Annotated in this window: 57 protein-coding genes, 1 tRNA gene, 1 rRNA gene and 1 pseudogene (1 of these 60 cut by a window edge); 39 read left to right on the forward strand and 21 right to left on the reverse strand. The window is 66.4% G+C overall.

The window, feature by feature from the left end:
• The first annotated feature begins 3 nt into the window (after nt 1-3).
• Nucleotides 4-117, forward strand: a 5S ribosomal RNA gene (gene rrf / locus BKG60_RS24110).
• A gap of 103 nt (nt 118-220) precedes the next feature.
• Here rrf and BKG60_RS24115 read toward each other — a convergent pair.
• Complete coding sequence (locus BKG60_RS24115) at nt 221-718, reverse strand: methylated-DNA--[protein]-cysteine S-methyltransferase (protein WP_070945167.1); 498 nt, start codon at nt 716-718, stop codon at nt 221-223.
• The gene (locus tag BKG60_RS24120) at nt 715-2205 is read right to left on the reverse strand and encodes a DNA-3-methyladenine glycosylase 2 family protein (protein ID WP_070945189.1); all 1491 of its coding nucleotides are present in this window, start codon (nt 2203-2205) and stop codon (nt 715-717) included. Before BKG60_RS24120 ends, BKG60_RS24115 begins: the two co-directional genes overlap by 4 nt.
• Nucleotides 2206-2292: 87 nt before the next feature.
• Between BKG60_RS24120 and glsA the strand changes: the two genes are divergently transcribed.
• On the forward strand, nt 2293-3576 hold the full coding sequence (gene glsA / locus BKG60_RS24125; protein WP_070945166.1) for a glutaminase A: 1284 nt from the start codon (nt 2293-2295) through the stop codon (nt 3574-3576).
• On the opposite strand, the gene BKG60_RS24130 is transcribed toward glsA, so the two are convergent.
• Together BKG60_RS24130 and BKG60_RS24135 are read right to left on the reverse strand one after the other, a co-directional pair.
• Entirely contained in the window at nt 3573-5177 is a 1605-nt protein-coding gene (locus tag BKG60_RS24130) for an adenylate/guanylate cyclase domain-containing protein (protein WP_070945165.1), read from the reverse strand. The genes glsA and BKG60_RS24130 overlap by 4 nt on opposite strands.
• A gap of 74 nt (nt 5178-5251) precedes the next feature.
• A complete protein-coding gene (locus BKG60_RS24135) occupies nt 5252-6700 on the reverse strand; it encodes an RNA-guided endonuclease InsQ/TnpB family protein (protein WP_070945164.1) in 1449 nt (482 codons plus the stop codon).
• Between the two features lie 81 nt (nt 6701-6781).
• On the opposite strand from BKG60_RS24135, the gene nucS reads away from it, so the two are divergent.
• Together nucS and BKG60_RS24145 are read left to right on the forward strand one after the other, a co-directional pair.
• Nucleotides 6782-7453 (forward strand): endonuclease NucS, encoded by a 672-nt coding sequence (gene nucS, locus BKG60_RS24140; protein WP_070188293.1) that lies wholly within the window; start codon nt 6782-6784, stop codon nt 7451-7453.
• Nucleotides 7453-7734: a hypothetical protein gene (locus tag BKG60_RS24145; protein ID WP_070945163.1), complete on the forward strand. Its 282-nt coding sequence runs from the start codon at nt 7453-7455 to the stop codon at nt 7732-7734. The genes nucS and BKG60_RS24145 overlap by 1 nt, the downstream gene beginning before the upstream one ends.
• A 4-nt stretch (nt 7735-7738) precedes the next feature.
• Here BKG60_RS24145 and mce read toward each other — a convergent pair whose 3' ends face one another.
• On the reverse strand, nt 7739-8212 hold the full coding sequence (gene mce, locus BKG60_RS24150; protein WP_070188291.1) for a methylmalonyl-CoA epimerase: 474 nt from the start codon (nt 8210-8212) through the stop codon (nt 7739-7741).
• 82 nt (nt 8213-8294) lie between these two features.
• Here mce and BKG60_RS24155 point away from each other — a divergent pair, with 82 nt between their 5' ends.
• From BKG60_RS24155 to BKG60_RS24165, 3 genes are all read left to right on the forward strand, one after another.
• The gene (locus tag BKG60_RS24155; protein WP_070945162.1) at nt 8295-9473 is read left to right on the forward strand and encodes an acetyl-CoA C-acetyltransferase; all 1179 of its coding nucleotides are present in this window, start codon (nt 8295-8297) and stop codon (nt 9471-9473) included.
• 61 nt (nt 9474-9534) lie between these two features.
• Complete coding sequence (locus tag BKG60_RS24160; RefSeq protein ID WP_070945161.1) at nt 9535-9930, forward strand: DUF3817 domain-containing protein; 396 nt, start codon at nt 9535-9537, stop codon at nt 9928-9930.
• A gap of 13 nt (nt 9931-9943) precedes the next feature.
• Nucleotides 9944-10846: a tetratricopeptide repeat protein gene (locus BKG60_RS24165; protein ID WP_070945160.1), complete on the forward strand. Its 903-nt coding sequence runs from the start codon at nt 9944-9946 to the stop codon at nt 10844-10846.
• A gap of 32 nt (nt 10847-10878) precedes the next feature.
• Here BKG60_RS24165 and glgB read toward each other — a convergent pair whose 3' ends face one another.
• Both glgB and BKG60_RS24175 read right to left on the reverse strand, forming a co-directional pair.
• Nucleotides 10879-13086 carry a 1,4-alpha-glucan branching protein GlgB gene (glgB, locus tag BKG60_RS24170; RefSeq protein ID WP_070945188.1) on the reverse strand — a complete coding sequence of 736 codons (2208 nt, stop codon included), beginning with the start codon at nt 13084-13086 and terminating at the stop codon, nt 10879-10881.
• A 7-nt stretch (nt 13087-13093) separates the two neighbouring features.
• Complete coding sequence (locus BKG60_RS24175; RefSeq protein ID WP_070945159.1) at nt 13094-15190, reverse strand: alpha-1,4-glucan--maltose-1-phosphate maltosyltransferase; 2097 nt, start codon at nt 15188-15190, stop codon at nt 13094-13096.
• A 180-nt stretch (nt 15191-15370) separates the two neighbouring features.
• Between BKG60_RS24175 and BKG60_RS24180 the strand changes: the two genes are divergently transcribed.
• The 3 genes from BKG60_RS24180 (at nt 15371) to BKG60_RS24190 (ending at nt 19639) form a co-directional block, all read left to right on the forward strand.
• Nucleotides 15371-17992 (forward strand): glycosyltransferase family 1 protein, encoded by a 2622-nt coding sequence (locus tag BKG60_RS24180; protein WP_070945158.1) that lies wholly within the window; start codon nt 15371-15373, stop codon nt 17990-17992.
• Complete coding sequence (locus BKG60_RS24185) at nt 17989-18837, forward strand: Vgb family protein (protein ID WP_070945157.1); 849 nt, start codon at nt 17989-17991, stop codon at nt 18835-18837. The genes BKG60_RS24180 and BKG60_RS24185 overlap by 4 nt, the downstream gene beginning before the upstream one ends.
• A gap of 76 nt (nt 18838-18913) precedes the next feature.
• Complete coding sequence (locus BKG60_RS24190) at nt 18914-19639, forward strand: MspA family porin (protein WP_239252471.1); 726 nt, start codon at nt 18914-18916, stop codon at nt 19637-19639.
• Nucleotides 19640-19650: 11 nt separating this feature from the next.
• Here BKG60_RS24190 and BKG60_RS24195 read toward each other — a convergent pair whose 3' ends face one another.
• The 3 genes from BKG60_RS24195 to BKG60_RS24205 form a co-directional block, all read right to left on the reverse strand.
• Nucleotides 19651-21093 (reverse strand): neutral zinc metallopeptidase, encoded by a 1443-nt coding sequence (locus BKG60_RS24195; protein WP_070945156.1) that lies wholly within the window; start codon nt 21091-21093, stop codon nt 19651-19653.
• Between the two features lie 92 nt (nt 21094-21185).
• Complete coding sequence (locus tag BKG60_RS24200; protein ID WP_070188283.1) at nt 21186-23204, reverse strand: ATP-dependent DNA helicase; 2019 nt, start codon at nt 23202-23204, stop codon at nt 21186-21188.
• The gene (locus BKG60_RS24205) at nt 23201-24511 is read right to left on the reverse strand and encodes a nicotinate phosphoribosyltransferase (RefSeq protein WP_070188282.1); all 1311 of its coding nucleotides are present in this window, start codon (nt 24509-24511) and stop codon (nt 23201-23203) included. The genes BKG60_RS24200 and BKG60_RS24205 overlap by 4 nt, the downstream gene beginning before the upstream one ends.
• A gap of 65 nt (nt 24512-24576) precedes the next feature.
• Between BKG60_RS24205 and clpS the strand changes: the two genes are divergently transcribed.
• From clpS to rdgB, 11 genes are all read left to right on the forward strand, one after another.
• On the forward strand, nt 24577-24891 hold the full coding sequence (clpS, locus tag BKG60_RS24210) for an ATP-dependent Clp protease adapter ClpS (RefSeq protein ID WP_070188281.1): 315 nt from the start codon (nt 24577-24579) through the stop codon (nt 24889-24891).
• Between the two features lie 6 nt (nt 24892-24897).
• Complete coding sequence (gene aosR / locus BKG60_RS24215; RefSeq protein ID WP_070188280.1) at nt 24898-25476, forward strand: oxidative stress transcriptional regulator AosR; 579 nt, start codon at nt 24898-24900, stop codon at nt 25474-25476.
• A gap of 5 nt (nt 25477-25481) precedes the next feature.
• Nucleotides 25482-26513 (forward strand): P1 family peptidase, encoded by a 1032-nt coding sequence (locus tag BKG60_RS24220; protein ID WP_070188279.1) that lies wholly within the window; start codon nt 25482-25484, stop codon nt 26511-26513.
• 13 nt (nt 26514-26526) lie between these two features.
• A complete protein-coding gene (locus BKG60_RS24225; RefSeq protein ID WP_070945155.1) occupies nt 26527-26943 on the forward strand; it encodes a M67 family metallopeptidase in 417 nt (138 codons plus the stop codon).
• A gap of 9 nt (nt 26944-26952) precedes the next feature.
• The gene (locus BKG60_RS24230) at nt 26953-27228 is read left to right on the forward strand and encodes a MoaD/ThiS family protein (protein WP_070188277.1); all 276 of its coding nucleotides are present in this window, start codon (nt 26953-26955) and stop codon (nt 27226-27228) included.
• A 6-nt stretch (nt 27229-27234) separates the two neighbouring features.
• Entirely contained in the window at nt 27235-28206 is a 972-nt protein-coding gene (locus BKG60_RS24235; RefSeq protein WP_070188276.1) for a cysteine synthase, read from the forward strand.
• A 16-nt stretch (nt 28207-28222) separates the two neighbouring features.
• Nucleotides 28223-28897: a rhomboid family intramembrane serine protease gene (locus tag BKG60_RS24240; protein ID WP_070188275.1), complete on the forward strand. Its 675-nt coding sequence runs from the start codon at nt 28223-28225 to the stop codon at nt 28895-28897.
• Between the two features lie 4 nt (nt 28898-28901).
• Nucleotides 28902-29726, forward strand: coding sequence for a glutamate racemase (gene murI, locus BKG60_RS24245; protein WP_070188274.1), 825 nt, complete (start codon nt 28902-28904; stop codon nt 29724-29726).
• A 64-nt stretch (nt 29727-29790) separates the two neighbouring features.
• Nucleotides 29791-30558, forward strand: coding sequence for a cyclic nucleotide-degrading phosphodiesterase (locus tag BKG60_RS24250; protein WP_070188273.1), 768 nt, complete (start codon nt 29791-29793; stop codon nt 30556-30558).
• A 17-nt stretch (nt 30559-30575) separates the two neighbouring features.
• Nucleotides 30576-31355: a ribonuclease PH gene (gene rph, locus BKG60_RS24255; protein ID WP_070188272.1), complete on the forward strand. Its 780-nt coding sequence runs from the start codon at nt 30576-30578 to the stop codon at nt 31353-31355.
• On the forward strand, nt 31356-31961 hold the full coding sequence (gene rdgB / locus BKG60_RS24260; protein WP_120765018.1) for an RdgB/HAM1 family non-canonical purine NTP pyrophosphatase: 606 nt from the start codon (nt 31356-31358) through the stop codon (nt 31959-31961).
• A gap of 155 nt (nt 31962-32116) precedes the next feature.
• Here rdgB and BKG60_RS24265 read toward each other — a convergent pair whose 3' ends face one another.
• Entirely contained in the window at nt 32117-32461 is a 345-nt protein-coding gene (locus BKG60_RS24265; RefSeq protein WP_070945154.1) for a DUF3817 domain-containing protein, read from the reverse strand.
• Nucleotides 32458-32841, reverse strand: coding sequence for a hypothetical protein (locus tag BKG60_RS24270; RefSeq protein WP_070945153.1), 384 nt, complete (start codon nt 32839-32841; stop codon nt 32458-32460). The genes BKG60_RS24265 and BKG60_RS24270 overlap by 4 nt, the downstream gene beginning before the upstream one ends.
• A 79-nt stretch (nt 32842-32920) precedes the next feature.
• Here BKG60_RS24270 and BKG60_RS24275 point away from each other — a divergent pair, with 79 nt between their 5' ends.
• Complete coding sequence (locus tag BKG60_RS24275) at nt 32921-33616, forward strand: DUF6882 domain-containing protein (RefSeq protein ID WP_070945152.1); 696 nt, start codon at nt 32921-32923, stop codon at nt 33614-33616.
• Between the two features lie 7 nt (nt 33617-33623).
• On the opposite strand, the gene BKG60_RS32590 is transcribed toward BKG60_RS24275, so the two are convergent.
• The gene (locus BKG60_RS32590; protein WP_239252474.1) at nt 33624-33794 is read right to left on the reverse strand and encodes a hypothetical protein; all 171 of its coding nucleotides are present in this window, start codon (nt 33792-33794) and stop codon (nt 33624-33626) included.
• 283 nt (nt 33795-34077) lie between these two features.
• Here BKG60_RS32590 and BKG60_RS24280 point away from each other — a divergent pair.
• Nucleotides 34078-34162 (forward strand) — tRNA-Leu (locus tag BKG60_RS24280).
• A gap of 20 nt (nt 34163-34182) precedes the next feature.
• On the opposite strand, the pseudogene BKG60_RS24285 reads toward BKG60_RS24280, so the two are convergent.
• Nucleotides 34183-34584, reverse strand: a pseudogene (locus BKG60_RS24285) (potassium channel family protein); the annotation flags it as partial.
• A gap of 113 nt (nt 34585-34697) precedes the next feature.
• On the opposite strand from BKG60_RS24285, the gene BKG60_RS24290 reads away from it, so the two are divergent.
• From BKG60_RS24290 to BKG60_RS24305, 4 genes are all read left to right on the forward strand, one after another.
• Entirely contained in the window at nt 34698-35327 is a 630-nt protein-coding gene (locus tag BKG60_RS24290; protein WP_070188268.1) for a nitroreductase family protein, read from the forward strand.
• Between the two features lie 96 nt (nt 35328-35423).
• The gene (locus BKG60_RS24295; protein WP_171055023.1) at nt 35424-35837 is read left to right on the forward strand and encodes a hypothetical protein; all 414 of its coding nucleotides are present in this window, start codon (nt 35424-35426) and stop codon (nt 35835-35837) included.
• A 46-nt stretch (nt 35838-35883) separates the two neighbouring features.
• Entirely contained in the window at nt 35884-36252 is a 369-nt protein-coding gene (locus BKG60_RS24300) for a SpoIIAA family protein (protein WP_070945151.1), read from the forward strand.
• A gap of 31 nt (nt 36253-36283) precedes the next feature.
• The gene (locus tag BKG60_RS24305; protein ID WP_070945184.1) at nt 36284-37030 is read left to right on the forward strand and encodes an alpha/beta hydrolase; all 747 of its coding nucleotides are present in this window, start codon (nt 36284-36286) and stop codon (nt 37028-37030) included.
• 110 nt (nt 37031-37140) lie between these two features.
• On the opposite strand, the gene BKG60_RS24310 is transcribed toward BKG60_RS24305, so the two are convergent.
• The 3 genes from BKG60_RS24310 to BKG60_RS24320 form a co-directional block, all read right to left on the reverse strand.
• Nucleotides 37141-38973: a fatty acyl-AMP ligase gene (locus BKG60_RS24310; RefSeq protein ID WP_070945150.1), complete on the reverse strand. Its 1833-nt coding sequence runs from the start codon at nt 38971-38973 to the stop codon at nt 37141-37143.
• Between the two features lie 92 nt (nt 38974-39065).
• Nucleotides 39066-39626: a DUF4333 domain-containing protein gene (locus BKG60_RS32595; RefSeq protein WP_239252476.1), complete on the reverse strand. Its 561-nt coding sequence runs from the start codon at nt 39624-39626 to the stop codon at nt 39066-39068.
• A gap of 27 nt (nt 39627-39653) precedes the next feature.
• Nucleotides 39654-41087 carry a neutral zinc metallopeptidase gene (locus BKG60_RS24320; protein ID WP_070188304.1) on the reverse strand — a complete coding sequence of 478 codons (1434 nt, stop codon included), beginning with the start codon at nt 41085-41087 and terminating at the stop codon, nt 39654-39656.
• 99 nt (nt 41088-41186) lie between these two features.
• Here BKG60_RS24320 and BKG60_RS24325 point away from each other — a divergent pair, with 99 nt between their 5' ends.
• The 7 genes from BKG60_RS24325 (at nt 41187) to BKG60_RS24355 (ending at nt 47899) form a co-directional block, all read left to right on the forward strand.
• Nucleotides 41187-41837, forward strand: a complete 651-nt coding sequence (locus BKG60_RS24325) for a nucleoside/nucleotide kinase family protein (RefSeq protein ID WP_070945149.1) — start codon at nt 41187-41189, stop codon at nt 41835-41837.
• A 119-nt stretch (nt 41838-41956) separates the two neighbouring features.
• Nucleotides 41957-42544, forward strand: a complete 588-nt coding sequence (locus BKG60_RS24330; protein WP_070945148.1) for a peroxiredoxin — start codon at nt 41957-41959, stop codon at nt 42542-42544.
• Between the two features lie 2 nt (nt 42545-42546).
• Nucleotides 42547-43080, forward strand: coding sequence for an alkyl hydroperoxide reductase AhpD (gene ahpD, locus BKG60_RS24335; RefSeq protein ID WP_070188307.1), 534 nt, complete (start codon nt 42547-42549; stop codon nt 43078-43080).
• 145 nt (nt 43081-43225) lie between these two features.
• Nucleotides 43226-44524, forward strand: a complete 1299-nt coding sequence (locus BKG60_RS24340; protein WP_120765019.1) for an MFS transporter — start codon at nt 43226-43228, stop codon at nt 44522-44524.
• On the forward strand, nt 44521-45513 hold the full coding sequence (locus tag BKG60_RS24345; RefSeq protein ID WP_070945146.1) for a LacI family DNA-binding transcriptional regulator: 993 nt from the start codon (nt 44521-44523) through the stop codon (nt 45511-45513). The genes BKG60_RS24340 and BKG60_RS24345 overlap by 4 nt, the downstream gene beginning before the upstream one ends.
• 113 nt (nt 45514-45626) lie before the next feature.
• On the forward strand, nt 45627-46829 hold the full coding sequence (locus BKG60_RS24350; RefSeq protein WP_070945145.1) for a cytochrome P450: 1203 nt from the start codon (nt 45627-45629) through the stop codon (nt 46827-46829).
• Nucleotides 46826-47899 carry a phosphotransferase gene (locus BKG60_RS24355; RefSeq protein ID WP_070945144.1) on the forward strand — a complete coding sequence of 358 codons (1074 nt, stop codon included), beginning with the start codon at nt 46826-46828 and terminating at the stop codon, nt 47897-47899. The genes BKG60_RS24350 and BKG60_RS24355 overlap by 4 nt, the downstream gene beginning before the upstream one ends.
• Here the strand turns inward: BKG60_RS24355 and BKG60_RS24360 are convergent.
• Nucleotides 47892-49271 (reverse strand): flavin monoamine oxidase family protein, encoded by a 1380-nt coding sequence (locus tag BKG60_RS24360; RefSeq protein ID WP_070945143.1) that lies wholly within the window; start codon nt 49269-49271, stop codon nt 47892-47894. The two genes, BKG60_RS24355 and BKG60_RS24360, sit on opposite strands and share 8 nt — an antisense overlap.
• Before the next feature lie 116 nt (nt 49272-49387).
• On the opposite strand from BKG60_RS24360, the gene BKG60_RS24365 reads away from it, so the two are divergent.
• The 4 genes from BKG60_RS24365 to BKG60_RS24380 all read left to right on the forward strand — a co-directional run bounded on the left by BKG60_RS24365 (nt 49388) and on the right by BKG60_RS24380 (nt 53084).
• Nucleotides 49388-49861, forward strand: coding sequence for a flavin reductase family protein (locus BKG60_RS24365; RefSeq protein WP_070945142.1), 474 nt, complete (start codon nt 49388-49390; stop codon nt 49859-49861).
• 37 nt (nt 49862-49898) lie between these two features.
• Nucleotides 49899-51092, forward strand: a complete 1194-nt coding sequence (locus tag BKG60_RS24370; RefSeq protein WP_075910149.1) for an acyl-CoA dehydrogenase family protein — start codon at nt 49899-49901, stop codon at nt 51090-51092.
• Nucleotides 51093-51114: 22 nt separating this feature from the next.
• The gene (locus BKG60_RS24375) at nt 51115-52269 is read left to right on the forward strand and encodes a PucR family transcriptional regulator (RefSeq protein ID WP_165688725.1); all 1155 of its coding nucleotides are present in this window, start codon (nt 51115-51117) and stop codon (nt 52267-52269) included.
• 77 nt (nt 52270-52346) lie between these two features.
• Nucleotides 52347-53084: an SDR family NAD(P)-dependent oxidoreductase gene (locus tag BKG60_RS24380; protein ID WP_070188314.1), complete on the forward strand. Its 738-nt coding sequence runs from the start codon at nt 52347-52349 to the stop codon at nt 53082-53084.
• A 1-nt stretch (nt 53085) separates the two neighbouring features.
• On the opposite strand, the gene BKG60_RS24385 is transcribed toward BKG60_RS24380, so the two are convergent.
• The 3 genes from BKG60_RS24385 to BKG60_RS24395 are packed head-to-tail and all read right to left on the reverse strand — an operon-like array spanning nt 53086 to nt 55726.
• Entirely contained in the window at nt 53086-53388 is a 303-nt protein-coding gene (locus BKG60_RS24385; RefSeq protein WP_070188315.1) for a hypothetical protein, read from the reverse strand.
• Entirely contained in the window at nt 53385-54887 is a 1503-nt protein-coding gene (locus BKG60_RS24390) for a class I adenylate-forming enzyme family protein (RefSeq protein WP_075910151.1), read from the reverse strand. The genes BKG60_RS24385 and BKG60_RS24390 overlap by 4 nt, the downstream gene beginning before the upstream one ends.
• Nucleotides 54884-55726 carry an SDR family oxidoreductase gene (locus BKG60_RS24395; RefSeq protein WP_070945140.1) on the reverse strand — a complete coding sequence of 281 codons (843 nt, stop codon included), beginning with the start codon at nt 55724-55726 and terminating at the stop codon, nt 54884-54886. The genes BKG60_RS24390 and BKG60_RS24395 overlap by 4 nt, the downstream gene beginning before the upstream one ends.
• A gap of 255 nt (nt 55727-55981) precedes the next feature.
• Here BKG60_RS24395 and BKG60_RS24400 point away from each other — a divergent pair, with 255 nt between their 5' ends.
• Nucleotides 55982-56899, forward strand: the 5' portion of a protein-coding gene (locus BKG60_RS24400; RefSeq protein WP_070945139.1) for a methylmalonyl-CoA mutase family protein. 672 nt of this gene lie beyond the right edge of the window; only the first 918 of its 1590 coding nucleotides appear in the window; it begins with the start codon at nt 55982-55984; the stop codon falls past the right edge of the window.

Here is a 56899-nt window from a genome sequence, read left to right on the forward strand (position 1 = left end):
AGTTACGGCGGTCCATAGCGGCAGGGAAACGCCCGGTCCCATCCCGAACCCGGAAGCTAAGCCTGCCAGCGCCGATGATACTACCCACACGGGTGGAAAAGTAGGACACCGCCGAACACAAATTAAGTCCCGAGCCCTCCAATTTCGATTGGAGGGCTCGGGCATTTTTGTATGTATGGACGTTCCCAATTCCGATGGCGAATCGCGAAACGCCCGTCGTTCAATTGAAAAGGGCCGGGGTGGTTCGGCTTTTCTCCAATTCCAACAACGCTCGCTTGCGGTCCAGGCCGCCGCCGTACCCGGTGAGGCTGCCATTCGCGCCGATCACCCGATGGCACGGGACGATGATGCCGATCGGGTTGTGCCCGTTGGCCAGACCGACTGCTCGGAATGCGCTCGGCGAACCGATCTGCCGGGCAATCTCGCCGTATGAGCAGGTTTGTCCGTAAGGAATGGCCTGCAGCGCTTGCCACACCCGGCGCTGAAATTGCGTGCCCATCATGTCGAGCTCGAGGTCGAACTCGGTGCGGTCGCCGGCAAAATATTCCGAGAGCTGCTCGACGGCTTCGGGGAATGCGTTGTCGTCGACTTCCCACCCCTGGCGACTCGGCTCATAGGTCTGATCGACCATCCGTAGGTGCATGAGCTTTCCGTCCCGGCCGGCCAGTGTCAGGAGACCGACCGGGCTGTCCATGGTGCGGTAATGCAGTGTCGTCATGACTTCTCCTGTCGATCGTGCGGGGGCCACTGGTTCACCGCGTGGTCCAGTGTGGTCCACAGGTGTTGTGTCGCATACGCGCGCCACGGACGCCAACGGGCGCTGTGTTCGACCAACCCGTCAGGGGCGAGGCCGAGGTGTTCGGCGGCCGCGCGGACCCCGAGATCGGTGTCGGGGAAGGCATCTGGATCCCCGAGCCCCCTCATGGCGATCACCTCGGTCGTCCATGGACCCACCCCGGGTAAGGCGAGCAACTGCTCGCGAGCCCGATCCCAGTCGCATCCGGGGTCGAGGGTCAGATCTCCGGTTGCGATCGCGGACACCAACGCGACGACGGTGCGCTTCCTGGATGCCGGCATCGCCAGACCATCGGGATCGAGACCGGCGAGCTCGGCTGCGCTCGGAAATACCTGGGTCAGACCTCCGGCGTCGTCGGAGATCGCGGTTCCGTAGCGGGCGACGAGACGACCGACGTGCGTGGCGGCCGCCTTGATCGAGACCTGCTGCCCGATCACCACCCTGAGTGCGAGCTCGGATTCATCGACGGTGCGTGGAATGCGTTGCCCGGGCGCCTTGGCCACCACAGCCGCCAGTCGGGGGTCGTCTTGGAGTGCTTCCACCACAGCTTCCGGATCGGCGTCGAGGTCCAACAGGCGCCGGCACCGGGCGATCGCGGCCGCGAGATCGCGGAAGTCGTCGAGCACCAACTGGCAGCGGACATGATCGGGCTGTGGCGTCAGGCCCACCACGCCGTACCCATGTGGCAGCCGCAAGGTGCGCCGGTACTGACCGTCGCGAACCTCCTCAAGTCCTGGCACCGCGCTGGCCGCCAGATGCCCGAACATCCCTTCGTACGCGAACGGGGTGCGCACCGGCAGCCGCAGTGACAGGACGCCGGGAGTGGAGGCATCTGAGGAAAACCGGGAGCGCGCCCGCTGCCGCAGCTGAGTCGGGGTCAGATCGCACACCGCACGGACGGTGTCGTTGAACTGCCTGATGCTGGCGAAGCCCGCGGCGAATGCGACATCGGCGAACGGCAATTCGGTGGTCTCGATCAAGACCCGGGCGGTCTGGGCGCGTTGCGCCCGCGCCAGCGCCAGGGGATTGGCACCGAGCTCCGCCTGCAGGATGCGCTGCAACTGCCGGCTGGTGTAACCCACCCGGGCGGCCAGGCCGGTCACGCCTTCGCGGTCCACGGTGCCATCGGCGATCAGCCGCATGCATCGAGCCACGATGTCGCCGCGCACATTCCATTCCGGGGAGCCCGGTGATGCGTCCGGACGGCACCGCTTGCAGGCCCGGAAGCCGGCTGCCTGCGCGGCAGCAGCGGTCGGGTAGAAACGCATGTTGCGGGCGAACGGAGGGCGCACCGGGCAGCTGGGGCGGCAGTAGATGCCCGTGGTGAGCACGGCGGTGACGAACCAGCCGTCGAACCGTGCATCCTTGGACTGGACTGCCCGGTAGCAGCGGTCGAAATCCTCGTGCATGCGCTCCACGATGGCACGGGTTCCGCCGCTGCACTAGCGGAAAAACGACATCGTCGTGGGATGGTGCCCGCGGTTAGACTCCGACACGTGGCCGAGCTGGTGCAGCACTACCTGGACCGGATCCGTGCCGAGCAGATCGACCTGCGCGACGGCACCTTGGCAAGCTACATACCTGAGCTGGCCAATGCCGATCCCGAGGGCTTCGGGCTGAGTTTGTCTTCCTCGGACGGCTATGTCTACGAATCAGGCGATGCTGCAGTCGAATTCACCATTCAGTCGATCTCCAAGCCTTTCACCTATGCCCTGGCGCTGAGCCGGATCGGTCAGGATGCGGTCGATGCCAGGATCGGCGTCGAACCCTCCGGTGAGGCGTTCAACGAAATCAGCGTCGACAACGTCACCAAGACGCCGAAAAACCCGATGATCAACGCCGGTGCGATTGCAGCGGTTTCGCTGATACCCGGAGCAGGTCCCGACGAGCGGTTCGACCGGATCCACGAGTTCTACTCGGCATGTGCGGGCCGACGGCTCGAGGTCGACTTGGATGTGTACGCCTCGGAGAAGGCAACCGGCAATCGCAATCGGGCGATCGCCTACATGTTGGCCAGTTTCGGTGTGCTGGACGGTGATCCGGACGAGGTTCTGGACGTGTACTTCCGCCAGTGTTCGGTCAAGGTGACCAGCACCGACCTGGCCCGGATGGCTGCCACGTTGGCCCGGGGCGGGCTCAATCCTTTGACCGGCAGACGGGTGATCGACGCAAACGTGGTTCGCCGCACGCTCAGTGTGATGGTGACCTGCGGAATGTACGACGCAACGGGCGATTGGGTCAGCGCTGTCGGCATGCCCGCCAAGAGCGGTGTCGGCGGCGGCATCGTGGCGGTCCTGCCCGGCCAACTCGGCATCGGTGTCTACTCACCGCGGCTGGATTCCCGTGGCAACAGCGTGCGCGGGGTGCAGGTGTGCCTCAACCTTTCCTCGCAGTTGGGGCTCCATTTCCTCACCGTCGGTCGTGAGTCGTCGTCGACGCTGCGGGCCGTGTTCGATGTCCATCCTGGTGTCCGCGTCTACGAGGTTCAGGGTGACCTGCTGTTCGCCGGGGCTGAGCAGGTGCTGCGGAGTGCCGAGCACGAGCGTGGCGAGTACGACGTCGCCGTGCTCGACGTCACCCGCGTCGACGACATCAACGACGCTGCCCGCGGCATGCTGACCGGACTGCGGGCCGTCCTGACCGCGGCGGGCAAGGAGGCCTACCTCGTCGACCCCGATGGCCGCGTGGTACCGCCCGACCGGCGTGACGACTACGACGCCGTGGTGTTCCGCACCGTCGCCGACGCAGTGGACGCAGCGCGGCAGTGGGGCGCCGGCTAGGCCGGCACCGCGACCCGGGTCGGCTCGCCGAGACCGCGCAGCATCACCGATTCGCCCAGTGACCAACGGGCCCGCTCGGTTTCGGACGCGTTGGCGATGGTGTCCGACGACGCCACCAGGTGCCCGGGCACCTGCTTGGAGAAATCGCACAGCCGGGCGGCCTCGTTGACCGGCTCTCCGATCACGGTGTACTCGAAGCGCTGTTTGGCACCGACGTTTCCGGCCACCACCTGGCCGGCCGCGACCCCGATGCCTGCCTCGAGCTCGGGCACCTCGGTACGAAGCCGACGCGCGACCGCCCGGGCGGCGCCGAGCGCCTCGTCCTCGGCGTTGGGCAGTGAGGCGGGCGCACCGAACACGGCCAGTATCGCGTCACCTTCGAACTTGTTGACCAGGCCCCGGTGGTTGTCGACCTCGTCGACGATCACCGCGAAAAAGCGGTTGAGCAGATCGACCACCTCGACCGCGGGCCGCGTGGTGACCAACTGAGTCGAGCCGATCACGTCGACGAAAATCACTGCGGCGTGGCGTTCCTCGCCGCCAAGGACGGGCTTCTCCTGCTCGGCGAGTGCGGCGACCTCGCGGCCGACGTGGCGGCCGAACAGATCGCGAACCCGCTCGCGCTCACGCAGGCCGTGCACCATCGAGTTGAATCCGCGTTGCAGCTGGCCCAATTCAGTGCCGTCGAACACCACCAGGTTGGTATCCAGATCACCCTGCTCGACGCGATTGAGGGCGGCACGCACCACTCGAATCGGAGTTGCGGTCAGATAGGACAGGATCCACATCAGCAGGAAGCCGAAGACCAACGCGAACGAGCCGAGACCGATGACGGCGTAAGCGAATTGGGTCGGAGTCAGGTTGTTGAGCGTTACGGCGAACATCGCGGCCAGCATGATTCCGAGGATGGGAACACCCGAGCTCAGGGCCCACACCACCATGGTGCGCCCCATGATGCCCGGAGCCAGCCGGACCGGCGGCGGGCCTGCCTCCAGTGCTTGGGCGGCGACCGGCCGCAGTGCGAACTCGGTGAACAGGTGACAGCTGACCGACACCACGATGCCGGGAAAAGTGATGCCCAGCAGGAACTTCGGGATGTAGTTGGTGTCGACCAACCCGAAGAGCGTGGTCAGTAGGGCGGCGCCGAGCCCCCATAGGACCAGCAGCACGCGGGTGAGCCGGAACGGCGCGAAGAACGTGTTCCGCTGATCCGCGATGGTGGGTGGTCGTTCCTCGATCGCCCAGCGTACGTTGTCGATCACCCGGGTCGTCGCCCAGAACACCCCGACGATCAACGCCGAGGCCATGTAGATGGGGCCCACGATGAAGGTGATCCAGCGGACCTGCGGATCGAACACGCTCGGTGTCGGGAACAACAGAGTGACGATGATCATCGAGATGCCGATGCCGAGCAGGTTCACGAAGACTACGAACGTCGTGAGGATGACCTGGATGCGCACTCTGCGCCGGCGCTGGCTCTCCGATACGCGGCCCAACATCCACGATCCGTATTCCGGGGTGATCGGGATCCGGCTGTTCTGGCGGGTGACACCCTCAAGGACGCGGCCCAGCCGTCGTGCCAGCGATTTGTCGGAGTTCATTGTGGCGTCAGCCTAAAGCGTGGCGAACAACTCTGGAGAATGTTCGACACCGCCCTTCTCGGGCGTCCGTCGGTTCAGACCGCGCGTGGGGGCTGAACGTCCGTTCCCGTTTCATCCGGGCTGGTTTCACCAATACGCGATGAGTACTGGTCAGCGCCTTCCCGTCGGCGGGCATTGGTTGCCCGGCCCCTTCGCTTGGGGGTCCGGGGATCTGGTGAGGGGTGATGGTTTTGTCCCCAAAGGGCGAGGTTTACGGCCGCATTGGTGTCGCGGTCGGCGACGTATCCGCAATCGCAGGTGAACACTCGATCGGCTAATGTCATCGTGGCGTTTACAGCCGTGCAAGCCGAGCAGCGTTTAGTCGATGGATACCATCGATCCGCCTGAACAATGTCGCCGCTACGCCAGGCTTGTTTGTACTTCAACAGCCTGGCGAACTCGGTCCAGCTCGCATCGGCTATCGCGCCAGCGAGTCGATGGTTGGCCATCATGCCTGTCACGTTCAAGTCCTCGATGACGAGTCGGTCGTGAGCCTTGACCAGCGCGTTGGTGACATCGTGTAGGAAATGGCGTCGGACGTTGGCGACGTGGTGGTGATGTCGGCCCAGTTTGGTTGCGGCGTCCTTCCGGTTCCGTGATCCTTTCTGCTTGCGTGACAACGATTTCGCGAGCCGTCGTTGCTTGACCATCCCTTTGGCCAGCGCTTTAGGGGCCGCGGCAATTCGAGCTACCTCCTTGCCGTCTGCAGTGGCGGCGACTACAAACGCCGACAATCCCCGGTCGAGGCCGACCCACCCTGTGTCGTCGGCCGGATCTCGCGCCGGATGGTGCTGACCCGGGTGCAGGTCGACTGCCTCCACGTTCATCGACACCCACCACCGGCCGCGCCGACATGTGAGGGTCGCGAACAGAATCTTGGCTCGGTTGTTCGTGAGCATGCGTCTCAACCGGCGAGTGTCGTCGAACACTCCGATCTGCCCGATACCGGGCAGAGTGATGGAGCGTGGCCGATTGCACTCTCCTACTCGGATTGGCGGCAGCTGGCCCTTGGGGCGGTTGTTTCGTAGCCGAAACGACGGCACCGTATTGGTCTTCTTTTTGAACTGTGGAAACCCAATGTGCTTACCGCTGCGCTGATCAGATTGCGAATCCGACCAAGCCTTCAGCCCCTTACCCAGGTCGACAGCGGCTTCTTCGAAGACCTGCTGGCGCACCTCGGTCCGCCACGACAGTCCGGTCACCAACGTGGCAGCAACGCCATCGTTACCAACAGCGAAGATCCGTCCGGCTTCCTCGGACCGCTTCCACGAATTGAAGGAGTTGATCAAATCGAAACCGGTCCACGGCACCTCGGTGTCACGGCCGGCGTCGCGTTGGGTGAGTGCGGTTTTGACGATACGCAGACACTGGTTGAACGCGAATCGCGATGCACCGGCGTGTCTGGACATCAGGCTGTGCTGCTCAACCGTGGGGTCCAGACAGAATCGGAACGTGGTATGCCGGGTCATCTCAGCGGTGAGCATTGCACGCACCACCGACAAGTTGGGCAGGCACGCAGTGACGCATCGGTTAGTACGTCCGGGGATGGCCCTAAGGTGGTTCGAGTGCGCCTCGTGATTGCCCAGTGCACCGTCGACTATGTGGGGCGGCTGACCGCCCACCTGCCTTCGGCCCGCAGGCTGTTGTTGTTCAAGTCCGACGGTTCGGTCAGCGTCCATGCCGACGATCGCGCCTACAAGCCGCTGAATTGGATGAGTCCGCCCTGCTGGCTCACCGAGGATGACGGCGATGGTGTGCCGGTGTGGGTGGTCGAGAACAAGGCCGGCGAACAGTTGCGCATCACGGTCGAAGATGTCGAGCACGACTCCAGCCATGAGCTCGGCGTCGATCCCGGCTTGGTGAAGGACGGCGTGGAGGCGCACCTGCAAGTCCTGCTGGCCGAGCACGTCGAGCTCCTGGGCGCCGGCTACACCTTGGTGCGCCGCGAGTACCCGACCGCGATCGGTCCGGTGGATCTGATGTGCCGCGACGAGCTCGGCCGTTCGGTGGCTGTCGAGATCAAACGCCGCGGGGAGATCGACGGCGTCGAACAGCTGACGCGCTATCTCGAACTGCTGAACCGCGATACCGTGCTCGCTCCGGTGACGGGCGTGTTTGCCGCCCAACAGATCAAGCCGCAGGCCCGAACCCTCGCCACTGACCGTGGAATCCGCTGCGTGACATTGGATTACGACCAGATGCGGGGTATGGACAGCGACGAGTACCGGCTGTTCTGATGCGTCGTCGGCCCCGTGAACACCGCCGGTTGGCGCCGCTGCCGCCGACGCGCCGAATCGAGACGGGCCCGGACGGATACGACTACGAAGTGCGAACAGTCGCCGCGTCGCGTGCGGTGAAGGTCTATCGGTGCCCCGGCTGCGACCACGAGATCCGTGTGGCCACAGCGCACGTGGTGGTACTTCCGATCGACGTCGGCGACATCGAAGACCGCAGACACTGGCACACCGCCTGCTGGGCGAACCGGGCCAACCGTCGTCCGACGAGAAAGTGGTCCTGAGCGGTCAGTGCTCGTCTGCGGACGGTTCCACCAGCTCGATCAGCACGCCGCCGGCGTCCTTGGGGTGGATGAAGTTGATGCGTGAGTTCGCGGTGCCCTTGCGGGGAGCCTCGTAGAGCAGCCGAACGCCTTGGCTGCGCAGACGCTCACTCAGCGCGTCGATGTCGCTGGTCCGGTACGCCAGCTGCTGCAGGCCGGGGCCGCTGCGATCGATGAACTTGGCAATCGTCGACTTCTCGTCCAACGGAGCCAGAAGTTGGATCTGTGCGCTGCCCTTGGCGGCGCCGCGCACCGAGAGCATCGCCTCGCGGACACCCTGCTCCTCGTTGATCTCCTCGTGGAGGACGATCATGCCGAGGTTGTCGTGGTACCACTTTGCGGCGGCATCCAGATCGGGGACGGCGATACCGACGTGATCGATTGCCGTCACCAGTGCGGAAGCGAGCGCGGGACGGGCATCAACCTGATCGGCGGTCATAACGCAACGGTAACCTTTCCTTGAACGTTCGCGTATGTGTGATGGGCCACACACACTTATCGAGTACCCACTGGAGGTAGGAATGACAACGTCGGTGATCGTTGCTGGAGCGCGTACTCCGGTGGGCAGGCTGATGGGTTCGCTCAAAGACTTCTCGGGCAGTGACCTGGGCGCAATCGCGATCCGCGGGGCGCTGGAGAAGGCGAAGGTCGACGCTTCGCTGGTGGATTACGTGATCATGGGCCAGGTGCTGACCGCAGGCGCCGGTCAGATGCCCGCTCGTCAGTCCGCGGTAGCCGCAGGCATCCCCTGGGATGTCCCCGCGCTGAGCATCAACAAGATGTGCCTTTCGGGCATCGATGCGATCGCGCTGGCCGACCAGCTCATCCGGGCCGGCGAGTTCGAGGTCGTGGTGGCCGGTGGTCAGGAGTCGATGAGCCAGGCGCCGCACCTGCTGCCCAAGAGCCGCGAGGGCTACAAGTACGGCGATGCCACGCTGGTCGATCACCTGGCCTACGACGGCCTGCACGACGTGTTCACCGACCAGCCGATGGGTGCGCTCACCGAGCAGCGCAACGACACCGACAAGTTCACCCGCGCCGAGCAGGACGAGTTCGCTGCCCAATCGCATCAGAAGGCCGCCGCGGCATGGAAGGACGGGGTGTACGCCGACGAGGTGGTGCCGGTGTCGATCCCGCAGCGCAAGGGCGACCCGATCGAGTTCGCCGAGGACGAGGGCATCCGCGCCAACACCACGGCCGAGTCGCTGGGTGGTCTGCGTCCGGCCTTCCGCAAGGACGGCTCGATCACCGCCGGTTCGTCGTCGCAGATTTCTGATGGTGCGGCCGCGGTCGTGGTGATGAGCAAGGCCAAGGCGCAGGAGCTGGGGCTGGACTGGTTGTGTGAGATCGGTGCGCACGGTGTGGTGGCCGGGCCGGATTCGACGCTGCAGAGCCAGCCGGCCAACGCGATCAAGAAGGCGGTCGAGCGCGAGGGCATCAGCGTCGATCAGTTGGACGTCCTCGAGATCAACGAGGCGTTCGCTGCGGTGTCGCTGGCCTCGACCAAGGAGCTGGGTGTCGACCCGGCGAAGGTGAACGTCAACGGCGGCGCCATCGCCATCGGGCACCCGATCGGCATGTCGGGCGCCCGCATCACGCTGCACGCGGCGCTGGAGCTGGCCCGCAAGGGCTCCGGCTACGCGGTGGCCGCGCTCTGTGGCGCCGGTGGCCAGGGTGATGCGCTGATCCTGCGTCGCTGACAGCTAATCGGAGGGCGGCCAAAACGACGCTGTGTAGTAGCTGACGGTCCGCTGCGGCACAATGGCGGTCATGACACGCTCCTTCGACCCGCGCACGGTTGCCGGCTGGTTCCGGCTCATCGCTCTTGCCGAGGCGGTGAGCTGGGCCGGCCTGCTGGTCGGCATGTACTACAAGTACCTGGGCAGTCCGCGTACCGAAATCGGGGTCAAGGTGTTCGGGCCGATCCACGGCGGCATCTTCATCGCCTTCGTGGTGGCTGCCCTGCTGGTCGGATTCGCCCGCAAGTGGGGCCTCGGCACCTGGATCCTGGCTTTGCTGGCCAGCATCGTGCCATTGGGCAGTGTGATCTTCGTCATGTGGGCTGATCGGACGGCCCGATTGGGTTCGGGCCCGGAGGCGGCCGGTGCTCCGGTGCTGGTGACGCAACCGGGCGGCGCGGTGCCCGAAACGACGTGACAGACTTGGTGACGTGACTCGTCCACGACCTTCTGTCGGGCCGGCGCTGGCCGGCGCGGTTGACCTCTCGGCACTCAAACAACGGCCTGCGGCGGGCGGCGACAGCCCCAGCCCGGCCGGCGGCCCGAACGCCACCGAGGTCAACGAAGCGAACTTCGAAGCCGAAGTACTGGTCCGTTCGGGCCAGGTACCGGTGGTGGTGCTGCTGTGGTCCCCGCGCAGCGATTCCAGTGCCGCGCTGGGGGACACCTTGGCGGGCCTGGCAGCGGCCGACAACGGCAAGTGGTCGTTGGCCCTGGTCAATGTCGACACCACCCCGCGGGTGGCGCAGATGTTCGGCATCCAGGGCGTGCCGACCGTCGTGGCGCTCGCCGGAGGGCAGCCGATCGCCAGCTTCCAGGGCTCGCAACCAGCCGACGAACTTCGGCGCTGGGTCGATTCGCTGCTGCAGGCCACCGCAGGCAAGCTGACCGGATCCGGTGCCGGTGACGATGAGCCGGAGCAGGTCGATCCCGAGCTGGCAGCGGCCAGGACGCACTTGGACAACGGCGACTTCGCCGAGGCAGCGGCCGCCTATCAGGCGATTCTCGATGCTCAGCCCAACCACGCAGAGGCCAAGGGCGCAGTGCGACAGATCGCCTTCCTGCAGAGGGCGAGCGCGCAGCGTCCCGACGCGGTGGCCGCGGCCGACGCCGCCCCCGACGACATCGAGGCGGCATTCGCCGCCGCCGACGCCGACATCCTGGCCCAGAACGTGTCTGCGGCGTTTGATCGGCTGATCGCGTTGATCAAGCGCACCGCAGGCGACGACCGGACCAAGGTGCGGACCCGGCTCGTCGAGCTGTTCGAGCTGTTCGACCCGGCCGATCCCGAGGTGATCGCGGGCCGGCGCAACCTGGCCAACGCGCTGTACTGATTTCCGGCCGTTTTCCCGCCCAGCGAAAAAACTCAGACGGGCTCGAACCACAGCATCGCCAGCGGCGGCAGCACCATCACCGCCGAGGCCGGGCGGCCGTGCCATGGCTCCTCGGTGGCCTGGACCGCGCCCATGTTCCCGATGCCCGCACCGTTGTAGATCGTGGCGTCGGTGTTGAGCACCTCGCGCCACTCGCCGGCGTGCGGTAGGCCGAGCCGGTACTCGCTGTGCTCGCTGCCGGCGAAATTGACCACGCAGGCCAGCACGGATCCGTCCGCGCCGAACCGCAGGAAGCTCAGCACGTTGTTGGCCGAATCGTTCGCGTCGATCCAGGAGTAGCCCTCCGGGCTGGTGTCGCGGTTCCACAGCGCCGGGTGGCGGCGGTAGATCCCGTTGAGATCGCGCACCAGCCTCTGCACGCCCCCGGAGAAACCCTGCTCGTCGAGTTGGAACCAATCGAGCCCGCGTTCCTCTGACCATTCGGCCCGCTGGCCGAATTCCTGGCCCATGAACAACAACTGCTTGCCCGGGTGCGCCCACTGGTATGCGAGCAGGCTGCGCAATCCGGAGGCCTTGGCATGATCGTCACCGGGCATCCTGGTCCACAACGTGCCCTTGCCGTGCACCACCTCGTCGTGGCTGATCGGCAGGACGTAGTTCTCGCTGAACGCGTACAGCATCGAGAACGTCATCTCGTGGTGGTGATAACTGCGGTGTACCGGATCATGGCTGACGTAGTCGAGCGTGTCGTTCATCCAGCCCATGTTCCATTTCATCGAGAAGCCAAGGCCGCCAAGGTTGGTCGGGCGGGTGACACCGGGCCAGGAGGTCGACTCCTCGGCGATGGTGACGATGCCCGGGGTCACCTTGTGGACGGTGGCATTCATCTCCTGAAGGAACTGCACCGCCTCCAGATTCTCCCGGCCGCCATGGATGTTGGGCGTCCAGCCGCCCTCGGGGCGGGAGTAGTCCAGATAGAGCATCGAGGCGACGGCATCCACCCGCAGGCCGTCGACGTGATACTCCTTGAGCCAGTACAGCGCGTTGGCAACCAGGAAGTTGCGTACTTCGGGCCGGCCGAAGTCGAAAACGTAAGTGCCCCAGTCGAGCTGTTCGCCGCGGCGGGGATCGGAATGCTCGTAGAGCGCAGTGCCGTCGAACCGCCCCAGTGCCCAGGCGTCTTTGGGGAAGTGCGCCGGCACCCAGTCGACGATCACTCCGATGCCGGCCCGGTGCAGCGTATCCACCAGGAACCGGAAGTCGTCAGGGTCGCCCAATCGCGACGTCGGGGCGTAGTACGAGGTGACCTGATAGCCCCACGAACCGCCGAACGGGTGCTCGGCGACCGGCAGCAGTTCGACATGGGTGAAGCCTTGTTCCACAACGTATTCGGTCAGCTCCGTCGCCAGCTGCCGGTAGCTGAGCCCCGGGCGCCAGGACATCAGGTGCACCTCGTAGGTGCTCATCGGTTCGAATACCGGGTTCTGCGTGGCCCGCCGGGTCATCCACTCACCATCGTTCCAGGTGTAGGAGCTGGTGGTGACCCGGGATGCGGTCTGCGGTGGTACCTCGGTGGCGAAGGCCATCGGATCGGCGCGGTCGGCGGTCACGCCGCCGGCGCCATGTACGCGGAACTTGTACAGGCCGCCGACCGGGAACCCCGGCCAGAACAGTTCCCAGACCCCAGAGGACCCCATCACGCGCATCTGCGCCTCGTTGCCGTCCCAGTGGTTGAAGTCGCCGATCACACTGACACCCTTGGCGTTCGGCGCCCACACGGCGAACGAGACGCCTTCGACGATCCCGTCAGGGGTGGTGAAGCTGCGCGGGTGCGCGCCCAGAATCTCCCAGAGGCGTTCGTGGCGGCCCTCGGCGAACAGGTGCAGATCCAGTTCGCCGAGCGTGGGCAGGAACCGGTAGGCGTCGGCGGTGGTATGGGTGAAGAGGGTGTCGTCGGCGCCGGGATAGCTGATCTCCAAGCGGTAGTCCGCCAGGTTGGTGAACGGAACGGCCACCGCGAAGAGCCCGGAATCGATGTGCTGCAGGGGGTGTCTATCTCCACCGATCACCGCCACGACTTTGGCGGCGTGTGGGCGGAAGGCGCGGATCACGGTTTTGCCGCCGTACTCGTGGGCGCCGAGCACCGAATGCGGGTCATGGTGCTGACCGACCAGCAATCGCTGGATGTCGGTGGGGTCGGGCCGCAGATGTAGGTCGGTGAGGTGGTTGCTTCTTGTCATCTCGTTCTCATTCCCTGCGTAGCAAGCCCAGTCGTTGCTCATAGGGTACGAGCGGCATGTTCAACACATGCGCCACCGCCTTGGCGGGATCGATGCGGACGTAATTCGTCTGCCCCCATTGGTATTCCTCGCCGGTGATCTCGTCACGTACCCAGAACCGGTCATGTGATTCCATACCCAGAGCCTCCATGTTCAACCACAGGGTGGCTTCCTCCGGGCCGAACGGGTTGAGAGTGACCACCACGAGTACGGCGTCGCCGGTGATCGGGTCGAACTTGCTGTAGGCGAGCAGCGCGTCGTTGTCCACGTGGTGGAAGGTGAGCGTACGCAGCTGGCGCAAGGCCGGGTGCAGGCGTCGGATCTCGTTGAGCCGGGTCACGAATGGCTCAAGGGAACGGCCCTCGGCCAGTGCGCCGGCGAAGTCTCGCGGCCGCAGCTCGTACTTCTCGGAGTCCAGGTATTCCTCGCTGCCCTCGCGGACGGCCCGGTGCTCGAACAGTTCGAAGCCGGAGTACATGCCCCACGATGGGCTCATGGTGGCGGCCAGTACCGCACGGATCGCGAACATGCCGGGGCCCCCGTGCTGCAGCGACTCGTGCAGGATGTCGGGCGTGTTCACCCACAGGCTGGGCCGTGCACTGTCGGCGTTCGCGGTGATCTCGTTGCCGAATTCGGTGAGCTCCCACTTGTTGGTGCGCCAGGTGAAGTACGTGTAGGACTGGGTGAAACCACGTTTGGCCAGGCCGTAAAGCCGCGCCGGCCGGGTGAACGCCTCGGACAGGAACAGTACGTCCGGATCCTCGTTCTTGATCTCGGCGATCAGCCAGACCCAGAAGTTGGGTGGTTTGGTGTGCGGATTGTCGACACGGAAGACCTTGACGCCGTGAGAGATCCAGTACCGAACCACACGTAGCACCTCGTGATACAGCCCGGCGGGGTCGTTGTCGAAGTTGAGCGGATAGATGTCCTGGTATTTCTTCGGCGGGTTCTCCGCATAGGCGATGGTGCCGTCGGGTAGCACGGTGAACCACTCCGGATGAGCTGCGGCCCAAGGATGGTCGGGTGCGCACTGCAGCGCCAGATCCAGCGCCACCTCGACGCCCTGCTGGCGGGCGGCGGCCACGAACGCATCGAAGTCGTCGATCGTTCCCAGCGCGGGGTGCACGGCGTCGTGGCCACCCTCGTCGCTGCCGATCGCCCACGGCGACCCCACGTCGTCCGGTGCGGCGGTCACGGCGTTGTTGCGGCCTTTGCGGTGCACCTTGCCGATGGGGTGGATGGGCGGCAGGTAGACGATGTTGAAACCCATGCGGGCGATCCGGGGGAGTTGCTCGGCGGCGGTGCCGAACGTGCCGTGCACTGGATGACCGGCCTTGTCCCGGCCGCCGGTGGACCGCGGAAACATTTCGTACCACGAGGAGAACCGGGCCAGTGGCCGGTCCACCCAGACGCCGTATTGCTCACCGCGGGTGACCAACTCGCGCAACGGGTACTGGTCGAGGAGTTCGGTGACCTCCTCGGACAGCGCCGCCCCGGCACGCAGGAACGGGTCGCCGGGGGTGCGTAGCGTCGCAGCGGCCTCGATCAGGGGGTCGCGCAGTTTGCGGGGCACGCCGGCGGCGGCGCGCTCGATGAGGCGCGCGCCGACCAGCAGGTCGTTGGACAGCTCGGCCTCGCTCTGGCCGGCGCCCAGCTTGGCCTCGACCGCGTGGCGCCAGGTGGCCAGCGGATCGCCCCAGCCGTCGACCCGGTAGGTCCAGAGTCCGACGCTGTCGGGTGTGAACTGGCCATGGAAGACGTCTGGAGTGTTCCCGGTGGACATGGGCAGGGCCTGCGGTTTGATGCGCTGTGAAGGACGCACCGCAGCATTGGCCGGCAACACGGTGTCGATCGGTACGGGAGCCGTTGCGGTGCCGGGACCGGTGGCCAGCCGCGGGTAGTCCACACCGAGGTAGCGCACCACCAAGGTGGCCGCAACCGCGTCATGTCCCTCGCGCCAAACCGTGGCCCGGACCGGCACGACCTCGCCGACGACGGCTTTTGCCGGGAACTGTCCACCGAACACCACAGGCGCGACGTCGTCGATTCCGATCCGACCGGCCACCCATCCACTCCTCACGTCGCCTCGATCAAGCGGCTGTCTCTCGTTCACTTGCCTTGTCGCGTCTGATACCCACCGTAATGGGCTGCCCAATCTCGCGGGTGTTAAGCGCGACCTCAACGCCGTCTGAACGGATACCGCTCACCGGTGCATGAACCGGAATTGTCAGTAAGGTTGGTTCGCGTGAAAGCCCTCAGAAGGTTCACCGTCCGCGCGCACCTTCCCGAGCGGTTGGCGGCGCTGGAACGGCTGTCGATCAACCTGCGCTGGTCGTGGCACAAACCGACCCAGGATTTGTTTGCTGTCGTCGATGCCGAGCTGTGGGAGCAGACCAACGGGGACCCGGTGGCCCTGCTGGGGGCGGTCAGCCCGCAACGGCTCGACGAACTCGCCGGTGATCGATCGTTCCTGGTGCGGCTCGATGAGCTGACTGCGGACCTGGACACCTATCTGAGCCGTCCGTTGTGGTACCAGCAGCAGATCAGCGACGGAGTCGAGATGCCCAAAGGCATCGCGTATTTCTCGATGGAGTTCGGCGTCGCGGAGGTGCTGCCGAACTATTCGGGCGGTCTGGGCATCCTGGCCGGTGACCACCTGAAGTCCGCTTCGGATCTGGGCCTGCCGTTGATCGCCGTGGGCCTGTACTACCGCTCGGGTTACTTCCGGCAGTCGCTGACCGCTGACGGTTGGCAGCATGAGACCTATCCGGCGCTGGACCCGCAGGGGTTGCCGTTGCGGCTGCTCACCGATTCCTCGGGGGCACCGGTGCTGGTGGCGCTGGCGCTGCCCGATGCCCGCGAGCTGCGGGCCCGGGTGTGGGTGGCGCAGGTGGGCAGGGTCCCGCTATTGCTCCTCGACTCCGATGTCCCGGAGAACGAGCACGAGCTGCGCGGTGTCACCGATCGGCTCTACGGCGGCGATCAGGAGCACCGCATCAAGCAGGAGATCCTGGCCGGTATCGGCGGCGTGCGTGCGATCCGGGCCTTTACCGAGATCGAGAACCTGCACGCCCCTGAGGTATTCCACATGAACGAGGGCCACGCCGGTTTCCTGGGCGTGGAACGCATCCGCGAATTGGTCGCTGCCGGGCTGGACTTCGACACCGCGCTGACCGTGGTGCGGTCGTCGACGGTGTTCACCACCCACACCCCGGTCCCGGCCGGCATCGACCGGTTCCCGGTCGAGATGATCAGGCGTTACTTCGGCAGCCCGCCCGATGAGCGCTCGCGCGAAGAGCATCGATGGAGCGGGCCGCCCGACTCCCGCCTGCTGCCGGGTGTGCCGCTGGAACGGGTGGTCGCGTTCGGTGCCGAGGATGACCCATCGAAGTTCAACATGGCGCACATGGGTCTGCGGCTGGCACAGCGGGCCAATGGGGTTTCCTTGTTGCACGGTCGCGTCAGCCGGGCGATGTTCAATGATCTGTGGCCGGGATTCGACCAGGCCGAGGTGCCGATCGGTTCGATCACCAATGGCGTGCACGCGCCGACCTGGGCGGCCCCGCAGTGGTTGGCCCTGGGCCGTGAGCTGATCGGTTCGGAGGCAGCGGAACCGGCGGTGTGGCAGCGGCTGCAGGAGGTCGAACCTGCGCACATGTGGTGGATCCGCTCCCAGCTGCGGGAGACGTTGATCGCCGATGTGCGTGACCGGTTGCGTTGCTCCTGGCTGGAACGCGGTGCGTCCGAGGCCGAGCTGGGCTGGATCGCAACGGCTTTCGATCCGTCGGTGCTGACTGTCGGGTTTGCGCGACGGGTGCCGACGTACAAGCGGCTGACGCTGATGCTGCGTGACCCGGAACGGCTGGAGAAGCTGTTGCTCGACGAGAAGCGGCCGGTGCAGTTGATCGTGGCGGGCAAGTCGCACCCGGCTGACGACGGCGGCAAGGCGCTCATCCAGCAGATCGTGCGATTCGCCGACCGGCCGGAGGTGCGGCACCGGATCGCGTTCCTGCCGGACTACGACATGTCGATGGCCCGGTTGCTGTACTGGGGTTGCGACGTCTGGCTCAACAATCCGCTGAGGCCGTTGGAGGCCTGCGGCACGTCGGGAATGAAGAGTGCGCTCAACGGCGGGCTCAACCTCTCGATCCGGGACGGCTGGTGGGACGAGTGGTATGACGGCGAGAACGGATGGGAGATCCCGACCGCCGACGGCGTCGATGACGAGGCACGTCGCGACGACCTGGAGGCCGCCGCGCTCTATGACCTCCTCGAGAACGCCGTCACCCCGAAGTTCTACGAGCGCGACGAGCACGGGGTGCCCACCCGGTGGGTCGAGATGGTGCGTCACACGTTGCAAGTGCTCGGGCCGAAGGTACTGGCCTCGCGCATGGTGCGGGACTACACCGAGAAGTACTACCTGCCGGCCGCACAGTCGTTGCGCGAGACCGTCGAGGCCACCTCGGGCGAACCGTTCGGCGCGGCCCAGGAATTGGCCGATTACCGCAGGCGGGTCCAGGAGGCGTGGCCGAAGATCCAGATCACCGATGTGGACAGCTACGGGCTGCCCGACACGCCTCTGCTGGGGTCACAGCTGACGCTGACCGCCACGGTGCAATTGGGCGGACTGCTGCCCGATGAGGTCACGGTGCAGGCGGTGCTGGGCCGAGTGGACGCCAGGGACGTGATCCTCGATCCGGTGACGGTGCCGATGGCCCACACCGGTTCGGCGGACGGCGGGACCGAGGTGTTCTCCACCGCCACACCGCTTCCGGCGGCCGGGCCGGTGGGCTACACCGTCCGGGTGCTGCCGCACCACCGGTTGCTGACCGCCGACAACGAGCTCGGCCTGGTGGCACTGGCTTGAGTAAGGCGCTCAAAGTACGGCTCGACGGCGGACCGTACGCGCTGGCCGCCGGAAGCGACGGCGCGATGTGGGTGACCCTGGTGCACGGTGGCGGCGTCGCGCGGGTTTCGGCCACCGGGGAGGTCCGCACCTACTCGGTCGGGGAAGGTTCGCGCCCGTCGATCATCGCGGCAGGACCGGACGGGGCACTGTGGTTCACCCGGTCCGGCGACGATCGGATCGGCCGGATCACCACGGCGGGGGAGCTGAGTTCCTACGAGTTGCACAGTGGTAGTGCGCCTTTCGGTATCACCCCCGGTCCCGACGGTGCGTTGTGGTTCACCACGATGTCGTCCGGTGAGATCGGCAGGATCGATACCGACGGTGAGATCACCACAGTGGCCACCGTCGGCGGAATGCCGTCGATGATCACCCGGGGGCCTGACGACGCGTTGTGGTTCACACTCAACGAGTCCGGCGCGGTAGGCCGGCTGACCGTTGACGGAACCCTCAAGACGCGCGAATTACCCACTGCCGCAGCTGGTCCCGTCGGCATCGCGGCCACCCATGACGATGCCGTGTGGTTCACCGAGATTCGCGCCGACAAGATCGGCCGGATCCCGGTCGACGACGCCATCCAGGAGCTGGACCTACCGGGTAAACCACATGCGGTGGTCGCCGATCCCACCGACGGGGTGTGGGTCAGCCTGTGGGGTGCCGATCAGGTCGCCCGGATCAGCGGCGACGGGGACGTGGTGACCATCGACTTGCCCGCCGGCAGCGAACCGCACGGTCTGGCCATCGGTCCCGACGGCGCTTGCTGGGTGGCCCTGGAGTGTGGATTCGTCCTGAAAATGCCCACCTGAGTGCCGGGCGGCTCTGAGGGTCGGGTAAGTAGATAGGCGATACGTTCCCGCGGGGAACCGTAACGGGAGGCCGCCTGTGTTGATTCGCTCCTTGGGATTGCTCGCCGCCGTGTCGGTAGCCGGCGCGGCCTCGGTGACACCGGCCTGGGGCGACCCCATCGTGGCGCCGGAGGTCGAGGTCGTCGCCGATATGGCGCCCGCCCCGGGGGAGCCGGCCGCCGACCTCGTCGAGTCGACCCCACCCGCCCATCTGACGACCCCGGATGGCTGGCACCTGACCGTGTCGGCCAGTGACGAGACGCAGGCCGCGGTACCACCGTTGACCACCGCCATCTCGTCTCGCGAGTACGTGGTCGGCGGCACCTACCGCGGTTCGATGACCGGGCCGGACAGCGGTGAGGATCTGCGCGGCACGCTGGAGGCCGGCTACCAGATCGGTTGCGGTATCGACATGAGCACCTCCAACGGCGTCGCGCTGACCGGCACCGCAGGGCTCAACAGTTCGATCGGCATCCTCGGTACCGATGCGATCTCACCCTGGCCGGAGGGCATCCTGCCGGGCGTCGGCGCCAACATCGGCGGCGGCATCACGATCGGTCTCAAACCGGGCATCATCAACCTGATCCGGGTTACCGAGAAGGAATTCAAGGGCACCGAGCCGTGGGTGATGATCAGCAACTTCCGGGTGAAGATCGACGGCTGCGTCGGGCAGTCGTTCATTCGGTCATACGCCGTGCTGACCCGGTCGACCGATCAGTCCGAGGCGGTGCTGGCCTGGTACGGCACCACGAAGGTGGTCTGAGCCGGCGGTTCTCAGGCGAATCGCTTGAGGCAGCGCTGCTCGTCACCCAGAATGCCGACGCGGAAGGCGTCGATGCGGGCGAAACCGGAGGGCACCGACTCGCCGTTGACGTCACTGGCTGCCAAACCGTTGGTGAGGATGCCCGAGACCGCCTCGTCGACGTCGCCTGCGGTGAGCAGGATGGTGTCTCCGTTGGGCAGGTTCACGGGCTTGATCATCTTGGCGGTGGCCACCCCGGTCAGGCAGGCGGTGCGCAGCGCCGCCTCGGCATTGTCGAGCACCAGGCCGCGGGCGTGCTGCAGGGCCAGCACGTAACGCGAGATCAGCACCGAGAAGGCGGTGTTGTCGCCGCCGGCCAGGTCGCCGACATCGACCTCGTCGGACGGTGCTGCAAGAGCTTGTAGTTCAGCCAGGTCGATCACGATGGTGTTGGTGTCCGGGCAGTAGGACGCCGGCGGGCTCGGCCGTGCGCTCGGACATTCCACCGCGACGTCGGGTCGGAAGTTGAGCCGCGGGGGATCGGCGGGCCTGAAGACGGTGTTGAGCGCATCCACCATCGAGCGCACCCAGCGCTCGGTGATGTCCAGATCGCCGCTCTGGTCCTCGGGCAGCAAGACCGGTAGTTCGCCGCGCCGCTGGCTGATCTCTTTGACGTCGATAGCGGCACAGGCCGCCGGACCGTCGGTGAAGCCGAACTGGAACGCCGAGATCCGTTCGAACGCCGATCCGTGCTCATCGATACCGACCTGGGCCTCGGCCTCGGTCAGCAGCGGATCCCGGAACGCGATCACCGCGGCCAGCAGATTGTTGAGCCCGTCGGCGGTACTGAGCGTGAACCGCGCGGAATCGCCCTGGGCCACCCACCGCATGTAGCTGCCTGCCAGGCAGTCGGCCTGCTGCTCGGCGACCAGTGTCGGCGTCTTGCGGTCGATCAGTCCCGCCTGTTGCTGGATCGCATGCCCGTACTCGTGCGCGAGCACCATGACGGCGCCCATCTCGCCATTCTGTTGACGCAGACCAGGTATCAGCACGCCCCGGTCCCAGCCGATGGTCCGATCCGGTTTGCAGAACGCGGCATTGACCAGACCGTAGGTCTGCATTCCGCAGAACCGTCCATCGAAACTGTCGGCATCCCAGGAGATCAGCGCGCGCACCGGTTGGAACTGGCCTTCGAACGCCTCGGGATAGGCGTCCGACCAGAACTCCTCGAGATCGCTGACGGCGCTGGCCGCAAGATTGTCGTCCTTACCGCCGTCGGTGTCGTCGACCCGGCGCGACGGCGGCTGGGCGTCGGGACGCAGCCCGCTGGAACCGTCGGTCGCAGGCATGCCGGCGACCGAGAATGGATCGGCGAACACCGACACCGCCGCACCGTCGACCAGCGACGAGCATGACGCCATCGGCAACACCGCGCACACCGCCAACGCTATGCCGATCTTGGTGCGTCGGCTCATCCTCGCTGCCTTCCGGTGCACTCTGGCGGCCAACTGTCCGCGCGGTTATGCCGCACACATTAGTTAACTCTGCGGGCGTCGGGTGCGATTTGTCAGCTCGCGCCCCGAAGCCGATTCAGTGACTGACGCACCCGGTCAGGGTCGGTGGTGGACCAGAACGGCGGCAGTGACGAACGCAGGTATCCGCCGTAGCGGGCTGTGGCCAGCCGGGAGTCGAGCACCGCGATCACCCCGCGATCGTCGGTGTGGCGCAGCAGCCGCCCGGTGCCCTGGGCCAGCAGCAGCGCGGCGTGGTTGGCCGCGATCGCCATGAAGCCGTTGCCGCCGTGCGCACTGATCGCGCGTTGCCGCGCGGTCAGTAGCGGATCGTCCGGTCGCGGGAACGGAATCCGGTCGATCAGCACCAACGACAGCGACGGTCCGGGGACATCGACGCCCTGCCACAGCGACAGAGTGCCGAACAGCGAGGTTTCGGGATCGTCGGAAAACTGTTGCACCAAAGCCGAAGTCGTGTCCTCGCCTTGGCAGAGCACCGGCGTGGACAGCCGATCGCGCATGACCTCGGCGGCGGCCTTGGCCGCCCGCATCGACGAGAACAGGCCCAGGGTGCGACCGCCTGCCGCGGTGATCAGGCCTTCGATCTCGTCCAGCGTGCGGGTATCGGTGCCGTCCCGACCGGGTGGCGGCAGATGCTTTGCCACGTAAAGGATTGCGGATTTGGCGTGGTCGAATGGTGAGCCCACGTCGAGACCGCGCCAGCCCGGTTTGGCAGGCGCGCCATCGTCGGCGAAACCGCCCAGACCCCAGTTGCGCGCCATGGCATCGAAGTTGCCGCCCAGCGTCAGCGTCGCCGAGGTCAACACCGCGGTGGTGTTGGCGAACAGCCTGGTGCGCAACAAGCCCGATACCGACATCGGGGCCACCCGCAGGATCACCCGGGTGGCGTTCGCGCTTTCTTCCCGCGCCACCCAGACGACGTCGACGCGGTCGGGGATGGGCGGGACGAACGATGTGAGGATTCGGGTGGCGGTGTCGCTGACATCGCTGAGCGCGGTGACGGCCTCGGTGCGGGCCGAGGCCGCCTGTGGGTCGCTGGGGGTGGTGTCGATCGCTGTGCGCGCCGCATTGGCTGCGTCGCGCAAGGCGGTCAGGTAGGTACCCAGCTCTTCGCCCAGCACGTCGATGCGACCGGCGTCGAGTTCGTGCAGCAGCGAGGACAGTGTTGCGATGGCGGCCTCGAAGCGTTGCGCCAGTTCGTCATCCACCAATCGGGCCGTCCGGCGGTGCGCCACCGCCATGGACGTCGCCGACAGTTCGGCGGTGGCCACCCCGGTCACCCGGTCGGCCAGTTCGTGGGCCTCGTCGACCACCAGCAGCTCGTACTCGGGCAACACCGAGAAATCGGAGAGCGCGTCGATGGCCAGCAGTGCGTGATTGGTGACGACGACGTCGGCGGCACCGGCCTTCTCCCGGGCGCGCTCGGCGAAGCAGTCCGTCCCGAACTGGCACCGGGACACCCCGATGCACTCGCGGGCCGACACACTCACCTGCGACCAGGACCGGTCAGGCACCCCGGGAGTCAGCTCGTCGCGGTCGCCGGTCTCGGTGTCCGAGGACCATTCGGTCAGCCGCTTCACATCGCGGCCCATGGCGCTGAGTGCCATCGGCGAGAACAGTTCGTCTTGTGGACGATCGGCTGGTTCCTCGGCGGCGCCGTTGTGAATCTTGTTGAGGCACAGATAGTTTCCGCGTCCCTTCAGCAACGCGAACGTGGGCTTGCGGGGCAGTGCGTCGGCCAGTGAGTTCACCAGCCGGGGCAGATCGCGGTCCACGAGCTGACGCTGCAGCGCGATGGTGGCTGTCGAGACCACCACCGGTTGCTCGGTCTGCAAGGCGCGCGCGATCGAGGGCACCAGGTACGCCAGCGACTTGCCGGTGCCGGTGCCGGCCTGCACGGCCAGATGCTCACCGGATTCGAAGGCGTGGGCGACCGCCTCGGCCATTTCGACCTGGCCCGGCCGGCCGGCTCCGCCGAGCCCCTTCACCGCGATCTTGAGCAGATTGGTCACCACGTTGGCCACCTCGCGGGATGGCTTCGACTTGGTCGTCATGACTGGGGCGGCAGGACCCGGGTGGGGATGGCCGGCTCACCGCGAGACAGCTTGAGGCCGTCCCACGGCAGGCTGTGCAGCCCCGCGGTGACCCGCTCGCGGGCGGTGGACAGGTCGGCGGCGGGGTGGTGCCCTTCGGCCGGGACACCGCCCGTCACCAGCGGCACGGTGAGCCGCCGGGCGGTGAGCCCCGAATCCGGCGGGGGCTCCTGGCCGTATGGCTGGACGACTTCTTCGACGATCGTGCCCGAGGCCTTGGTGAGCCGCACGGCCTGCTTGCGGCCCCCGTGGGACTCCTTGTGGCTGCTGCGCTTGGCCACCGGCATGCCGTCGACCTCGACGAGCTTGTAGACCATGCCTGCGGTCGGTGCGCCCGAACCCGTGACCACGGAGGTGCCGACCCCGTAGCTGTCGACGGGCTCGGCGCGCAGGGCGGCGATCGCGAACTCGTCGAGATCGCCGGAGACCACGATCTGAGTGTTCGTGGCACCGAGGTCGTCGAGCTGCTGGCGCACCTGACGGGCCAGCACACCGAGATCTCCGGAGTCGATGCGTACCGCGCCCAGGTCCGGCCCGGCCGCCGCGATCGCGTTGGCCACGCCCGCGGTGATGTCGTAGGTGTCCACCAAGAGGGTGGTCTCGACCCCGAGGGCTGCCACCTGGCCGCGGAACGCAGCCTGCTCATCCGGTCCGGACTCGGTGGTGTGCAGCAGTGTGTAGGCGTGTGCCGCCGTGCCCAGGGCGGGCACGCCGTAACGCTGCTGGGCGGCCAGGTTCGACGATCCGGCGAAGCCGGCGAGGTAGGCGGCGCGGGCCGCTGCCACGGCGGCCAACTCATGAGTCCGCCGTGAGCCCATCTCGATCATCGGCCGGCCGTGGGCCGCACTGGCCATCCGGGCTGCCGCCGAGGCGATCGCCGTGTCGTGGTTGAGGATTGACAGCACGAGAGTCTCCAGCACGACGCACTCGGCGAAGGTGCCGTGCACCGACAACACCGGTGAACCGGGGAAGTAGAGCTCGCCTTCGGCGTAGCCGTCGACGTCACCGCCGAACCGGTAGTCCGACAGGAAGTCCAGTGTCTCCGAATCCAGGAACTCCGAGAGCGCGGCGAGTTCGTGGGCGGCGAACGTGAACTCTGCCAACGCTTCCACGAACCGCCCAGTGCCCGCGACCACCCCGTAACGGCGGCCTTCGGGCAGCCGACGGGCAAAGACTTCGAACGTGGTGCGGCGGTGCGCCGTGCCGTCGCGCAATGCGGCGGCAAGCATCGTCAGCTCGTACTTGTCGGTGAGCAACGCGACGGTCACATCAGCAACCGTAGCTGTTCGCGGCTGCTTCAAGAGGCCGGCACCCCGGCCGGTATTGTGGGCCCATGGTTACACCGGCGAAGGCCCGACCGGGGACCCGCGAAGAGCGGAGTGCGGGTGGGTCGCCCCGGGAAGATTCAGCGCCCGAAAGCCCGTGGGTGACCATCGTCTGGGACGATCCGGTCAACCTGATGACCTACGTCACCTACGTGTTGCAGAAACTTTTCGGATACAGCGAGCCGCACGCCACCAAACTCATGCTGCAGGTGCACAACGAAGGCAAGGCCGTGGTGTCGGCAGGCAGCCGTGAGTCGATGGAGACCGACGTATCCAAACTGCATGCCGCGGGCCTGTGGGCGACCATGCAACAGGACCGCTGATCGACAGTGCGCAAATGGAAACGGGTCGAGACCGCCGACGGTCTGCGGTTGCGTTCGGCGTTGGAAGCCCACGAGGCCGCATTGCTGTCGAGCCTGGGCGCTTCGATGCTCGGCATGCTCGAAGATCGTGGATCATCCGGACCCACAGACGAACTCGAGATGATCACCGGCATGAAGACCGGCAACCCGCAGCCGCCCGAGGACGCCACCATGAAGCGTCTGCTGCCGGATTTCTTTCGTCCACAGACCGAGCATCCGGCCGGTTCGGGCACCGCCGAGAGCCTCAACAGTGCGCTGCGCGGGCTGCACGAACCCGCCATCATCGAAGCCAAACGTGAAGCGGCCCAACGTTTGTTGGACACCATTCCGAATGGCGGCGGCAAGTTCGAGCTGACCGAGGACGACGCCGAGGCGTGGGCGGCTGCCGTCAACGACATCCGGCTGGCGTTGGGCACGATGCTCGACATCGGGCCACAGGGGCCCGAGGAGTTGTCCCCCGAACATCCGATGGCCGGGCATCTCGACGTCTACCAGTGGCTGACCGTGCTGCAGGAGTACCTCGTCCTCGGCCTGATGGGGAGATAGGTCTGATGGGTTCGATCACCGACGTCGGCGGCATCCTCGTCGGTCACCACCACCGCATCGACCCGGACGCGACTCTGGGATCGGGGTGGGCGTCGGGATCGACTGTGGTGCTGACGCCGCCGGGCACCGTCGGCGCTGTCGATGGCCGCGGCGGAGCCCCGGGCACCCGTGAGACGGACCTGCTGGACCCGATCAACACCGTGCGCCACGTCGACGCCGTCGTGCTGACCGGCGGCAGTGCCTACGGGCTGGCCGCCGCCGACGGGGTGATGACCTGGCTGGAGGAGCAGGGCCGCGGGGTGGCGATGGACGGTGGCGTGGTGCCGATCGTGCCTGCCGCGGTGATCTTCGACCTGCCCGTTGGCGGCTGGGCCAACCGGCCGACCGCGGAGTTCGGCTACGCGGCCGCCGCGGCTGCCTCCACCGAATTTGCCCTGGGCACCGTCGGCGGCGGGGTCGGCGCGCGCGCCGGAGTGCTCAAGGGTGGCGTCGGCACCGCCTCGGTGACCTTGGACTGCGGGGTGACGGTGGGCGCCCTGGTCGTGCTCAATGCTGCCGGCGACGTGGCAGACCCGGCCACCGGCCTGCCCTGGATGGCGGCGTTGATCGAGGAGTTCGGGCTCACCGCACCACCGGCCGACCAGCTCGCCGCCTACGCCGAGCGTCACCGGGAGCTGGGCCCGCTGAACACCACCATCGCGGTGGTCGCCACCGACGCCGCGCTCAGCCCGGCCGGATGCCGCCGCGTGGCCGTCGCCGCGCACGACGGACTGGCCCGGACCATCTCCCCGTGTCACACCCCGCTGGATGGCGATACGGTGTTTGCGCTGGCGACCGGCGCGGTGACCGTCGAGCCGGACGAGAAGACACCGGTGGCGATGTCGCCGGAGACGGCGTTGGTCACCCGGGTAGGTGCCGCCGCGGCGGACGTCCTGGCCCGTGCCGTCCTGGTCGGGTTGCTGGCCGCCGAGCCGGTGGCCGGAATACCGACCTACCGTGACATGTTGCCGGGAGCGTTCGCAGTGAAGGAAAGCTGATGGGAGTGATCAAGTGCTGGTGATCCGCCGGGACCTCGTCGAGGCCATGGTGGCGCATGCCCGCGCCGACCACCCCGACGAGGCGTGTGGGGTGATCGCCGGGCCTGAGGGCTCTGACCGGCCCGAGCGCTTCATTCAGATGGTCAACGCCGAGCGTTCCCCGACGTTCTACCGCTTCGACTCCATGGAGCACTTTCGGGTGTGGAAGGCGATGGACGAGGCCGACGAGGTGCCCGTCGTCATCTACCACTCGCACACCGGCACCGAGGCCTATCCGAGCCGGACCGACGTCTCGATCGCCGCCGAACCCGATGCGCACTACGTGCTGATTTCCACGCGTGACCCCCACGAGCACGAGCTGCGCAGCTACCGCATCCTCGACGGCGTCGTCACCGAAGAACCCGTCACTATCGTTGAGCAGTACATCTAAGGAGTTTCCATGGCAGTCACCGTTTCGATCCCGACCATCCTGCGTCCGCACACCGATGGGCAGAAGCGCGTCAGCGCTTCGGGCGACACCCTGCAGGCGGTGATCGCCGACCTCGAGGCCAACTACTCCGGCATCTCGGACCGGCTGGTGGATAACGGCAAACTGCACCGCTTCGTCAACATCTACGTCAACGACGAGGACGTGCGCTTCTCGGGTGGGCTGGAGACCGTGATCGCCGACGGCGACTCGGTGACGATCCTGCCTGCCGTCGCGGGTGGAGCCTGACCCTCCATGACCAGATACGACTCGCTGTTGCAGGCCCTGGGCAACACTCCGTTGGTCGGGCTGCAGCACCTGTCACCTCGGTGGGACGAGGGCGCGGACGGGCCGCATGTGCGGTTGTGGGCCAAGCTCGAGGACCGCAACCCGACCGGCTCGATCAAGGACCGGCCCGCATTGCGCATGATCGAGCAGGCCGAGCGTGACGGCCTGTTGAGCCCGGGCGCCACGATCCTGGAGCCGACCAGCGGCAACACCGGGATCTCGCTGGCCATGGCGGCGATGCTCAAGGGCTACAACATGATCTGCGTGATGCCCGAGAACACCTCCATCGAGCGGCGTCAGATTCTCGAGCTCTACGGTGCGAAGATCATCTTCAGCCCGGCTGAGGGCGGTTCCAATACCGCCGTGGCGACCGCGAAAGAGCTTGCGGCCCAGAACCCTTCGTGGGTGATGCTCTACCAGTACGGCAACCAGGCCAACTCTGACGCGCACTACTACGGCACCGGCCCGGAGCTGCTGGCCGACCTTCCCGAGATCACCCACTTCGTCGCCGGGCTCGGCACCACCGGCACCCTGATGGGCACCGGCCGCTTCCTGCGCGAGCAGGTGCCCGGCGTGCAGATCGTGGCCGCCGAACCGCGCTACGGCGAAGGCGTGTACGCGCTGCGCAACATCGACGAGGGGTTCATCCCCGAGCTGTATGACCCCGACGTGCTCACCACCCGGTTCTCGGTGGGTTCGTACGACGCGGTCAAACGCACCCGTGACCTGGTCACCCGCGAGGGGATCTTCGCCGGTATCTCCACCGGCGCCGTGCTGCACGCCGCGCTGGGCATGGGGGCCAAGGCGATCAAGGCGGGTGAGCGCGCCGACATCGCGTTCGTGGTCGCCGACGCCGGTTGGAAGTATCTGTCCACCGGTGCCTACGCCGGTAGCCTTGATGACGCAGAGGACGCGTTGGAAGGGCAGCTATGGGCGTGAGCGGGCTGGCTCGGATATGACCGGGCCTGGTCTACCGTCGCCGACGGCGCCGAAGAAGCGGCCGGCGTGGATGGTCGGCGGCGTCACCATCATCTGCTTCGTCGCGCTGCTCTATGTGATCGAGTTCGTCGACACCGCCATGGGCCACCGGCTCGACCAGGACGGCATCCGGCCCCTGCAAACCGACGGGCTGTGGGGGATCCTGTGGGCGCCCCTGCTGCACGGCGGCTGGCCGCACCTGATCGCCAACACCGTGCCGGCACTCGTGCTCGGTTTTCTGATGACGCTGGCCGGGATGGGGCGGTTCATCGCCGCGACGGCCATCATCTGGATCCTCGGCGGCTTCGGCACCTGGCTGATCGGCAATATCGGCCTGCGCTGCCCCTACGTGACCGTGCAGTGCACCAGCACCCACATCGGCGCCTCGGGCCTGATCTTCGGTTGGCTGGCATTTCTGATCGTGTTCGGATTCTTCACCCGCAAGGTGTGGGAGATCGTCGTCGGCATCGTCGTGCTCTTCGTTTACGGCGGCGTCCTGTTCGGTGTGCTACCCGGCAACGCGGGCGTCTCGTGGCAGGGCCATCTCAGTGGCGCCATCGCGGGCATCGTCGCGGCGTATGTGCTGTCCGGCCCGGAACGCAAGGCGCGCGAACTCAAGAATCGGCCCGCCCAGCCGCGACTGAACGCATGACCATATGAACGACCGCCTCGCACCCGTCGGCATCTTCGACTCCGGCGTCGGTGGATTGACCGTGGCCCGCGCCATCATCGACCAGCTGCCCGACGAGGACATCATCTACGTCGGCGACACCGGCAACGGACCGTACGGACCGTTGAGCATCCCCGAGATCCGGGCGCACTCGTTGTCCATCGGCGACGATCTGGTGGCCCGTGGCGTCAAGGCTCTGGTGATCGCGTGCAACACGGCTTCGTCGGCCAGCCTGCGTGACGCGCGCGAGCGCTACTCGCCGGTGCCGGTGGTCGAGGTGATCCTGCCCGCGGTGCGACGCGCGGTGGCAGCGACCCGCAACGGCCGCATCGGGGTCATCGGCACCGCGGCCACCATCGCCTCGGGCGCCTATCAGGACGCGTTTGCCGCCGCGCGTGACACCGAGGTGTTCGGGGTGGCGTGTCCGCGGTTCGTCGATTTCGTCGAGCGCGGGGTCACCAGCGGCCGTCAGGTGCTCGGTCTGGCCGAGGGATATCTGGAGCCGCTGCAGCGGGCCGAGGTGGACACCGTGGTGTTGGGCTGCACGCATTATCCGATGTTGTCCGGGCTGATCCAGTTGGCGATGGGAGACAACGTCACCCTGGTGTCCTCGGCGGAGGAGACGGCCAAGGACCTGCTCAGGGTGCTCACCGAGCTCGATTTGCTCAAGCCGCACGAATCCGGCCCGGCCCAACGGGTGTTCGAGGCGACCGGAGATCCCGAGGCGTTCACCACCCTCGCCACGCGGTTTTTGGGGCCGGGGCTGGACGGGGCACGGCAGGTCCGGCGTCACGCAGGGGTCGGAAAATGATCTCTGTCGCCCAAAGCGGCGATGTCTTGGCAACGCGCACGTCGGGCATGGCAAGCTAGACACTGTGCGATTGACCATCCTGGGATGTTCCGGCAGCGTTGTCGGCCCGGATTCGGCAGCCTCTGGCTATCTCGTCACCGCACCAGACACGATTCCGATGGTCGTCGACTTCGGTGGTGGCGTCCTGGGTGCGTTGCAGCGCTACGCCGATCCGAATTCGGTCAACGTGTTGCTGTCGCATCTACATGCCGATCACTGCCTGGATCTGCCCGGGTTGTTCGTCTGGCGGCGGTACCACCCGATCCCGGCCACCGAGCGCGGGCTGATGTACGGGCCGGCCAACACCTGGTCGAGGCTGGGCGCGGCGTCGTCGCCCGAGGGCGGCGAGATCGACGATTTCACCGACATCTTCGAGGTGCGGCACTGGGAGGACGGCTCCCCGGTGCAGTTGGGCACGCTCAACATCACGCCGCGGCTGGTGTGCCACCCCACCGAGTCCTACGGCATGCGCTTCACCGATCCGTCCGGTGCGACGCTGGTCTACAGCGGGGACACCGGATACTGCGATGCGCTTGTCGAGCTGGCTCGCGGGGCCGACGTCTTCCTGTGCGAGGCATCGTGGACGCACGATCCGTCGCGCCCGCCCAAGTTGCACCTGTCCGGCACGGAAGCGGGACGAGCCGCGGCTGAAGCCGGCGTCGGTGAGCTGCTGCTGACCCACATTCCGCCGTGGACTTCACGCGAGGATGTGATCAGCGAAGCCAAGGCCGAGTTCGACGGCCCGGTGCACGCCGTGGTGTGCGGCGAGACCTTCGACGTCACCCGGGGCTGACCCGCTAGGGTTGGCGGGTGTCCAAGCGAGAAGACGGTCGTCTTGACGACGAGCTGCGTCCGGTAACCATCACCCGCGGTTTCACATCGCATCCCGCCGGCTCGGTATTGGTGGAGTTCGGCCAGACCCGCGTGATGTGCACCGCCTCGGTCAACGAGGGTGTGCCGCGGTGGCGCAAAGGTTCCGGACAGGGCTGGCTGACCGCCGAGTACGCCATGCTGCCGGCCGCCACTCACGATCGCTCGGATCGAGAATCGGTCAAGGGCCGCGTGGGCGGGCGCACCCAGGAGATCAGCCGCCTGGTCGGACGCTCGCTGCGCGCCTGCATCGACCTCGGTGCGCTGGGGGAGAACACCGTCGCCATCGACTGCGACGTGCTGCAGGCCGACGGCGGTACCCGTACCGCGGCCATCACCGGCGCCTACGTGGCGCTGTCCGACGCGGTGACGTATCTGGCTGCGGCCGGGCGGCTTTCCGATCCGCGTCCACTGTCGTGCGCGATCGCGGCGGTGTCGGTGGGAGTGGTCGACGGGCGCGTCCGCGTCGACCTGCCCTACGTCGAAGATTCCCGCGCCGAGGTGGACATGAACGTCGTCGCCACCGACACCGGCACCCTGGTGGAAATCCAGGGCACCGGGGAGGGCGCGACCTTCCCGCGGTCCACGCTGGACAAGATGCTCGACGCCGCGCTCGGCGCGTGCGAGCAACTGTTCGTGATCCAGCGCGAGGCACTGGAACTGCCGTACCCCGGCGTGCTGCCCGAGGGCCCCGCGCCCAAGAAGGCGTTTGGCAGCTGAGTGCCCGCACTTCTGGTAGCCAGCCGAAACGCCAAGAAGCTGGCCGAGCTGCGCCGGGTGTTGGACGCCGCCGGGGTGGTCGGTCTGGAGTTGCTGTCGCTGGCCGATGTTGCGGCGTATGACGAGGCGCCCGAGACCGGTGCGACATTTGAGGACAACGCGCTGGCCAAGGCTGCGGACGGTTTCCGTGCCACCGGATTAGCTTGCGTGGCAGATGATTCCGGGATTTCCGTGGACGCGCTGAACGGCATGCCCGGGGTGTTGTCCGCGCGATGGTCCGGGGTTCACGGGGACGATGCGGCCAACACTGCGTTGCTGCTGGGGCAGCTGGCCGACGTGCCCGACGAACGGCGCGGGGCGGCGTTCGTGTCCGCCTGTGCTTTGGTGTCTGCGTCGGGTTCGACGGTGGTGCGCGGGGAGTGGCCGGGCGCGGTGACCCGCGAGCCCCGCGGTGACGGCGGGTTCGGCTACGACCCGGTGTTCCTGCCTGAGGGGTCCGACCGGACCGCAGCCGAGCTGACTCCGGCAGAGAAGGACGCGGCATCGCACCGCGGCCGGGCGTTGGCGCTGTTGGTGCCCGCGCTGCGGGAGCTGGCCAGGGCGTAGTCAGCCCCGTTTGTCACGCGAGAGTGGCTCCGGCCACCGAGCGTCACGCTGGCGTGACGCTGGGGAGCCGGCCGCGTGGAATGGATTCCGGGTTGTCACGCCAGCGGGGCGGTCGACTGCCCGAGCCACTCCAGAGTGACGGTGGGAACGAACCGTCAGAGCTCGAAGCGCTTCTTGAGGTCGAGCGTGTTGAAGTGTTCGACGATGATGCCCAGGAATGGGATCGTGCCCGCGAGCAGCACACCGATGGTCTTGCCGATGGGCCAGCGGACCTTGACCGCGAGGTTGGCGGTGAACATGAGGTAGATGAAGTACACCCAGCCGTGCACGATGCCGATCCAGCTCGGCGGATTGTCCACCTGCACGATGTACTTGAGCACCATCTCGTAGCACAGCGCGATGAGCCAGATACCGGTCGTCCACGCCAGCACGCGGTAGCCCAGCAGGGCTTTGCGGATGGTCTCCTTGGGCGTGCTGACCTCGGCCTGGGGTTCGGTCATCTATCGGTCCTGTCTTTCGTCTCGGACTGGTCGGACTTGGCCAGCTCGGCGAGGTAGGCGTTGTACTCCGAGAGTTCTCGGTCGCCGGCGTCCGTCGCCGCGGCCTTGGGACGTTCTGGCAGCAGGCCGGCGGGGATCTCGGTGACGTCGTCATGAGGCCGGGGCGACGGTGGTGTTTCTTCGTAGCGGACGAACTTGTAGTAGGCGTAGAAACAGAACCCGGCGAACATCGGCCACTGCAGGGCGTAGCCGAGATTTTGGAAGGTGCCCGAGGCCGATTCGTAGCGGGTCCACTGCCACCAGGCCAACGCCAGGCAGCCGGCGGCGCCAAGGCACACCAGCGCGATGAGCGCCGGTCTCCTACGCCGTGTAGTGGACATTCGTCCATGGTACGGCGCGGGTCTCGGGCGTCGAAAATACGTGCCTGGATGGCCGGTGAGTGGCGCTTAGGCTTTTCGCGTGCTCGAAGACATGCTGCTCGACGCTGCGATTGTGCAAGCCGAGGTCCAGGCCTATCTCGTCGATCTCATCGGCGACGGCACGCCGTATGACGGTGCCTGGAACTTCGACGCCGAAACCCATCTGTTCTCGTTGGCCTCGACGAGTGGTGTGGCGCCGTTCGTCGCGCGGGGTGAGCTCCTCGGTGCTGCCTCACCGGAGTGCGAGACGTGGCAGTGGGGTTGGGCGAACCCCGATTTCCCGCGTCCGGCCGAATACGGCATCGCCGTGCTCCGCGACTATGGCGAGCAGAACGGTATCGCCGAACTGCGTGACGCGGAGGTGCCGCTCGGCGACGCGACGGCGCGGGAGTTCGCGTGGCGGATGGGTGCCATCGCGTCGTTCAGTCTCGGGTTCGCGCCCTGCTATACCTTCGCGCTCGAAGACGGGATCGTGGGCGTGATCGTGCTGACCGACCAACGGCTCCAGCTGCCCGCGCCGAGCGCGCCTCGACTGCTGCGCTGCGTCGGCGAGGCGTTGCAGACCATGCCCGTCGCACCCCGCAGCGTGTACGTGTGGGCTGCGTTGCGGGAGGTGCCGGTCGAACAGATACCGGGCGGGATGCGGGTCGTCCTGCCCGACGGGCAGGCCGAGTTCCTGTTCGACGAGCACGACCGGCTAATCAACATGTCGGGTCAGGTGCTTCCGTCCGCGTAGTGCCGGCTCAGACCTTGGGGCCGATGAATTCGTCGAGGCGAGCGGTGGCGGCCTTGCGGTAGATCGAGACGACGTACTGGGTGGAACGGGTCCACGGGATGCCGAGAAAGTCCAGTGCGGAGGTGAAGAGGCCGAGGATGTCCTCCGAGGTACAGGCCGAGCAGGTACGCATATTCACGCGGAGGCAGCACCGAATACTCGTGATCAACGCCGCATGGCGAGGATGCGCCGGGTAGCCGGAGCCGATTGGGTGACCGGGTTCGCCAATCACGCACTGTCGGACGTGGAACGGCGGTTTCCCGTGCAATTGCGCAGTCGTTCATCCCCGACGCAATCAAGGCTTGGACTCTGTTGAACTCATCCGCCGACCGCACATCGCCTCTCTTGACCGCCGATGCCACCAACATATGACCGACCTCCGACAGATTTCGTCGAGGTGGGAGCTGTACGATCGGTGCTCTGCGGGCGTGGCGAAATTGGGCATACGCGCGGGCTTTAGGTGCCCGTGTTCGAAAGAACGTGTGGGTTCGAGTCCCACCGCCCGCACTCAACTCGCCTGTTTCAGGGTCGCCGGCCGGCACGGTCTGCACGATCCACGACGCGATCGTCGCGGTGATCGAACCGACCAGGCTGATCCCGCCAATCATCAACAGCGCGGCGATGACTCGTCCGGTCGTGGTTACCGGGTACACGTCGCCGTAACCGACAGTCGTGATGGTGGTGATCGCCCACCAGACAGCGTCGCCGAAATCGGTGATGTGGGCGTCGGGTTGGCCGCGCTCGGCTTGGAGCACTGCCAGTGATGCGACGTACACCAGCAGGACGGCACCCGAGATGGTGTAGAGGATGACCTTGCCGCGGATCGCGTGGCCGACGGCTTTCTGGATCACCCCGATCAGCACGATGATGAGCCGTAACAATCGCAGCGGACGCAACAGCGGCAGAATCACGATCGCCAGATCCACCAGGCGGGACCGACCATGCGGCTCCAACGGCGGGCCGAGTGTGTCCATCGAGAAGGCTGCCTGGCGCAACTGGCCGTGTTGAAATTGTGGCCATGGCACAGCAGGAAACTCTGGGTATGCCAATCGAAGAGGCCATGCGTACTCAACGGGCGATCCGTCGGCTCAAGAGCGATCCGGTTGATGACGCACTTGTGCTGCACCTTCTGGAACTCGCGATGAAGGCGCCGACGGGTTCAAATGCGCAGAACTGGGAGTTCGTTGTCGTCAAGGACCGCGAAGTCGTTGCGAAACTCGGCGGGTTGAATCGCCGAGCCCTGAAGTTCGGCGGGCCGATCTACAAGCGCGTCGTCGTGCGCAACATGACTGAGCAGATGCTGCGGATCGAGAAGGCCGTGCAATTTCAGGCCGATCATTTCGACGAAATCCCCGTCGTAGTCGTGGCCTGCCTCAAAGGTGTGATTCCGCTCTGGCCGTCGATGGCGGTGAGCAGTTCCTACGGTTCGATTTTTCCCGCGGTTCAGAACCTCTTGCTCGCGGCGCGTGCAGCTGGATTGGGCGCCGCCCTGATCACCTTGCCGTTGTGGAGCAAGTTCTTGGCGCGGCGTGCGCTGGGCTTGCCGTGGAACGTCACTCCGTGTGCGGTCATCCCACTTGGCTGGCCGATCGGCAAGTACGGTCCCACGACTCGTCGACCGGTCGGAGAATTCATCTCTCTCGACCGCTACGGCAATCGAGCTTTCCGGTAGGCAGCGCGACTGGCCGACCGGGCTTGGCGACGAGACCGTATCGTTCCATCTCGCCAAGGCGTGCGGGGCGCCGGCCGGCGCAGAAGGGATCGATACATGGGTAAGCGGTTGATCGCGTTGGTTCTGGCAGCGATGGTGATCGTCGCCGGTTGCGGTAAAGGCGGCGACGGGGCCGCGCAGACCGTCACACCTGACCATTCCCAGACAGCTCCGTCGGGCAATTACACCGCCTTCGCCGAGGAGGGACCCGAGGAGACCGGGGAGAAGTCTTGGGTCGTCGTGGTTCGGGACAAGGCCGGCAAAGTGGTGTTCCATGACCACGCCTCGTACGACAAAGGCGTGCTGATCACCTGGTTGCCGACGGAACCTGAACAGCTCTGGGTGTATTCGGGTGATACCGGCATCTACCGGATCGCTCCCGGCAGCCACGGTGGGTGGACCCGGAGCGTGGTGAACCGCGACAACGTACCGTCGGAAATATCGAGCCTCTGGGACTCTTCCCATTCCTGAATCAACCCACCGGGTGCAGACTCGAGTGTGAGACGGGAGGAGCCCAATGATCGATGTCCTCCCCGACATGCCCGAGGGCGTGTTCGGGATCCGGGTGTCGGGCCGAGTGCGCGGTGACGATCTGCGCGAATTCCGGCCGACGATGGACGAATTGCTGGAAACCGGTGAGATCCGGATCGTCGAGGTCATCTCGCCGGACTACGAGGGATTCGGCAGCGGCGGGCTCGTGGAGGATCTGAGGCTCGGCCTCGGTGCCCTGCTGCGCCATCACTCTGCGTTCAAACGGATCGCTGTGGTTTCCGACCTGGAGTGGGTAGCCCACGCCATGCATGCGTTCGCCTGGATGATCCCGGGGGATCTCAAGGTGTTTGGGCTGGGTGAACTCGACGCGGCGAAGGACTGGGCCGCCGCCTGAGATCGGTAACCGCCGTGTCACCATGTCGGACATGACAGTCGTTCTGGTGCATGGCAATCCGGAGTCCGACGCGATCTGGGATCCACTGGTCGAGGCGCTCGGACGCCGGGATGTCGTGCGGCTGTCACCGCCAGGGTTCGGGGCGCCGGTGCCCGACGGATTCTCCGCAACGTATGTGGCCTACCGGGACTGGCTTGAACGTGAGCTCGAAGCCATCGGCGCGCCGGTCGATCTTGTCGGACACGACTGGGGCGGGGTCCATGTGGTGAACGCGATGATGCATCGACCCGAGCTGGTGCGTAGCTGGGCCAGCGACATCGTCGGAGTATTCGATCCCGATTACGTCTGGCCTGAGATGGCCCAGGCATGGCGCACGCCCGGAAAAGGGGAGCGCCTCGTCGAGAACATGATGGGTGGCACCGTCGAGGACCGCACCGCCGTATGGTCCTCGCTGCTGCCGGAGGGCATCGCAGCGTCGATGGCACAAGCCCAGGGCCCGGAGATGGGGCAGGCGACCCTGCGGCTGTACCGCTCGGCCGGGGAGCCCGGTGACATGGCCGAGGTGGGCGGCGGGTTGGAGCGGGCGAGCGCCCGTCCGGGTCTTTCACTGCTGGCCACTGCGGATCCCTACGTCGGGTCCGAGGAGATCCGGCGCCGCGCCGCCGGCAGAGCGGGTGCGTCGACCGCGGTACTCGACGGGTTGGACCATTGGTGGATGGTGCAGGATCCGGCGCTCGGTGCTGCGGTCCTGTCGCGATTCTGGGAATCGCTCGACTAGCCGCCAGGTGGTCATCGAGGAGCCGCCTCGCTGAGATCAACGCTGTGGCGGCCCAACGCAACGCGGAACGACCGTAGCGTCGCACTCGGGGAAAGCCCGAGAGTCAACCCCTACTTGTTGAACTTCCCGCTCAAATACTCAGCGCGGCAAGCGCTTCGGGCGAGCTTTCCACTCGTCGTCCGGGGGATGACGCCGGCGGCGACCATCCGCACGTCGGCCACCCGGATCTGGTGGTGGCGGGACACGGCCGCGCGGATGGCGTCGACGATCGGACCGGGCTCGGCGCGGCCGGCGCCGGCGGCCCGCTCGGCGACGATCACCAGTTCCTCGCCGCGGTTGCCGACCACCGAGAATGCCGCCACGTAGCCCGAGCGCACAGCGGGTGAGGCTGCGCTGACCGTGGTCTCGATGTCGGTCGGGTAGTGGTTGCGTCCGTCGATCAGGATCATGTCTTTGATCCGGCCGGTGAGGTACAGCTCGCCGTTGAGGTAGACACCGAGATCACCGGTGGCCAGCCAGTGGCTGTTGTCGGGCACCTCTTCGGCGTGGCTGCCGGTCGCCAGGCGGGTCTGCAGCTTGTTGCCGAACACCCGCTCGCTCTCGTCGGGGCGGCCGAAGTAGCCCTGGCCGACGTTGTTGCCGTGCAACCAGATTTCGCCGACGACGCCGTCGGGGGCCTCGCCGCCGTCACCGTCGGCGATCACCGCCCACTGGTTCGGGATCGGCTGGCCGCAGGACACATGGGCCACTGCGCCTTCGTCGGTCGGGTCGACGATCACTGCCCGGCCGGCGCTGAGTTGTTCGCGGTCGAGGTAGACCGCGCCGGCTGCAGCGCTCGGGGCGATGCTGGCCACCGACAACGTCGCCTCGGCCATGCCGTAGGACGGTTTGACCGCGGTCGCGGGCAGCCCGTACGGGGCGAATGCCGAGGTGAACTTCTCGACGGCGGCCATGGTCACCGGTTCGGACCCGTTGAGCAGGGTCACCACGTTGGTCAGGTCCAGGGCTTCGCCGGCCGGGGGCAGGCCACGGTCGGCGGCCAGTTCGAACGCGAAGTTGGGTGCGGCGGCCAGGGTGCGGCCGTGGGCTGCCTCGATACCGAGCTGCTTGATCCAGCGGTAGGGTCGCCGGACGAAAGCCATCGGATCCATCAGCGTGATGTGGCTGCCGCACAGCGCCGGGAACATGATCATGATCAGGCCCATGTCGTGGTACAGCGGTAGCCAGCTGACGCTGCGGATACCCATGCTCAGGTCACCGGCCAGGATCATCTGCAAGACGTTGGTGCACACGTTGCGGTGGGAGATCTCCACACCGGCCGGGGTCCGGGTGGATCCCGAGGTGTACTGCAGATAGGCGATGTCATCGGTTCCGACGGTGGGCGCCTGGAACATCGATGCCAGCGAGTCCGGGACGGCATCCACCGCGATCAGGCGGGGGCGTTCGGCGGCGGGCAGCGTGCGCAGGAAGTTTCGCACCGACTCCGAAGCTGCGCTCGTGGTCAGGACCACAGTGGGTTTGGCGTCGGCCAGGACAGCGGCGAGTCGCTCGGCGTGACCGGCCAGGCTGGGCGCGAACAGCGGCACGGCGATGTTGCCGGCGTGAATGGCGGCGAAGAAGGCGGCCACATATTCGACGCCCTGCGGTGCCAGGATCGCCACCCGGTCGCGGGGCTGGGTGACCTGCTGCAGTCGGGCGCCGACAGCGCTCACCTGTGACCACAGGGCGTTCCAGCTGAGCTCGACGGCGCGGCCGTCCGGGTCGGTCGAGTAGTCGAGGAACCGGTATGACGGCTCGTCGCCAAACGTGAACCGGTTGCGATCCAGGAACGACGTGAGGGTGACGCCGTCGGGTACGACGATCGTGCCGTCCTCGCGAACATAGTTCTCGATGTTGGACGTCGACGAATCAACAGCACTGGTTGCGAAGGGATCCCGACCCATAACAGGCAAGACTAATAGCGCCTCTAATAATGCTTGGTGCCGTGGTCCGGTGTGGGTTGTCACCCACTGTGGAGAATGTGACTTGCGTCTCCTTATCGGGGTCCGTCTACGGCGTAAGTCCCGTTATTATCGGTGAATTCCACGATGACCCGGCGCAGTGTGTCGTTGATCTCAACCGCGCAGGTGAACGTCGCGCCGGTCCGCACCACCGGGTTCTTGCCGTCGTTGCATGCGACCGCGACGACGCGGTTGGCGCCGTAACCGTTGATGGGATCGGACAGGATCTGTGCCACGCCCGCCTCGGCCTGTCGGACGTCGAGTCGGGTGCCGGTGGCATCCGAGCGGCTCCATGCCCACAGTCCGACACCGATCACCGCGACTGCCACGACGGCGGCCGCGCCGATATAACGGCCTCGGTCAGAGAGCTTGGAATTGGGCTTGAGGTGCGACCGTCGTTGCGGTGCGCGCGACGGTGGTGGCGCGGGCCGGGCATGTTGTCGAGGCTGTTGGTGCTGTGGCGGGTAGGGCGGTGACGGCTGTCGCGGGGGAGGTGTCCACGACGGCCGGTCGGGGCGAGGCCCGGGTGGCGGGGTGCGGCCCGGTAGGGGGGCACCACCCGGGCGTGCCCACCACGGTTGCTCGGGACCGCTCATCGGCTCTCCTCGACTCGACTCATCGGATCACGCGAACCGTTGGTAGCACTGTGCGTCATCGCCTTGCAGCCCGGATCGGTAGGCCAGGATTCGGGTGAACCCAGCGGGCAGCACCCGGCCGTTGACGTCGCTGGCGGCCAGTCCGTTGGTCAGCAGGCTGCTGATCGCCTCGTCGGTGTCACCGGCTGACAGCGTGATGGGCAAACCCGGCTCGGTCATCCTCGCCTGCCCGACTCCGGTCAGGCAGCCGGTGCGCATGGCAGCCACCGGAGTGTCGAGCACCAGGCCCTTCTCGTGCTGCACGGCCAGCGCGTACCGCGATGTCAGCACGGAGATCGCCGAGTTGTCGCCCTGCAGGAGTTCCTGTTCGTCGTTTTCGTTCCTGGCTTCCCCCAACGCTTTCAGCCCGCCGAGGTCCACCACGATGGTGTTGGTCGCCGGGCAGTAGGACGCCGGCGGTGACGGCCCGGCGTCAGGGCACGCCCTGGGCTCGGTGCTCAACGTCGGCGGGTTGGCGGGTGCGTAGACGCGTCGCAGCGACTGCATGGTGTTGTCCAGCAGATCGGCGGTGATCGTGCTGTTGCCGTTCTGTGCCCCGCTGAAGAAGTCGAGGAATTTGGGCAGGTCACCGCGGCGCTTCTTGATCTCGTCGGAGTCCATGGCCGCGCACTGGTCGACGTTGCCGCTGAAGCCGATCTGGAATGCGCTGACCCGGTCCAGCGCGGACCCGTGTTCGTTGCCGGTGAGCACGGCGTCGACTCGCGTCATCAGGGGATCACGGATATAGATCAGTCCGCCCAGTACGTGGTTGAGACCGTCGCCGGTGCTCAACTCGAAGCGCGGTGAATTGCCCGCGGCCACCCAGCGCAGGTAAACCCCGGCGAGGCAGTCGGCTTGCTGTTCTGCCACGAGTACGGGCGTGCTCTCGTTGATCAGCCGGGCCTGTTGCTGAACGGCATGGCCATATTCGTGGGCCATCACCCCGACCACACCCATCTGCCCGAAATACTGGGCCGCAACGGGAATCGCCACGCCGCGGTCCCAGGCCATCACGTCGCTCTTGAGGCAGTAGAAGGCGTTGGTCAGGCCGACGGTGTTCTCCCCGCAGATATCGAGGCCGGGGGAGGCGTCGGAGTTGTAGGACACCAGGCGGGAGACGGGTGTGAAGGTTCCCGGCAGTGAGCCGCCGCTGTAGTTCTGCGACCAGAAATCCTCGATGTCGTCGACCGCGAGTAGCGCCAGGTCGTCGATTTGGCCGCCGTCGGTGTTCTCGGCCTTACGGGTGGGCCCGGGCGCTCCGGGCCGGATGCCGCTGTGGCCGTCGGTCACCGGCAGGCCACCGACCCGGTCGGGCAGAAACAACATCGAGGTGGCCCGGCCGGCGATCACCGTGGCGTCGCCGCAGCCGGCGAGCAGTACTGCGCAACAGGCCAGACCGAGCCACCAGCGAAGCCTCGCCACTTTGAGCCGCCTTCCGTGCGATTCACCCCAGCCAGTTCTACCTGCTCGCGCCGACGTTCGGGACCGGCGGCCGATCACCTGGGCGACAATGACCGCGCTATGTGCATTTTCGATGATCTGCTGGCCCGGGTGCTGGCCCGCGCCGCAGATCCGGGAACGTCCGTCATCGGGATCACCGGACCGCCGGGGGCGGGGAAATCCACGCTGACCGAGGCGCTGGTGGCAGCGGCGCGGGATCGGCTCGGCGCCGGCGCGGTGGCCCACGTGCCGATGGATGGTTTCCACCTTGCCGACGTCGAACTGCGCAGGCTGGGCCGGCTGCACCGCAAGGGTGCGCCGGACACCTTCGACGTTGCCGGATTCGCCGCGCTGTTGCGCCGCGTCCGGGCCCGTGACGAGGTGGTGTACGCCCCGGGTTTCGAACGCGATACCGAGCAGCCGGTCGCCGGCGCGATTCCGGTGTTCCCGGAGGCAGCCGTGGTGCTCACCGAGGGCAACTATCTGTTGCTCGAGGAGCTCGGGTGGTTGGCGGCGGCAGCGGAGATCGACGAAATCTGGTATTGCGCAATACAAGACGATGTGCGCGTGGCGCGTCTGGTGGCCCGGCACATGGCGTTCGGCAAGTCGGCGGACGCGGCGCGGCGCTGGGTCGCCGAGGTTGACGAACCCAACGCGCGGTTGGTGGCCGGCACCGCGGTGCGAGCAGATCTGGTTGTCTCGGCAACCGCCGTGATGCCCAACTCACACTGATGTCGTCTGTGTGGATAATCACGCCTGACCGAGTTGCTATAACCATCGGCGGACAGCCAGAATCGACATGTAAATCTGGAATCATTCCAGAAAGAACATGCGAGATTGGATAGGTTGCGATGGCACTTTTGACGATTGGTTCCCAGTTCCCGGAATACGACCTGACGGCCGTCATTGGCGGAGATCTGTCCAAGGTCGACGCCAAGCAGCCCGATGACTATTTCACCCGGGTCACCAACAAGGACCACGAGGGCAAGTGGCGGATCATCTTCTTCTGGCCCAAGGACTTCACCTTCGTGTGCCCGACCGAGATCGCCGCATTCGGCAAGCTCAATGAGGACTTCGAGGATCGCGACGCCCAGGTGCTCGGTGTGTCGGTGGACAACGAGTTCGTGCACTTCCAGTGGCGCGCGCAGCACGAGGACCTCAAGAAGCTGCCGTTCCCGATGATCTCGGACCTCAAGCGCGAGCTCGCCACGGCCACCGGCGTCCTGAACGCCGACGGTGTAGCCGACCGCGCCACCTTCATTGTCGATCCCAACAACGAGATCCAGTTCGTGTCGGTGACCGCGGGCTCGGTGGGGCGCAACGTCGACGAGGTGCTGCGCGTGCTCGACGCTCTGCAGTCCGATGAGCTGTGCGCCTGCAACTGGAAGAAGGGCGACCCGACCATCAACGCCGGTGAGCTCTTGTCCGAGGCGGTCTGACCATGAGCGTCGACAACATCAAGGAAGCCCTTCCGGAGTACGCGAAGGATCTCAAGCTCAACTTCGGCAGCATCGTGAAGTCCACGGAGCTCAACGAGCAGCAGCTGTGGGGTGCGTTGGTGGCCACCGCCGCGGCGACCAAGTCGGAGCGGCTGCTCAAGGAGATCTCCGAGGACGCGCTCGACGTGCTGAGCGAGGAGGCGTACCACGCCGCCCTCGGCGCTGCTTCGATCATGGGGATGAACAACGTCTTCTACCGCACCAAGGGGCAGCTCGACGGTCGCTACGACGATCTGCGCGCGGGCCTGCGGATGAACATCATCGCCAACCCCGGTGTGCCCAAGGCTGATTTCGAGCTGTGGTCGCTGGCCGTATCGGCCATCAACGGTTGCTCGCACTGCCTGTCGGCGCACGAGACCGTGCTGCGTGACGCCGAGGTGTCCCGCACGGCGATCTTCGAGGCCATTCGACTGGCATCGATCGTCTCCGGTGTGGCCCAGGCGCTGCTGACCGCGGACGCACTCGCCGCGGTCTGACGCAAAAGCCTCGAGGCTCAAGCTTCCGAGAAATGGGCTTATGCGCATAACCCAACAGATAAACTCGCCTCTCGCAATCTGAGAGGCGAGTTTTCTGTTGACGGAACGAGCAAGAACTACCCGCAGCTCCGCTGGTGACGGCACGGTGCGCAAGGCGATCACCGGCGCATCCATCGGCAACGCGGTGGAATGGTTCGACTTCGCCATCTACGGATTCCTGGCGACCTACATCGCGGCCAACTTCTTCCCGTCCGGCAACGACACCGCGGCACTGCTCAACACTTTCGCCATCTTCGCGGCCGCGTTCTTCATGCGTCCGCTCGGCGGTTTCGTCTTCGGTCCGCTGGGTGACCGGCTGGGCCGCCAACGCGTACTCGCAGTGGTCATCCTGCTGATGTCCGCAGCCACTCTTGGTATCGGCCTGTTGCCCACCTACGCCACCATCGGCGTGGCCGCCCCGTTGCTACTCCTACTGCTGCGGTGCCTGCAAGGATTCTCCGCCGGTGGTGAATACGGCGGCGGCGCAGTGTATCTCGCGGAGTACGCCAGTACGCGGTGGCGGGGTTTCACGGTCACCTTCATCGCGTGGTCGGGGGTGCTGGGCTTCCTGTTGGGCTCGATCACCGTCACGGTGTTGCAGGCATACCTGCCACCTGAGTCGATGGAGAGCTTCGGCTGGCGTATCCCGTTCCTCGTGGCCGCACCGCTTGGCCTGGTCGGTCTCTACATCAGGCTGCGCCTCGACGACACGCCAGAATTCACCAAACTCGACGAGGCCGACCGAGTGGCGGCCTCACCCTTGCGCGAAGCCGTCGGCACGGCCCGTCGGGCGGTCCTGCAAGTCATCGGCCTGTTCATCGTCTTCAACGTCGGCTACTACGTCGTCTTCACCTTCCTGCCGACGTACTTCATCAAGGCGCTGAACTTCAGCAAGACCCAGGCGTTCGTATCGATCACACTGGCCAGCCTGGTGGCCCTGATCCTGATCCTGCCGCTGGCCGCCCTGTCGGACCGGATCGGGCGCAAGCCCTTGCTGCTGGCCGGTTCGCTGGGGTTCGTCGTACTGGCGTATCCACTTTTCCTGCTGATGAATTCGGGCTCGGCGGTGGCGGCGATCGCGGGGCACTGTGTGTTGGCCGCCATCGAATCGGTGTATGTGGCGACCGCGGTGACGGCCGGCGTCGAACTGTTCGCCACCCGGGTGCGCTACAGCGGATTCTCGATCGGTTACAACATCGCGGTGGCATTGTTCGGCGGTACCACCCCGTATGTGGTCACCTGGCTCACCGCGGCCACCGGCAACAACCTGGCCCCGGCGTTGTATCTCGCTGGTGCGGGCATCGTCTCGTTGCTCACCGTTCTGACCGTGCGCGAAAGTGCGGGGCAACCAATGCGTGGCGTGGACGACCCAACCGATCAGCAACGTGCCACGATGGCACAGTGAGCACGACCAAGCCGACGGCCCGCCCGACCAAAGCCGATGTTGCCAGGCTCGCCAACGTCTCCACGGCGACGGTCAGCTATGTGCTCAACAACGTTCAAGGGCAACGTATCTCGGAGCAGACTCAGGCCGCGGTGCGTAAGGCCGCAGCCGAACTCGGGTACCGCCCCAACCTCGCGGCCCGCAACCTCGCGGTCGGTGGCAGCGGTGTGGTGCTCTACATCGTGCCGCGCACCGATCTCGGCGAACTGCCTCTGGAGGTGGGCAGTCGGCTGACCACGGCGCTCGGCCGGCACGGCATTGTGCTGTCGATGCAGCTGGAGACCGACGACGGCCAGAACATCGTCGACGCGGTGGCGAACCTCAACCCGGTCGCGGTCGCCGGCGTGTTCCCCCTCACGGGCGCCGCCGCCGCGGCGGTCGAGGCGGCCAACATCCCGCAGATCTACCTGGGCAGCGAGAAGTTGCGCGCGCTCGGCTCGTTGCACCTGACCGTCGGTGCGATGCGGGTGGAGCATCTGATGTCGCGCGGGCATACCCGCCTGGCCTTCGCCTATTCCGGCACTGAGGTGTTGCGACCGCTCGGTGACTACTGGTTGTCGGGTCTGCGGGTGGCCGCCGGTGAACACGGCCTGCCCGAGATCGAGGTCGACAGCGTGGCCGCCGACGGGTCCGACGCGGCCGCGGTCGTCTCGGAATGGGTGTCGGCCGGCGTGACAGCCGTATGTGCGCAAAGCGACGAGACGGCGTTCGTGGTGCTGCACGGGATCCGGGAGGCCGGGTTGCGCTGTCCCGACGATCTCGCGGTCATGGGAGTCGACGCAATCCCACTGGGCCCGGTGAGTTCCCCACCGCTGACGTCAGTCATGTTCGATGCCAAGACGATTGTCGACGCCGCGGTCCCGGCCATGATGGCCGAACTGGGATATCCCACGGACGCTGACGTCGACGGCAGCGACCATGCCCGGCTGATCGTGCGCGACAGCACCTGAGATTACAAGTGACCGGCAAACCGTAACCCGTGGTGGCCTTGTCCGGTGACCTGCCCGGCGTGTAACTTACGCGTGTAAGTAACTCTCCGCAGCCCTCAGAGAGGCGGACCGCCGTGAGTGTGAGCACCACCAGTGACGTCTACTTCGACCCCTATGACGTCGAGATCAACGCCAACCCCTATCCGACGTTCGCCCGGCTCCGCGAGGAGTCGCCGCTCTACTACAACGAGCAGCACGATTTCTACGCGTTGAGCCGCTTCGCCGACGTCAACAAAGGCCTCGTCGATCACGAGACGTTCAGTTCGGCCCGCGGCGCGATCATCGAACTGATCAAGGCCAACATCGACATCCCGTCCGGCGCCCTGATCTTCGAGGATCCGCCGATCCATACCGTGCATCGCAAGCTGTTGTCACGGATGTTCACCCCACGCAAGATCAATGCGCTGGAACCCAAGATCCGCGAGTTCTGCGCGCAGTCCCTGGACCCGATGATGGACACCGGACAGATCGACTTCATCAAGGACTTCGGCGCGATCATGCCGATGCGGGTGATCAGTGCGCTGTTGGGCATCCCCGAGGACGACCAGGAGATGATCCGCGACCACGGAAACGATCAGTTGCGTACCGAGGCCGGCAAGCCGATGAAGGCCGCCGAGAAGGGTCTGGTGGACGGTTCGATCTTCGAGGCCTATATCGACTGGCGCAAGGACAATCCGTCCGACGACATCATGACCGACCTGCTCAACGTCGAGTTTACCGACGAGCACGGGGTCACCCGCAAACTCACCCGCGAAGAGCTGCTGATCTACATCAATGTGGTCGCGGGCGCGGGTAACGAGACCACGACCCGGCTGATCGGCTGGGCGGCAAAGGTGCTCGCAGAGCATCCGGACCAGCGGCGTCAGCTGGCCGAGAACCCGGCACTCATCCCGCAGGCCATCGAAGAGCTGCTGCGGTTCGAGCCTCCGGCCCCGCACGTGGCCCGGTATGTCACCCGTGACATCGAGTTCTACGGCCAGACGGTTCCCGAGGGCAGCATCATGATGATGCTGATCGGCGCGGCCGTTCGGGACAGCCGCCAATTCCCGCCCGACGGTGAGGTTTTCGACATCCACCGTGAGCAGCGTCAGCATCTGGCATTCAGTGTCGGCACCCACTACTGCCTGGGCTCGGCGCTCGCACGGCTGGAGGGCCGGATCGCCCTGGAGGAGATGCTCAAGCGTTTCCCGGAGTGGGATGTCGATCTCGACAACGCGGTGCTGTCGCCGACTTCGACTGTCCGCGGCTGGGATTCGATGCCGGCGGTGTTCCGATGACCGCTGCGCTCACCGTCCCGAAGGACTGGGCCGAGATCACGCCCGAATGGATGACGGCGGCGCTGGCCGATCAATACCCGGAGGCGGTGGTGGACGGCGTGACCGTCGACATGCGCGACGACGGCACCAATCGTCGGGCGCGCCTGTCGGTCACGTACTCCTCGGGATCAGGGCCTGCCACGGTCTTCGCCAAGGCCGTCGACCCTGGCCACAAGGGGATGATCAAGTACACCAGCGGCTTGTTGCATGAACCCAGGCTGTTCAACGCGAAAGTTGACCTGCCGCTGGAACATCCGACGGTGTATGCCGCGCCCGTCGACGAGAGTGACGAAGACTTCGTGTTGGTCATGGAGGACCTCACGGCCCGAGCTGCCGATCCGCGAGACGCCACCCGCCCGCTCACGGTGGAGCAGGCCGCGCGCGGGGTGCGTGGCCTGGCCCGGTTGCACGGCGCGTTCTGGGACGAGCGCGTGCATCGTCCTGGCCTGGAGTGGTTGGAGCCGTTCGTGCCGTGGGACGGAATGCAGTGGGCGCCCCTGCCCGCCGCACTCGAGCGATTGGGCGACGACGCACCGGAGTCAGTGCACGCGCTGACCATCGATCAACTGGTGGAAGGGATTTGGAAGCCCTTCATCCGCACCCTGACCTTGCCGGGCACGTCCCAGACTCTGCTACACGGGGACCCGCACATCGGGAACACCTATGTGGTGCCCGGCGGCGATGTCGGATTCCTCGATTGGCAGGTGGCCCGCCGAGGCAACTTCTCACTGGATCTCGGCTACTTCCTGCAGGGCGCGCTGACCACCGAGGACCGCCGGGTGGCCGAGCGTGAGTTGCTCGAGGAGTACCGCGACGAACTGGGGCTGCCCGCTGACGAGATGCCGTCGCCCGACGAGATCTGGCTGCGTTACCGGGCTTCGGTCGCCCATGGCCTGATGACCTGGCTGGCCACTGCCAGCGCGGGGGAGCTGTGGCAGCGCCCGGACATCGCGCTGGCACTGGCACAACGGTATTCGGCGGCGTACGAGGACCTGCAGACAGCGCAGGCCCTGGCCGACCTCGTCAGTTAGCCGGCTGCAGCGCGTCCGCCACTTCGCGCGCGGCACGTTCGCCGGCCTCCACCGCACCCGAGATCCAGCCGCTCCACCGCAACGCGGTTTCCGTTCCGGCCCAGTGGATGGGCCCGACGGGGCTGCGTAGCGCCTCCCCGAAAGCAGTCAGCAGACCAGGTGGGGTGGCGCCGAGAACACCGGAGATGTGCGGTTCGAGCGCCCAGTTGTGGATGAGCACCGTGGTGGGCTCGGCGGCCGCGGCGCCGAAATACTCGGTGAGTGCCCCGACGATCTCGTCGCGCAGGCGTTCTGGGTCGTCGAGGAGCTCCGGTTCATTGCCGCCGAAGAGCCGGGGACTGTGGATTGCCAAGAAACCGAGCAGAATTCCCACCGAATCGTCCTCGGGTGAGCCGTCGAAAACGATTGGTGCACCAGGCAGATCCGAAAGAGCCGCGCCGCTCAGTCCAACGGCGCGCCAGAACGGTGTGTGGTAGAACACGTGAAATTTCAGGATCGCGTGCTGCTGCCAACTGGTCTGCAGCGCTTGGCGTGCGGTGGGTAGCTGGGGACCAAACTCGATATGTCGGGCGTCGGCCGGGCTCATCGCGATGATGAGGCGACGTGCCGTCAGCACCTCGCCGCCGGGCCCCGTCACCGACACCCCGTCGTCGGTCCGGTCGACGACCCGCAGCGGCCAGTCGCACCGGACGCGATCACCCAGGTCGGTGGCCAGCCGCTGAGCCACTGAACCGGCACCGCCGACGATGGTCAGGTCGACGTCGGCGCCCATGCCCTCGATGCCCCCCGCGCCGGCCAGAAACCACAGGGCGAACAGCATCGACAGCTGAGCCGGTGGCGCCACACACGCCAACGAAAACAACGCCGTCAACACATACGTCGCTTCCTCGTCGGTGACATTCGCATCGAGCCAGCCGCCCAGCGTCATCGCATCGAGGCGGGCAGCACCCGGTGAGTCCCACGGTTTCTCCAGGGATATGCCGTCGGACATGGCCTGCAGTTGTCCCATCGCGGTCAGCAATGCAGCACCGCCGGATTCCGACAACGGGGGCAGCTCGCCGCGATAGGTCTGGCGTTCCCCCTTGCGGTACCACACGTCGAGGTCGTCCGGATTGCGCATGGAGCCATTGGGTTTGGTTCCGATCTCCAGCTCCTCGAGCAATGCAACCAAGTGCCGCATGCCGGTGCCGAAAAATTGACCGCCCCGGTCGATGGTGATTCCGTGGGCCTCGGTCAGCATCGTGCGGCCACCGACCTGCGGGCGTGCTTCCACCACCGCCACGGTCAGGCCGCCGGACACCAGCCTGCGGGCTGCCACCAAGCCGGACACCCCTGCGCCCGCCACGATCACGTCGAGATCTGCGCTTGTCATGGACTCGAAGCTAGGCAGCGTTTACGAGCACGTCTGCGCAGTTTCCGGAGAATTCTGCAGTGAACATTGCGGTTTCCGTAAAGCACTCCCAGTGCGTTCCGGGCAACCGTATTCACATGTCTGACACCCGCCGATACCGAGACGTGCTCGGCCATTTTGCCACCGGAGTCACCGTGATCACGACGTTGCGCGACGCTGAACCGGTTGGTATGGCCGTCAATTCGTTCACCTCAGTCTCGCTCGACCCTCCGTTGATCGCGTTCTGCGCCGCACTCGGCTCCAGCACCTGGGATCACATCGCACGGGCTGGACACTTCTGCGTCAACGTGCTGTGTCGCGAGCAGGCTGAGCTGTCGCACCGGTTCGCCGCCCGCGACACCGACCGCTTCGCCGGGGTCGCCTGGACACCGGCACCCAGCGGCGCGCCCAGGCTCACGGGTGCCGCCGCGTGGTTTGACTGCCAGCTGGAATCACGCATCGTCGCAGGCGATCACGTGATCGCTCTCGGCCGGGTGATCGATCTCGATGCCGAACCCGAATCCGTGCCGCTGGTCTTCTTCCGCGGCGATTACCAGCTGCCCCGCGTCTGAGTCCCTACATCCGATCACCGAGGAGTTCACCATGTCCATGACGACACCTGTTTCCGATCCGACCACCGAAGATCTGGTTGCCCGCGCTGCCGCCCTGGTGCCCACGCTGCAGGGCCGCCAAGCCGAGGTCGACGCAAGCTGTCGCATCCCCGACGAGACCATGTCCGACCTCACCGGGGCCGGAATGTTCCGACTTGCGGTACCACGCGACTTCGGCGGCTACGCACTGACCATGTCCGAATACGTCGATGTGATGGCCGAACTTGCCAAGGGCTGCCCGGCCACTGCGTGGGTGACCGCGATCTCCAACTCGTCGGCCTTCCAGGTCGGAATCTTTCCGCCGGAGGGGCAGCGTGAGGTGTTCGCCGCCGGTGCCGATGTGCGGCTGGCCAGCGTGCCGCAGGCCAAGATCTGCACGGCCCGGTTCAAGGACGGTGGCGTGCAGATCGACCAGGCTCGGTGGTTCTTCAATTCCGGTGTGACACTCGCTGATTGGGCTGTCAACGGGGTCGTCGTGGTGGACGAGCAGGACAATCCGCTCGACCTGGTGCTGTGTTTGATCCCAGTGGCGCAACTGACGGTCAACAGTGACTGGAGCACGATGGGCATGCGGGGGACCCAGAGCGTCAGCACGGAGGCGCGTGACCTGTTCGTCCCGGCTCATCGCACGGTGTCGTCGATGGCTGTGCTGACGGGCCAACACGTGTCCCCGCTCGCCGATCAGCCGTTGTATCGCAGTGCGTCGGTTCCCGCGCTGGCATTGTTCGTGACACCGTGCGGCATCGGTATGGCCGAGGCGGCACTGGACCGGTTCAAAGCCAAGGCCGAAGGCAGGCCTGTCATCTACACCACGACCGACAATCAGGCCGACGATGCCCATGTGCATGCGAGGCTAGGGGAGGCGCGCATGAAGATCGATGCGGCCCGTGCGCTCACGAAGACCGCCGCGGCCGCGGTGGATCGCTGGGCAGACCTGCAAGGTGAGATGCCCGTCGAGGAGCGCATCCGGGCGCGCACGCAGTGTTCCTATGCACTGCAGTTGAGCTTTGAGGCCGTGGACGCGCTGTACGGCCTGAGCGGCGGCTCGGCGATCGCACAGCCCGAGCCTATGCAGCGGTACTGGCGTGACCTCAAGACCGCGACGTTGCACGGCCTGCTGACCACGACCACGACGCTGCCACTGCAAGGCCGCATCGAGCTCGGCCGCGAGCCCAACGCCGCATTCGTCTGACCGGAGTGGTCGAATGGATGGCGTGGCAGTGCGCCAGATCGATGCCTCGTTGAACGATCTCGCCGACGGACTTGAAATCGTCCTCGACGAGGTCGTCGACGAGATCATGCAGCGCGTGGTGGAGGAACTGCCGCTCGTCGATGAGCGGCTGCGGCTCCAACTCGACCGTGCGATGCGGCGCAGCGCCTACGGCAACACCAGGGGATCGCTGCAGGCGTTGCGGGATCGCCGGCACGAACCGATAGAGACGCCGTCGGAGGCGCTCGACGAGGCACGCGCGGCGGCCCGGGCGGGGCTGGCGCTTGCCGACCTGCTGACGATGTACCGCCTCGGTCATCAGGTGTGCCTGGACCGTTGCCTGCAGATCGCATCTGTCACCTGCGCAGATTCAAAGCTGCGCGCCGAGGTGTTGCGCATCGCGTCGCGGTTCATGTTCACCTATGTCGACAGCGTCGTGAGCGACGTCGAGGAGGCCTTCGAACGCGAACACGAACAGTTCCTTCGCAGCTCCGCCCAACGTAAGGTGCAGATGGTGCGTGACGTACTCGACGGTGCATATTTCGGTGCCGCCGAATTCGGTTACGACCTCCTCGGTCGGCATGTCGGTCTGGTTGCCGAGGGGCCGGACGCAGCGATCGTATTGCACAGGGTGGCGCAGGACCTGGCGGTACGGTCGTTCGTCGTGGCGGCTACCGGCGAGGTGGCCTGGGCCTGGCTGGCCGCCGACCGATTCGAGCCGTCGGACGAGCCGGGCCTGCACATGGGAATCGGAGATCCGCTCAGTGGCGCGGACGGATTCCGCACCACCCATCGCCAGGCGGCACTGGCCTGTACGGTTGCGTCCCGGCTCGACGAGAACGCTTGCCACTACGACGATGTCACGATCGAGGCGGCCGCACTCAACGATGAGGCAGGCGCACGGTATTTCGTGGAGCGGGAACTCGGTGCGCTCACCGGTGCCGGGGAGCGCAACCGGCGGATGCGCGAGACACTGGACTGTTACCTGCGTACCGGGCAGACCGCGGCAGCGGCTTGCGCCGAACTCTGCGTCACGGACCGAACGGTGGCTTACCGGTTGCGAACGTGCGAGGAGATCCTGGGCCGTCCTGTGCACTTGAGGGCCGCGGAGTTACAGGTGGCCCTGCGGTGGGGCCGCGTGCTCGGTCAGTTCGGATAGCCTCCTCAGCCCCGGCAAGAGTCCGCCTGGCGGGAAACCTGAATCCGAACCTCCGTCGAACCACTACGGTGTCCGGCATGACAGGTGTGGTGGTGACAGGTGCAGCCTCGGGGATCGGCCGGGCCAGCGCGGAGGCGCTGATCGCAGATGGTCGGCGGGTTGCGTTGTGGGACATGGCTCCCGAGGTTCGTGAAGTGGCCGACGCTCTGGGTATGCCTTCAGCGGTGATCGACGTGTGTGACACGGGTGCGCTGTCAGGCGCCGTCGAGGAAGCAGCTCAAGCGCTCGACGGCATCGACGGTCTGGTGCACGCCGCGGGCCGGGTGATCCCCGAACCGGTCGGTGCCTACACCGAGGAGTCCTGGGACGCGGTGCTCGATGTGAATCTGCGGGCACAGGCGCTGTTGACCCAGTTGCTGCTGCCGTACCTGGAGAAGGCCGCGGCCGACGGCGAATCGCCTGCGGTGGTCGGCATCTCGAGCATCGAGGGCTTGGCGGCCAACCCGTTCATTCCGGCCTACTGCGCCTCGAAGGCCGGGCTGCTCGGTATGACCCGGTCGATGGCTGCTCAGTTGGGCCCGTTGGGAATTCGCGTCAACGCAGTGTGCCCGGGCTTCATCCACACCCCGATGCTGCAGATTGCGTTGGACGTCGAGGAGATCCGCGCGAGCTTCGAGCAAGCCGCGCCGATGGGCCGGCTCGGTCAGCCCCAGGAGGTCGCCGCGGCCGTGGCGTTCCTGATGTCGGCAAAGGCGTCGTTCATCACCGGCACGCAGCTGGTGGTGGACGGGGGAGTGACCAGCCGTCACGCGTGAACTAGTCGCTGGCGGGCAGCGGCTTGGCCTCCTTGAGGCTGAGTGCGGTGGCTCCGACCGACAGCGTGCCTGCCCCGGCCTTGGTGACGAGCACCTCGGCGCCAGAGTCGTCGACGTAGCGCTTGCCCATCAGGTTTCCGTCGGAGAACGCGGCGTCGATCGTGGCGCCCGAGTCCTTGTCCTGGTCGAGCGGGATCATCGCCACGCCACCGGCGCGCAGGTCGTCGAGGCTGTCGGCGCTACGCACCACGATGACCTGGGTGTCGCACACCTGGCTCTGCAGGCGGGTGCCGTTCTTGATCATGCTGACTCCTTAGAGATCGGTGCGAGTTCGTCGACGAGTTGGCGGCGCAGAACCTTGCCGGTCGGGTTGGTGGGCAGTTCGTCGCGGAACACCACCCGGTCGGGGGTGCGGGATCCGCGCAGCTGCTGACGCACATGATCGCGTAGCGCTTCGGGGTCGGGGGAGGCGCCCACGGCCGGCACCACCACGGCCACGATGATCTGTCCCCACTGCGGGTCCTCGGGGCCGACGACGGCGACGTCGCGAACTTCGGGATGCTCGACGAGTACGTCCTCGATCTCGGCCGGGGCGATGTTCTCGCCGCCGCGGATGATGGTGTCGTCGGAGCGTCCGCCGATGAACAGGTAGCCGCCCTCGTCGAGCATGGCGACATCTTTGGTGGGGAACCAGCCTTCGGCGTCGAGCACGGAGCCGATGTCGGTGTAGCGACCCGACACCTGCTCACCGCGCACGAACAGCTCACCGGTCTCTCCGGCGCCCAGTACCGTGCCGTCCTCGGCGCGGATCTGGACTTCGATACCGGGCACCACCTGGCCCACCGAGCCGAGTCGGCGGGCGGCGGCAGCATCCTCAGCGGCCAGCGCCTCGCGGTGGTCGTCTGGCCCCAGAACTGCAATGGTGGAACTGGTTTCGGTCAATCCGTAGGCGTTGACGAAGCCGACGCCGGGCAGCAGTTGCAGGGCCTTGCGGACCAGCGGCAGCGCAACTTTGGAGCCGCCGTAGGCGAGGTTGCGCAGGGTCGGCAACTCGAGGCCGGCTCTTTCCAGTGCGGTGACGATACGGTCCAGCATGGTCGGTACCACCGTCGCCGAGGTGACGCCTTCGGTGCGGACCAGCTCAACCCATTTGTCGGCGTCGAAGTGGCGCAGATAGACCATCTTCCGCCCGGCGTACAGGTTGGACATGGCCGCGCTGACCCCGGCGATGTGGTAGGGCGGGACACAGATGAGGGCCGCGTCTTCGGGTGCCGCCGAGGCGAATTCGACCGTCCCGGTGATGTAGCTGGTCAGGTTGTTGTGGGTGAGTTCGACGGCTTTGGGACGTGAGGTGGTGCCCGAGGTGAACAGCACGACCGCGACGGCGTCGGGGTCGGCGAATTCGGCCGCCGGCTCGGCGCTTCGTGCCGCGGCCAGGAACTCCTCGGACGAGATCACCTGCTTGCCCGCGCCGGCGACGACGTCGGCGTACTCGGCGTCGGCGACCACCAGTGGCTGCGGTAGCCGCTCGATCAGCTCAAGCAAGCCGTCCTGGCTGAGCCGGTAGTTCAGCGGGGTGAACGGCACCGCGGCCCGGGCCGAGGCGAACAGCAGCAGCGGCAGCAGTGCGCCCCCGGTGCCGACGTAAGCGACGTGAGAGGCCCCGGAGGCCGCGATGACGCCGGCGCCGCCGTCGGCCAGGGCGCTGAGCTCTTCGGTGGTCAGGCGCAGGTCGTCGGACACCACCGCGGTGCGGTCCGGTCCGCCCGAGACCGCCATCTCCAGCAGTAGTGAGATGCTCACAGGCCCTGCCCCGGTGCGTCGATGAAGATGTCGATGATCGGATTGTCCCCGCCGCCATAACAGGACAGGTCGGTGACCCCGGCCTCGCCGAGTACGGCGGAGTCGATGAAGGTCTGACCGGTGACCTCGGCTGCCGGGCGGGACAGGATCTCGACCGCCGCGTCGCCCATGATCTCGGGGCTGCGAGACTGCGCAGCCATCTTGTCGCCTTCGGCCAGGTTGGCCACGGCCGAGGTCGCGATGTAGGTCTCGGGCCACAAGCAGCTGAAGCCGATACCCGGATACTCGGCTGCCCATCCCAGCGACAGCAGCGTCATGCCGTACTTCGACAAGGTGTACGACGGGTGTGCGCCCAGCCAGTAGGGGTTCATGTTCATCGGCGGGGCCAGCGTCAACACGTGTGGGTTGGTCGACTTGCGCAGATGCGGCAGGGCGGCCTTGGTGAGCAGGAACGTGCCGCGGACATTGATGTCCATCATGAGGTCGAACTTCTTGGCCGACAGTGCCTCGGTGGGTTCGGTGGCGATGGCGCTGGCGTTGTTGATCACGATGTCGATGCCGCCGAAGTGCTCGACCGCGGTCTCGACGGCGCGGGCCACGTCCTCTTCCTTGCGCACATCGCCGACGACGGCCACGCCTTTGCCTCCGGCCGCCTCGACCTCGGCGACCGCGGTGTGCACGGTTCCGGGAAGCTTGGGGTGCGGTTCTGCGGTTTTGGCCAGCAGCACCACGTTCGCCCCCCGGCGGGCGGCGCCGAGTGCGATCGCCAGCCCGATGCCCCGGCTGCCGCCGGATACGACCAGCGTGCGATCGGTGAATGACTCTTGCTGGCTGGACATGGTCCTCCTCGTCGAGCGCAGCGTCCGCTGTGCGCCGTGTGTCAACCGTACCCAAATGGTATTGGCATTCTCATTTTTAGCAAGTCTCGTAATCGTCGGGTGCGGCGGCCGAGGAATCGGCGTCGACCAGACGGGTTCGCGCGGGGCGCTGCCGGCGTCGGGCGCCCGGGTCGACGCAGTTCAAACCAGTCCAGGCGGCTCATTTCCACCGTGCGGTATTGGCATTCTCATTTTTAGCAAGTACGTTATCCACTGATGAGCGAGCAAGCTGTCCCTTCGGTAGAGACTCCATCGGGCATCCCGCTGGCGCCCGTCTACGGGCCGAGCGATCGCGCGGTCGAGCCGCCTCCCCCCGGGACCTATCCGTTTACCCGCGGCAACTTCGCCTCCGGCTACCGCGGCAAGACCTGGACCTTCCGGCAGTACTCGGGCTTCGGCACCGCCGAGGAATCCAACCGCAGGTACCGCTATCTGCTCGATCAGGGCGGTACGGGGCTGTCGGTGGCGCTGGACCTGCCGACGCAGTGTGGCTACGACTCCGACGACGAAGAGTACGGCGAGGAAGTCGGCCGCGTCGGCGTTGCAGTCGACACGCTGGCCGACGCCGAGATCCTGTTCGACGGGATCCCGCTGGACAAGATCAGCACCAGCTTCACCATCAACGGCACTGCCGCCATCCTGCTGGCCTTCTATGTCGCTGCCGCCGAGAAGAAGGGCGTGCCACGCGAGAAGCTGACCGGCACTATTCAGAACGACATCCTCAAGGAGTACGCGTCCCGCGGCACCTGGATCTGGCCGCCCGAGCCGTCGCTGCGCCTGATCGCCGACACCATCGAGTTCTGCGCCGCCGAGGTGCCGCGGTTCAACGCGATCTCGGTGGCCGGGGCGCACTTCCGCGACGCGGGTGCCAACGCGGTGCAGGAGATGTCGTTCACCCTGGCCGACGGCGTCACCTACTGCGACACCGTCGTCGAACGCGGGCGGATGACGATCGACAAGTTCGCCCCGCAGATCTCGTTCTTCTTCTACACCCACGGTGACTTCTTCGAGGAGATCGCCAAATACCGTGCCGGCCGCCGTCGTTGGGCAACGATCGTGCGCGAGCGCTACGGCGCGACCACCGACAAGGCCTCGATGTTCCGGTTCGGTTGTGTGGCCGGCGGAGCCTCTTTG

Origin of the sequence: Mycobacterium syngnathidarum (assembly GCF_001942625.1) — a bacterium.
GTDB lineage: Bacteria > Actinomycetota > Actinomycetes > Mycobacteriales > Mycobacteriaceae > Mycobacterium > Mycobacterium syngnathidarum.

Coding starts and splice junctions, on each gene's coding strand:
- BKG60_RS24115 (WP_070945167.1), bottom strand. CDS start 718: ATGACGACACTGCATTACCGCACCATGGACAGCCCGGTCGGTCTCCTG.
- BKG60_RS24120 (WP_070945189.1), bottom strand. CDS start 2,205: ATGCACGAGGATTTCGACCGCTGCTACCGGGCAGTCCAGTCCAAGGAT.
- BKG60_RS24130 (WP_070945165.1), bottom strand. CDS start 5,177: ATGAACTCCGACAAATCGCTGGCACGACGGCTGGGCCGCGTCCTTGAG.
- BKG60_RS24135 (WP_070945164.1), bottom strand. CDS start 6,700: ATGCTCACCGCTGAGATGACCCGGCATACCACGTTCCGATTCTGTCTG.
- BKG60_RS24145 (WP_070945163.1), top strand. CDS start 7,453: ATGCGTCGTCGGCCCCGTGAACACCGCCGGTTGGCGCCGCTGCCGCCG.
- mce (WP_070188291.1), bottom strand. CDS start 8,212: ATGACCGCCGATCAGGTTGATGCCCGTCCCGCGCTCGCTTCCGCACTG.
- BKG60_RS24155 (WP_070945162.1), top strand. CDS start 8,295: ATGACAACGTCGGTGATCGTTGCTGGAGCGCGTACTCCGGTGGGCAGG.
- BKG60_RS24160 (WP_070945161.1), top strand. CDS start 9,535: ATGGCGGTCATGACACGCTCCTTCGACCCGCGCACGGTTGCCGGCTGG.
- glgB (WP_070945188.1), bottom strand. CDS start 13,086: ATGACAAGAAGCAACCACCTCACCGACCTACATCTGCGGCCCGACCCC.
- BKG60_RS24195 (WP_070945156.1), bottom strand. CDS start 21,093: ATGAGCCGACGCACCAAGATCGGCATAGCGTTGGCGGTGTGCGCGGTG.
- BKG60_RS24200 (WP_070188283.1), bottom strand. CDS start 23,204: ATGACGACCAAGTCGAAGCCATCCCGCGAGGTGGCCAACGTGGTGACC.
- clpS (WP_070188281.1), top strand. CDS start 24,577: ATGGTTACACCGGCGAAGGCCCGACCGGGGACCCGCGAAGAGCGGAGT.
- BKG60_RS24220 (WP_070188279.1), top strand. CDS start 25,482: ATGGGTTCGATCACCGACGTCGGCGGCATCCTCGTCGGTCACCACCAC.
- BKG60_RS24230 (WP_070188277.1), top strand. CDS start 26,953: ATGGCAGTCACCGTTTCGATCCCGACCATCCTGCGTCCGCACACCGAT.
- BKG60_RS24235 (WP_070188276.1), top strand. CDS start 27,235: ATGACCAGATACGACTCGCTGTTGCAGGCCCTGGGCAACACTCCGTTG.
- BKG60_RS24240 (WP_070188275.1), top strand. CDS start 28,223: ATGACCGGGCCTGGTCTACCGTCGCCGACGGCGCCGAAGAAGCGGCCG.
- murI (WP_070188274.1), top strand. CDS start 28,902: ATGAACGACCGCCTCGCACCCGTCGGCATCTTCGACTCCGGCGTCGGT.
- BKG60_RS24265 (WP_070945154.1), bottom strand. CDS start 32,461: ATGACCGAACCCCAGGCCGAGGTCAGCACGCCCAAGGAGACCATCCGC.
- BKG60_RS24270 (WP_070945153.1), bottom strand. CDS start 32,841: ATGTCCACTACACGGCGTAGGAGACCGGCGCTCATCGCGCTGGTGTGC.
- BKG60_RS24290 (WP_070188268.1), top strand. CDS start 34,698: ATGCCAATCGAAGAGGCCATGCGTACTCAACGGGCGATCCGTCGGCTC.
- BKG60_RS24295 (WP_171055023.1), top strand. CDS start 35,424: ATGGGTAAGCGGTTGATCGCGTTGGTTCTGGCAGCGATGGTGATCGTC.
- BKG60_RS24300 (WP_070945151.1), top strand. CDS start 35,884: ATGATCGATGTCCTCCCCGACATGCCCGAGGGCGTGTTCGGGATCCGG.
- BKG60_RS24305 (WP_070945184.1), top strand. CDS start 36,284: ATGACAGTCGTTCTGGTGCATGGCAATCCGGAGTCCGACGCGATCTGG.
- BKG60_RS24310 (WP_070945150.1), bottom strand. CDS start 38,973: ATGGGTCGGGATCCCTTCGCAACCAGTGCTGTTGATTCGTCGACGTCC.
- BKG60_RS32595 (WP_239252476.1), bottom strand. CDS start 39,626: ATGAGCGGTCCCGAGCAACCGTGGTGGGCACGCCCGGGTGGTGCCCCC.
- BKG60_RS24325 (WP_070945149.1), top strand. CDS start 41,187: ATGTGCATTTTCGATGATCTGCTGGCCCGGGTGCTGGCCCGCGCCGCA.
- BKG60_RS24330 (WP_070945148.1), top strand. CDS start 41,957: ATGGCACTTTTGACGATTGGTTCCCAGTTCCCGGAATACGACCTGACG.
- ahpD (WP_070188307.1), top strand. CDS start 42,547: ATGAGCGTCGACAACATCAAGGAAGCCCTTCCGGAGTACGCGAAGGAT.
- BKG60_RS24355 (WP_070945144.1), top strand. CDS start 46,826: ATGACCGCTGCGCTCACCGTCCCGAAGGACTGGGCCGAGATCACGCCC.
- BKG60_RS24360 (WP_070945143.1), bottom strand. CDS start 49,271: ATGACAAGCGCAGATCTCGACGTGATCGTGGCGGGCGCAGGGGTGTCC.
- BKG60_RS24365 (WP_070945142.1), top strand. CDS start 49,388: ATGTCTGACACCCGCCGATACCGAGACGTGCTCGGCCATTTTGCCACC.
- BKG60_RS24370 (WP_075910149.1), top strand. CDS start 49,899: ATGACGACACCTGTTTCCGATCCGACCACCGAAGATCTGGTTGCCCGC.
- BKG60_RS24380 (WP_070188314.1), top strand. CDS start 52,347: ATGACAGGTGTGGTGGTGACAGGTGCAGCCTCGGGGATCGGCCGGGCC.
- BKG60_RS24385 (WP_070188315.1), bottom strand. CDS start 53,388: ATGATCAAGAACGGCACCCGCCTGCAGAGCCAGGTGTGCGACACCCAG.
- BKG60_RS24395 (WP_070945140.1), bottom strand. CDS start 55,726: ATGTCCAGCCAGCAAGAGTCATTCACCGATCGCACGCTGGTCGTATCC.